Origin of the sequence: Sphingomonas mucosissima (genome assembly GCF_002197665.1) — a bacterium.
Classification (GTDB): domain Bacteria; phylum Pseudomonadota; class Alphaproteobacteria; order Sphingomonadales; family Sphingomonadaceae; genus Sphingomonas; species Sphingomonas mucosissima.
In genome coordinates this window covers 56,191-113,861 of sequence record NZ_NBBJ01000004.1, presented here as the reverse complement: position 1 = coordinate 113,861, position 57,671 = coordinate 56,191, and the positions used below count along the sequence as shown (strand labels likewise).

Genomic DNA, 57,671 nt, shown 5'->3' with positions numbered 1-57,671 from the left:
CGACATCCCACTTCAGCCCCGGGGTCAGTACCCGCTGCGTGCCGGTGGCGAGATCGATCTCCACCAGCTGGCGCGTGTCGCTACCCTGATCGGAAATCGCGATCAGCGTCTTGCCGCCGGGTAGGTAGCGCGGCTCCTGATAAACCGCTGCCGCTGCCTTGGGTGCGATGCGTCGCGCCTCGCCGGTGGCGAGATCGAGCTCGAACAACTGGTCTTCGCGGTTGGACAGATTGCGCACGAAGATCAGCCGCGACTTGTCGGGAGCAATGTCTGATGGCCCGACCGCGCCATCCGCCTGGTAGAGCGTGCGCGGCGTGCCGCCGGCCTTGGGGTCGATCCCCAGGATCGTGTACGCGGCGCTACCCTTGGTGGCGCGGGCCCAGGCGAGGAGCGAACCGTCCTTGCTGAACACGGGCGAACCGTTGCGCGTGCCCGCCTGCGTCAGCTGCTGCGCCGTGCCGGTGAGGCCGCGGGTGTAGAGCTGGAACCATTCGTCGCCGCCGGTGTCGCGCGTCATCACGAAGCGGTCGGTGCCGGGGATGACGGTGGCACTGGCGATCGGCTCGGCGCCGAAGGTGATCTGGGTACGCGTCGCGCCGGGCTTCGCGACGTGGTGCAATTGCTGCGTCGCGCCGAAGCGCGTGGCGATGAGCATCGAGCCGTCGGGCAGCCAATCCTCGAACTGCGCAGCGCGGCTGTTCTGATAGCGCTGCACCGCCTCGCGCACATCGGCCGGGATCTCCGGCACGCCCGACAGGGTGGCGCTGCCGACCTGGCGCTGACTGACGGTTTGGGCGGAAGCGCCGGCGGCTAGCGCGACGAGGGTGAGCGAGGCGGCCAAATGCTTGAACATGCGCCCTTGATCGGATGGCGATGGCAGCGCCGTCAAGCGGGAAGCGTGGCCGGCGCACTCGCCCACCCGGCTTTTCGAGGCCGCCTTACTCGTCCCGCTTGGCCAAAACGTGCCGGACTTTACGCGCCAGCGCTTCGCGCGTGTAAGGCTTGGACAGCAGCTCTACGCCCGGATCGAGGCGCCCATGATGAACGATGGCGTTCTCGGTATAGCCCGAGGTGAACAGCACGCAGAGCTGCGGCAGGCGTTCCTTGGCCTTGCGCGCCAGCTCCGGGCTGCGCAGCGGACCGGGCATGACGACATCGGTGAACAGCAGATCGATGGCGATGCCGCTTTCGATCACGTTCAGCGCGCTCAGCGCATCGCGGGATTTCAGCACGTGGTAGCCAAGTTCCGACATGAGGGCGACGGCAGTCTCGCGCACCTCGTCATCGTCCTCGACGACCAGAACAGTTTCGGATCCGCCCTGCACCGGCGCTGCGCTGATATCGGTGATCAGGTCCTCGTCCTCGACGGCGCGCGGCAAGTATAACTTGATCGTCGTGCCTTCATTCACCTCGCTGTAGATCTTTACGTGCCCGCCGCTCTGCTTGACGAGGCCGTGGACCATGGAGAGCCCGAGGCCGGTGCCCTTGCCCTCCGGCTTGGTGCTGAAGAACGGTTCGAACACCTCGTCGATGATGTCCTGCGGGATGCCCGATCCGGTGTCCGTCACCGCGATCATCACATATTGGCCCGGCGTCACGTCATTATGCTGGCGGCAATATTCGTCATCGAGGAAGGCGTTGTTCGCCTCGATCGTGAGTTGCCCGCCATCCTCCATCGCGTCGCGCGCGTTGATCGCCAGATTGAGGATGGCGTTTTCGATCTGCCCGGGATCGATCAGCGTGTTCCACAGTCCGCCCGCGATTATCGTCTCGATTTCGACATCTTCGCCGAGCGAGCGGCGCAGCAGATCGTCCATGCTGGCGATGAGACGGCCAAGATGGAGCACCTTGGGTTGGAGCGGCTGGCGGCGACCGAAGGCGAGGAGCTGGGAGGCGAGCTTGGCGCCGCGCGTTACCCCCGCCATGGCATTCTCCACCCGCTTTTCGGCGCGCGGATTGCCCGCCACATCACGGCCCAGCAGCTGGAGATTGCCGCTGATCACCTGAAGCAAGTTGTTGAAATCATGGGCAACCCCGCCGGTTAGCTTGCCCAGCGCCTCCAGCTTTTGCGATTGCCGCAGCGCCTGTTCAACCGTTTCGCGCTCCCGCGCTTCATGGTGAAGCTGCTCCAGCGCCAAACGCAGCTCTTCGGTTCGCGCGCTGACGCGCTGCTCCAGCGTTTCATTGAGCTGATGGAGCTGATCCTCGGCGCGCTTCTGATCGGTGACGTCATAGCCGTCGACGAAGATGCCGGACACGGCACCGGTGGTATCGTTGATGGGTTGAAATACCAGGTGCACGAAGCGTTCTTCGGGCGTTGCATCGGCCGTTCGCTGGAGAAGAACCGGCATGTTTCGGCCGACAAAGGGACCTCCCTGGCCGTAGACGGTATCGAGCAGTTCGAAAAACCCCTGCTCCGCGATTTCCGGCAGCGCCTCGCGTACCGGCCGTCCCAACAGATCGCGGCGGCCGACGAGCTTCATGTAAGCATCGTTGACCAATTCGAAGCGGTGCTCCGGCCCGGCCAGGATGCACATGAAGCTTGGTGCCTGCTGGAACAGCTCGCGCACGCGGTCACGCTCGCGGGTGCGGCGTTCCATCAGCTCGGCGCTGGCGAGGCGGGAGGCGATCTGCCCGGCGAGGAGCTCCAGGAAGCTCAGATAGTCGGCGCTGACTGGCCGATAGGGATTGAGGCCGACAACGACCGCGCCGCGCGGGCGGTGGCTGCGCTGGCCGGCGAGCGGGACGATGGCTACCTGGCGGGGCGGCTTGTTCCAGGCGCCGCACGGCAGATCACCGGCGGGCGCATCCTCGACGATGACGCCCGTGCCGCGGAGCACGCGGGACAGATCCCAGTGGTCGGGCGCGGCCAGCGGGTGATCCGCGGCCATGCCGGCCGCCGTCACGAGCACCGGCGGCGTATCTTCGCGAAGGGTATAGACCAGACTGAACGGCAGGTCCTGCGCGTTGTGTGACAAGGCGGCCTGCATGGCGCCGATCACCTCCGCATTCTCCTGCGCCGCAGCAAGCCCGGAGGCGAGCTCCCGCAGCGACGCGAGCCGCCGCTCGCTGATCACCCGATCGGTTTCTTCGGAGACGGCGCAGAACACCCCTTCGACCTGGCCGGTGTCGCCGATCAGCGGGCTGTAGGAAAAGGTGTGATAGGTTTCTTCGGGATAGCCGTTGCGCTCCAGCACGAGGAGCAGCGCGCGATCCCAGGTCGACTGACCCGTCTGGTAAACGGTGGCGAGCCGATCCTTGATGTCGTCCCAGATCTCGGCCCAAAGCGCCTGGGTGGGCATTGCCAGCGATTGCGGGTGCTTGATGCCGAGCGTCGGGCGATAGGCGTCGTTGTAGAAGAAGTTGATGTCCGGGCCCCATCCGAGCCACATTTCGAAACGCGAGGTGAGCAGCAGCCGCAGCGCGACCTTGAGCGCATTTGGCCAGCATTCCGGCGATCCCAGCGCGGTTCCGGCCCAATCGTGCGCGCGCATGAGGCGCGCCATCTCGCTGTCGCCGACGAAGACATCGGCATAAGGCTCCTGCCCGGTAATTGGGATCTCCAATACGATGACTCCGGATGCGCGGCTCGAGGCCTAGCGCTCGGAAATCCATAATTCCAGCATCGACCCGCCGTCGCAGACAGTATGGCCCGTCATCATCCCGCCGGTGTCCGCCCTTTGGGCGCTCGGCTCGGCGAATTGCCAGCCGGGCCGGCGTGGGGCTAACATCGCACCATGTCGCCCCATGCCATGATCAGGGACAGCTCCATCGCTGCGGTTATCAGCGATCCCACCCTGCCCGATACGCCGATCATCGCGTGCAACGACGCTTTCGTGCTCCTGACCGGCTATACGCCCGATGAAGTGGTGGGCCGCAATTGCCGCTTTCTGCGCGGCCCCGATACCGAGCCCGAACTGACGGAGGAATTGCGCCAGGCAGTGCGGGAGAAGCGCACGACGCTGGTCGAGATCCTGAACTATCGCAAGGACGGTACGCCGTTTCGGAACGCCGTGATGCTGGCGCCGATCTTCGATGAAGAGGGCGCGCTCCGGTACATCCTGGGGTCGCAATATCCGGTGTCGACCGCTGCCGGCGCATCGCCCGCGAGCGCGGCGATCGCGAACCTTTCCGAGCGTCAGCGCGCCGTGCTGGTGCGAATGACCGCCGGCCTGATGAACAAGCAGATCGCCTATGAACTCAACATCAGCGAGCGGACGGTGAAGATGCACCGCGCCGCGTTGCTGAAGGCGCTGGGCTGCCGCACCGCGGCCGAGGCCATCCGCGCCGCCGTTGAGGCGGGCCTCTAAAAAACGATGGGGAGGCGCCGGCGGGGCGCCTCCCCATGCCCAGCCCTGGAGTGGGGCAGAACCAAGGCCGGGATCCGGATGAGGTTAGGGGACGTGCTCAGGCGGCGGGCATCAGCACCTTGTTGATCACGTGGACGACGCCGTTCGACTGCGGCACGTCCGCGGTCGTCACGGTGGCGGTGCCGCCGGCCGCATCGGTGAGGATCACGTTGCTGCCCGACAGGCTGGCCTTCAGCTGCGCACCCTGAACAGTGGTGAGCGTCGCGGTGCCGCCGCCGGCGGTGATCTGCCGCGCAAGATCGGCGGCAGTCACCCGGCCAGCAACCACGTGATAGGTCAGCACGGAGGTGAGCTGCTGCTTGTTTGCGGGCTTCAGCAGCGTGTCGACGGTGCCGGCGGGCAGCGCGTCGAACGCCGCGTTGGTCGGGGCAAAGACGGTGAACGGGCCGGCGCCGTTCAAAGTGTTCACGAGCCCGGCAGCCTTTACCGCGGCCACGAGCGTGCTGAGATCGGGCAGCGCTGCGGCATTTTCGACAATCGTGCGGGATGCAGCAGGGGTTGCAGACTGGGGCTTGGCCTGGACAGGGGCGGTCAGGACCATGCCGCCGGCGGCCAGAACGATAAGGGTGCGAAGGGCCGACATGAAGCGTTCCTCTTAGGGTGCTGGTTGTTCTGGCCGGTTGAATGCATTTGGGCTTGAGTTGTTGCGCCGCCCGATGGGGGCGCAGAGGCAGCAAATCTCAAGCAAGTAACTCTATTTGCCGACAAAAGTGGGTCCGCTTGCCGGTGACCTGCCCCTAAGGGCATGTGCGTGCATGGGGCCGTATCTGATCAGACTGTGCTGTTTTAGCGGCCTTGCAGGCGCTTCAAACGCGTGAGCGCCGCGTCGAGCGCGGAGAGAAAGCGCGAGCGGTCCTCCTTGGCGAACGGTGCGGGGCCGCCGATGCGGTCGCCGCCGGCGCGCAGGTCGCTCATGATCGCCCGGACGGCGACGGCGCTCCCGATCGAGCTTGCGGTAAAGGGGCGGCCGTTCGGCCCGATCACCGCGCCAGCGCCGCCCTTCAGGCAGCGATCGGCAAGCAGGATGTCGGCCGTCACCACAACGGCAGCGGCGTCGACGTGCTCCGCGATCCAATCGTCGGCAGCGTCAAAGCCGTCGTCCACCACGATGCGGCTGATCAGCGGATGCTGGGGCACGCGCAGATGGGCGTTGCTGACGACCGTAACAGGGACTTCCAGGCGATAGGCGACGCGGTAGATCTCCTCCTTCACGGGGCAGGCATCGGCATCGACGAGGATCTTGGGCACGTTCATGGGTGCCTTATGGCACGAAAGCCGCCGGCGATAAGGCTGCCACGATGTTACGCGCGCCCGGTGGCGCGGCGCACCATGCCGTCGATCGGTGCATCGTGCAGCCGGCGATAGCGCGCCTCGATAAGGCCGAAGATCCCAAAGCCAAGCAGGCCAAGGGCGATCACGATGTCCCACGGATTGGTCAGCCAGGCGAGCGCCTTGTCCATGCCGCCGGCCTCCGCGCCCTGTTCCTGAAAGCCCGCGCGCAGCAGAAAGTAGCCGGTTATCATGAACACGAAGCCGCGCGCGCCATAGCCCAGCCGGCCGCTCCATTGCGCCCAGGCCTGCCGCGCGATCGCGGGATCGAGATAATCGAGGAACGACGCCTTCACCGCCTTTGCCAATTGCAGGATGCCGACGCCGACGAGCACCACGCCGCCGAGCATGACGAGGAAGCTGCCGCCCGGCAGCGAGAGCGCGGTTTGCGTGCCTTCGCGCGTGGAATCGCCCGACGAAGCCGCGCCCTGCATCAGCCGGATCGCCTGCCAGGCGAGAAAGAGATGGGTCACGCCGCTCGCGAGCGCGCCGACGCGCTGCAATGTGCCGTGGCGATCGCTGCCATGCCGCTCGATGTCGAAGGCGGCATCGGACAATCGCCAGATGCCGTAGCCGATCAGCCCCGCCGCCATCACGCCCAGCAGGAGCTGGCCGCCGCTTTCGCCGAGATAGCGCAAGGCGCCGGCCGGATCTTCCGCCCGGCCGGTGCGCAGGATCAGGAAGGCGATGACGATGTACAGCAATCCGCGCGTGGCAAAGCCCAGCCGGGTAAGTGTGGTGAGCCGTGCGCTGGCGTTCATCCGGGAATATCCTCTCGGCCGGGCAAACCGCCGGATCGGGCGGTTCGTTCCGGCAGCGTCAAGTTTCGTGCTGCGCGCCGACATGGCTTGCCAGCAGCGCCCCAAGATTGCGATGCAAGGCGTACCGCCGCCGTCCTTCTAGGCTGGTAAAAGAGCGGGACGAACAGGGAGAGTGAGCCATGGACCTGCAGCTCGGCGGAAAGGTGATCTTCGTGGCGGGGGGCAGTCGCGGGATCGGGCTGGGCATCGTCGAGGCGTGCCTGGCGGAGGGCGCGCGGGTGGCGATGGCGGCGCGCGGCGCAGCGGCGCTGGCCGAAACGCACGCGGCGCTCGCCGATCGTTATGGCGCGGATGCGATCTGGAGCGCGGCCGGCGACATGACCGATCCGGCGCAGGTCGAGGCGATCATGGCCGATGCCGATGCCGCCTTGGGACCGCTTTGGGGTGCGGTGGCGAATGTCGGGCTGCACCCGTGTCCGCCGGGGTTCGAGGTGGACGATGACACGTGGCGCGGCGGCATGGCGCAGAACCTGGACTCCGCCTTTTACCTCGCGCGATCGGCGCTGCGCCGGATGACCGCGCGGGGCGAGGGCTCGGTGCTGTTGATCGGCTCGATCGCCGGCCTCGCGGCGCTCGGCACGCCCTTGACCTATGGCACGGCCAAGGCGGCGCTGGGCCATCTGGGCAAGGAGCTGGCAGTGATGGCAGGGCCGAAGGGCGTTCGGGTCAACTCCATTGCGCCGGGCAACATCATCTTTCCCGGCGGCGACTGGGAGGAGCGCTCGGCGGGGCCGCGGGCGGAAAGCTGGTGGCGGTGGATCCGGCGCGAGGTGCCGCTGCAGCGCTTCGGCAAACCGGAGGAGATCGGCAGCGTGGCGGCGTTTCTGCTGAGCCCGCTGGCGAGCTTCGTCACGGGCGCAATCGTGCCGGTGGACGGCGGGCAAAACCGCTGATCCCGGGCTGGCGCGCTGGACAGTGGCGGGTGATGTGCGATGACGCGTCTGTCGCGGGCGCAACGGGCACGGCGTGGCCGGAAGGGGGCAGGGATGGTGATGCGGGGGCGGATCGGCCGGCTGGTCGGATGTGCGCTGCTTGGCGGGGGATTGCTGATGGTGAGCACGGGATTGCGCGCTGATCAGGCCGAACCAGCCGCGCCGCGCGCGCGTGACGCCGGCATCCGCATCGGTATCCTCACCCCCGGACCGCTCAACGCAATCACCGACGTGGACGGCGTGCGGGTCGGCCATATGACGCTGATCGATGGGACGCGCGTGCATACCGGCGTGACGGCGATCCTGCCGCACGGCGACAATCTGTTCCAGAACAAGGTGCCGGCGGGGTTCAGCGTCGGCAATGGCTTCGGCAAGTTCGCCGGCAGCACGCAGGTGGAGGAACTGGGCGAAGTGGAGACGCCGATCCTACTCACCAATACGCTGTCGGTGGCCGAGGCCATGGCGGCCAGCATCGAATGGACGCTGGAACAGTCCGGCAACGAACAGGTGCAATCGGTGAACGCCGTGGTTGGCGAAACCAACGATTCCTTCCTGAACGACATACGTGCGCGGACTGTAACCTCTGCGAAGGCGCGCGCGGCGATCGCCGCGGCGAAGACGGGGCCTGTTGCCGAGGGCGCCGTGGGCGCGGGCACCGGAACGGTCGCCTTTGGGTACAAGGGCGGGATCGGCACCAGCTCGCGCGTGCTGCCGACGTCGCTCGGCGGGCACAAGGTCGGCGTGCTGGTGCAGAGCAATTACGGCGGCGTGCTAACGATCGCCGGCATGCCGGTGGGCGAGCGGCTCGGCGGCTATCTCTTTGAGCGGGAGGTGGACCGCAAGCAGGGTGACGGATCTGTCATCATCGTGATCGCGACCGATGCGCCGCTGTCCGATCGCAACCTGAAGCGGCTCGCCGCGCGCGCCTTCATGGGGATTGCACGCACGGGCTCGCCGATGACCAATGGCTCGGGCGATTATGCCATCGCCTTTTCCACCCACCCGGATGTGCGCCGCAGCGCGCAGCGTCGCGCCACGGCGAGCGCCTATCGCGACGTCGGCAACGATCAGATGACGCCGCTTTTCCAGGCAGCGAGCGAGGCGACGGAGGAAGCCGTCGTCAATTCGCTGTTCGCTGGCCGGACGGTGACGGGGCATCGCGGCACGGTCGAGCGGCTGCCGGTGGACAAGGTGCTGGCGATGTGGCGCGCGCTGCCGCGCGATGATCGTGCGGACGGCCGGCGGCCCGCACGGCCGAAGCGCTAAGGGGTGGCGCGTCGGCTGAACGCAAACCTCAATCTCGCGCACGGCAGTCGCTGCCGCTGCGCTTTTCTCCTGCATCTCTGAAGGATCGATCATGGCTTTGTCTCGCCGATTGGGTGCTCGCCTGCTGTTGCTGGCGAGCGCTGCGCTTGCCGGCCCGGTGCTGGCGCATGAGGAACAGGCGCCGCGCGCTGCTGCGGCTCCCGCCCCTGCTGGCAATGATCCGGGCGCGGCTCCGGCGCGTGCGGCGGGCGAAGGCGCCGGCCCGTTCCGCCGGCTGGTCATTCGCGGCGCCACGTTGATCGACGGCACCGGCTCCGTTCCGCGCGGGCCAGTCGACATCGTGATCGAGGGCAACCGGATCGCCGACATCCGCCAGGCCGGCTGGCCCGGCATGGCGCTCGCTCCCAATCGCGCGCCGCAGGACTCCGACCAGGAGATCGACGCGACCGGCATGTATGTGCTGCCCGGCTTCGTCGACATGCACACGCATCTGCCGGGCAAGGACAAGGCGCCGGATGCGTCTTATGCCTATAAGCTGTGGCTGGCGCATGGCGTGACGACGGTACGCGGCGTGTCACTCGCAGCGCCCTCCTTTACCAGCCGCGAGAAGGCGCGATCGGCGCGCAACGAGATCGCTGCGCCGCGCATCTTCAACTACCAGACAATGGGCGCAGGCTGGTCCGGCGGGCGCATCTCCAGCCCCGAGAAGGCGCGCGAATGGGTGCGCTGGGCTGCGAAGAACGACATCGACGGGATCAAGTTCTTCGGGCGTGATGACGAGACGCCGGCGGTGATGAGCGCTGCCATCGACGAAGCGCACAAAAACAAGATGGGCACCGTCGCGCACCTCAGCCAGACGGGCGTGTCGGACTTCAACGGCATCATCGCCGGACGTGCCGGGCTGGACACGATCACGCACTTCTACGGGCATATGGAATCGCTGCTGAAGGATCATACGATCCAGAAATTCTCGCCTGACTATAATTTCTACAACGAGCTTCAGCGCTTCGCACAGGTGGCCGATATCAAGGACGAGATCCACGCGCCGGGATCGCCGGAATGGTGGGATTACCTCCAGGAGCAGAAGGCAAACGGCGTGACGTTCGACCCGACGTTCAACATCTATGCCGCCTCACGCGACCTGATGCGGGCGCGCAATGCCGATTGGCAGGGCCAGTATACAACACCGCAGCTGTGGAATTATTTCCAGTCCACCCGTGATAATCATGGATCATACTTCTTCGACTGGACCAGCCAGATCGAAACCAACTGGAAGGGTTTCTACCGCAACTTCTTTCAGCTGATTCATGATTACAACCAGATCGGCGGCCGGGTGACGGTGGGCACCGATTCCGGCTTCATCTACAAGGTGTACGGCTTTGCCTATGTCGAGGAGCTGGAGCTGCTCCAGGAGGCGGGGCTGACCCCGCTTGAGATCTTCCGCGCCGCGACGTCCAATGGCGCCAAGACGCTGATGGCGCCAAAGGGGCAAGAGCCCGAGTTCGGTGCGGTGCGGCGCGGGATGCTCGCCGACTTGGTGATCGTGCCCGAGAACCCGCTGGCGAACCTGAAGACTTTATACGGCACCGGCCATGTGCGGCTGAACCCGCAGACGAACCGGCAGGAGCGGATCGGCGGCGTGCGCTACACGATCAAGGACGGTATCGTGTACGATGCGCGGCGGCTGCTGGCGGACGTGCAGGCGATGGTGGCGCGCGAGAAGCAGGTGGTGCCGACGCCCGTGTCGCCGCCGATCATCCCGCAGGAGCCACCGTTCGCGAGCGCGCGCGTGGAATAGGGCTGCGTGAAGTCGTAAGCGACTGCTTCAGGCTGCGTGAAACGACAGGTTGGCTGCCCTAGTCCAGCATGCTCGCGATGTTGCAGACAGAACGCAGATTACGGGTGGTCCAAATACCCGATGTTGGTCCCACTCCCATCTTCGACCGGCCGGAGCCGTCGCCGAAGTAGAGCCAAAGGGTGTCGCCTCTGAGCTCAACGCGTTCATTGGCGCCGGCACGATGCCGCAGAGCGAGGGCATGTTCTTCTGTCGCCGGCTGCTTGCCGACACATAGCATGACTAGGTTGGGCTCCCGGTCGCCTTGCGCACAGAAGGGATTGCTGTTCACGTAAGCCAGCCATTGGGCTGCGGACCGGGCGATGACATCGACGGGAAACCCAAACCGATCTTGGATGGCGTTCTCGAGTGTGGTCTCGATGAGTTCAGCTGCCTGGTCACTGGCGAACACGACATTACCACTCGCCACATAGGTCCGAGCATCGCGGTAACCGACCTCGGCCACTATGCTGCGAAGGTCCTGCATGGGGACACGTCGATGCCCGCCAACATTGATCCCTCGCAACAGGGCCACGTGTTTGATCATGTAGAGCTCCTCGCGGGGAGGCTAACACGCGGACGGAGGTTCGCTAATGGCCGAAAGAAGATCTCCCTTACGCGTTCACATTCTAGAAGCTTCGGCTGAGCCGGAGCGTCCACTCGCGCGGCGCGACGGGATAGCCGATCGCGCCGACGCTGCCGGTGTTGTAGCGGCGGTCGGCGAGGTTGGTGGCGGCGAGGAGCAGGCCCCAGTCGCGCCAGTCCACGCCCGCCTGTATGTTAATCTGCGCGGCGTCGGTGACGCGGTGCTGCGGCTCGTTGCACAAGGCGATCGAGTACGGGCTGGACGCGCTGTAATCGCCGCCGAGCCGCACGCGCGCTTCGCCGACCTCCTGGGTGTAGCTCGCCCGCACTTGATAGCGCAGCGCAGGGGTGAAGCGCAGGTCGAGATCGCGCTCGTCGGGCACGAAAGCGGTGCAGCCGGGGCTGGAGGCGAGGCGGGTGAAGCGATCCGCCAGGGTCGCTACCCAGCCGCCGACCTCCACGCCCATCAGCGGGCGCGCGGTCCATTCCAGTTCGAGACCCTGGATGCGGGCGTTGCCGACATTCTGACGGAAGATCTCGGGCGGGCCGGCCGTCACTCTGGACGCCGAAAAGGCGATGTTGGTGTAGTCGTTGACGAAGTACGTCGCGTTGATGCGCAGCCTGCGATCCAGCCAGTCCGATTTTAGGCCGACCTCGTAATTCCATACGATTTCCGGGGCGATCGCGCCTTGGCGGTTCAGCGCGAAATCGATGTTCCGCGCGCGCCCGTCGAAACTGCCGCTGCGAAATCCCTTGGCAGCGAAGGCATAGATCATCGTCTCGCCGGCCCGTGTCGTCAGCGTGTGATCGAGTTCGAGCCGGGGGGACACGTCCGTCCAGCGTTCGGAGATGCGGCGCTGCGCCAGCCGGCCATCGGGCAGCGTCAGGATCGTGTCGGGCGCCGTGAGGAACGACACTTCGTAGCGCTTGCGCTCATCGGTGTAGCGGAGTCCGCCGGTCAGGCGGGAGTCGCCGAAGGATAAGGTGGCGGAGCCGAACAGCGAGGAGCTGCGCGTATCGAGTTCGGGTGCGTAGGGGGACCAATTGCCGATGGTGCCGAGCCCACGTGAGGGAGCGTTGAAGAAATCGCGGTTGCGGAACCGCGCATTCGTGCCGGCGGGTGTGGCGAAGCTGACGGCGGTCAGCTGATCATTGTGCTCGCGGAAATGATAGGCGCCGATCAGCCATTGGACGCGCTGCGCAAAGGCGTTGCCGGCAAGCTGCAGCTCCTGGCTGACGTTATGCTGGTCCTGATCCTGGAGAAGGATCACGTTGGCGCCGACGCCGGCCGGGTTTGCGGTCTGGTCAAAGCCAATCCGCGAGCGGAGCGCGCGATAGCCGGTGATCGCAGTGAGCGTTGCGCCTGTGAAGCGATAATCCGCGCGCAACGAGAAGCCGCTGGTGTCCGTGCGATTGAGCGGATCGGTGTCGGCGGATTCGAATGCATCGATGTCGCCGCCCGGCGCGATAAAGATATTGGTGAAGCGGCCGGGCCGCGCCGGATCGGGCCGGAACCGCTGCGGGAAGCGCGGGCCGGAGCGATCCCGCGTCGTGTCGATCGTCGCGTACAAGGTCGCTTCCGCGGAAGGCTCCCACAGCAGCGACGCGCGCGCGCCTTGCAGGTCCTGGCCGTTCACGCGCGCGCCGTTGGTCAGGTTGCGGCCCCAGCCGCGCTGGTTGCGGGAGAGGGCCGAGACGCGCATCGCGAGGTTGCCCGCCAGCGGAACGTTCGCGGTGGAGCGGGCATCGATGCGGCCGTAGCTGCCGATCGCGAGATCTATCGCGGCCGACGCTCGATCCGGTGACGGGCGTTTCATGACGAGCTTGATCGCGCCGCCGCTGGTGTTGCGCCCATACAGCGTGCCTTGCGGACCGCGCAGTACCTCCACACGGTCCACGTCGATCAGGTCGAGCAAGGAGCCGGTGGAGCGCGGCAGGATCACATCGTCGACGTAGATCCCGACCGGCGGGTCGTTGGTGAAGATCGAATCGCCCTCGCCAACGCCGCGCAAGAACACGAGCGCTCCGGAGCTCGTGCCGAAATTGCGCGAGAGGTAGAGGTTCGGCACGGCTGCACCGATGCGATCGAGATTGGCCATCGCCTCGTTCTCGAGCCTGGCGGCGGGAACGACGGTGAGCGCGATCGGCACGGTCTGCGCGCGCTCCTCGCGGCGTTCGGCAGTAACGAGGATGTCGTCCACGGTTTCTTTGCCAACGACCGGCTCTTCCGCAACGGCAGGAAGACTGGCGACACATGCCACGACCGCCAGCGCTCGCACCCCATTCATTCCCGATAAGCCCCGTCCGCAAAGCGGCAGCGCGCTATGGAGATCAGGGGCGCCGGTCAAGGCAGGAGATACACGCTGCCGACCCCCGGCGCTTCGATCCGGGCACACAAAAGCAAAAACTTACGGGACGTGGTTAATAGAGGATAGACAAATGGTCGGAATCGGACACACAACAAGAGCGAGAGCAGAGAATCTGCCTTAAAGCCGGGGGGAGTCGCATGCTGAGTGGAACATTGCGCGCGCAGATGCGCGGCGTTGCCGGTATGTATCTGGTCAGCATGTCGTGAGGCGCGCGCTGCGGATATTGATCGTCGGTCCCAATTACGCGCCGGAGCCGGTCGGCATTGGTCCGTGTACAACGGGCATGGCGGAAATGCTTGCCGCGGCCGGCCATCAGGTTCGCGTCATATGTAGCACGCCTTCCTATCCCCATTGGAAAGTTCTTCCTGGCTACGGACGATTTCGCCTGGCCCGCGCGATCGAGAACGGGGTCAAGGTTATTCGATTGCCCCATTATGTGCCGGCCGTTCCCAATGGCATTCGCCGCCTGATCCACTTGGCGAGCTTCGCCCTTTTAGCGCTGCTCGTGCTGGGTGTCCTGATGGTTCGGCGCCGACCCAATGCAGTAGTGGCGATCGTGCCGTCCACCATGGCCGCGATCGTCGCGCGTTGGTGCGCCAAGCTGTTCCGCCTGCCCTTCTGGGTGCATGTCCAGGATCTTGAGGCGGAAATGGCGATTGCCACAGGCCAGATCGGCAGATCCCCCTTGACCATCGCCGCCGCGCGCGCGGTGCAGCGACTGGCGCTTCGCGGCGATCGGGTGAGCAGCATTTCGCCAGCAATGTGCGCGCATCTGGCGGAGAAGCAGGTGTCGCGGCACGAAATCGTCGAATTCCGAAATTGGGCGCGGCCGGATGTGGCGCCGATCGACCGGCCTTCGCCCTACCGTGCGGAATGGGAGGTGGAGCACCGCTTCGTGGCGCTTTACTCCGGCAACATCGCGGCGAAACAGGGGGTCGAGATCATCGCGCAGGCAGCGCGTCTGCTGGCCCATCGACGCGACCTTCTATTCGTCATCTGCGGCGACGGACCGCACAAGCCCGCGTTGGCGGAAAGCATCGCCGATTGCGACAATGTGCGCTTGTTCGACCTTCAGCCTGCAGACCGGCTTGCTGATCTGCTCGGGCTCGCCAGCGTGCACCTGCTCCCGCAAATGGCGGGTGCGGCGGATCTGGTGCTGCCGTCAAAGCTTCCCAACATGCTGGCATCCGGCCGTCCCGTCGTGGCGACGGTGGACCAGAATACGGATTTGGGACGCGAGCTGAGCCAATGCGGGCTGATCGTGCCGCCGCATGATGCGCAAGCCCTTGCCGATGCGATCGCCCGCTTGCTCGACGATGAGGGGCTGTGCGACGAACTCGGCCGCAACGGGCAGCAGCGCGCCGCCGAGCGGTGGAGCAAGCAGGCCATACTGGAGCAGTTCGAACGCGAGCTGTGCGCCGTTGTTGACCGCAGAGATGGTGATCTCGAATGGAGCGTGCTGACCGCGGTGTGACCCGCACTCGTTCACCGGCGCGATCGGCCATTGCCCGGTGTTGCGAGGCGGCAGGTGGTTGCCGCCTCTGCGCACCAGGCGATTACGTGTTTGCCGCAGCCTTCTTCGGCGCGGATTTTTTCGCCGGGGTCTTCTTTTCTGTAACCTTGGCTGCTGTCTTGGCCGGCGCCCTCTTCGCCGGCGCTTTCTTCTTGGCCGTCTTGCCCTTGCTCGGCATGGCGGCGCGCGCGTCGATCAGCTCGGCGGCTTCTTCCAGCGTCAGGGCGTCGGGCGCGATCGTCTTGGGCAGGGTGGCGTTGGTTTCACCGTCGGTGACATAGGGGCCGTAGCGCCCCTCCATCAGCTTGATCTCCGCCTCGGTGCGCGGATGCGGCCCAAGCACCTTGAGCGGCTCACGCGAGCCGCGCTGCGGGCGGCCACCGCCGGCAGCTGCCTCGGCGAGCTTCACCACGGCGGCGTTCATGCCAGTTTCGAACACGTCGGCGGTGCTCTGCAATCGGGCGTATTTGCCGTCATGCTGCAGATAGGGGCCGTAGCGGCCGATCGAGGCGACGATGTCCTTGCCGGTTTCAGGGTGCTGGCCGATCGTGCGCGGGAGGCTGAGGAGCTTCAGCGCCATTTCCAGGTCGAGCTCGCCCACATCCTTGGGGATCGAGGCGCGCTTCGCGTCCTTGCCTTCGCCCAGCTGGATATAGGGGCCAAACCGTCCCGACTTGCGCTCCACCGAGAGGCCGGTTTCCGGATCCTGGCCAAGCTGTTCCGGCTCGCCGCTGTCGCCGGCCTCACCGCCCGCCTGCGCGAAGCGGCGGGTGTATTTGCATTCCGGATAATTGGAGCAGGCGATGAACGCGCCGAACTTTCCGCCGCGCAAGGCGAGCTTGCCGGTGGTGCAATTGGGGCACAGGCGCGCGTCGCTGCCGTCCGCCCGGTCGGGGAAGAGATAGGGCGCGAGGAAAGTGTCGAGCTGCTCGGTGACTTCGCTTGGCTTGAACTCCATCACTTCAGTCGTGCGCGGCTTGAAATCGCGCCAGAAGCTTTCGAGCACCGCCTGCCATTGCGCGCGGCCGCCTGAGACGTCGTCCAGTTCCTCTTCCAGCTCGGCGGTGTAATCATAGCCGACATAGCGTTCGAAGAAGCGTTCGAGGAACGCCGTCACCAGCCGTCCGCTCTCCTCGGCGAAGAAGCGGTTCTTTTCGACTCGCACATAGGCGCGGTCCTTCAGCGTCTTGATGATCGAGGCGTAGGTCGAGGGGCGGCCGATGCCGAGCTCCTCCATCCGCTTGACCAGCGAGGCTTCGGAAAAGCGCGGCGGTGGCTGGGTGAAATGCTGTTCGGCGTCGACGCTCTTCTTGGCCGGGGAATCGCCGTCGCGCATCCGCGGGAGGCGCTTGGCGTCCTCATCGGTGCTGTCGTCCTGCCCCTCTTCATAGAGCGCGAGATAGCCGGGGAAGAGCACGACCTGACCAGTGGCACGCAGGATGTTGCGGCCAGTGCCGTCGGCCATGTCGACGGTGGTGCGCTCCATGCGGGCGGACGCCATCTGGCTGGCAAGCGCGCGCTTCCACACCAGTTCGTACAGCCGGGCATGATCGCCCGAGCCGACCTTGTCGCGCGAGAAGTCGGTCGGGCGGATCGCCTCGTGCGCTTCCTGCGCGTTCTTGGCCTTGGTCTGATACTGCCGCGGCTTGTCGGGCACGTAGCTAGCGTCATAGCGGTTGGCGATCGCGCCGCGCGCGGCGTCGATGGCGCTGCCGTCCATCTGCACGCCGTCCGTCCGCATATAGGTGATCGCGCCGTCCTCGTAGAGCTGCTGCGCGATCCGCATCGTGTGATCGGCGGAGAAACCGAGCTTGCGCGCTGCCTCCTGCTGCAACGTCGAGGTGGTGAAGGGCGGAGGTGGGTTGCGCGTCGCGGGCTTGGTCTCGACCCGCTCGACGGTGAAGCGACCGGCCTCGACCGCGGCCTTCGCCTTCAGCGCATCGCCTTCATTGCCGATCGACAGGCGATCGAGCTTCTTGCCCTCCCATTGCACCAGCCGCGCGGTGAAGGGCGTGCCGTCCTGCTCAAGTCCGGCAGTGACGGACCAATATTCCTGCGCGCGGAACGCCTCAATCTCACGCTCGCGATCGACGATCAGGCGGAGCGCGACCGACTGTACGCGGCCAGCGGATTTGGCGCCTGGCAGCTTGCGCCACAGCACCGGCGAGAGCGTGAAGCCGACGAGATAGTCGAGCGCGCGGCGGGCGCGGTATGCGTCGATCAGATCGGTATCGAGTTCGCGCGGGTTCGCCATCGCGGTCGTCACAGCCGCCTTGGTGATGGCGTTGAAAGTGACGCGTTGAACGTCCTTGGGCAGCGCCTTGCGCTTCGCCAGCACTTCCTGGACGTGCCAGCTGATCGCCTCTCCCTCGCGATCAGGGTCGGTGGCGAGGATCAGCCGGTCGGCACCCTTTGCCAGATCGGCAATCGCCTTCAGCTGCTTGGCCTTGTCGGCGTAATTTTCCCATTCCATCGCGAAGCCGGCGTCCGGATCGACCGAGCCGTCCTTCGCCGGCAGATCGCGAACATGGCCGTAGCTCGCGAGAACGCGATAATCCGAGCCGAGATACTTTTCGATGGTCTTCGCCTTTGCGGGCGATTCGACAATTACAAGCTGCATTGGCGCCTAACTAGTGATCCTCACACGTATGCGCGAGGGTGGAGAGCGCCGGCCCCTGCCGTCAAGCCAGCGTTCTCCCTTTTCGGCTGCCGAATGTCAGACGGTGCGTACTGGCGTCGCTCGCCAAGCGAGGAGGAAGCCGAGCCCAAGCAGCAGGTCGAACGCGCCGAACAGCAGCACCAGGGCGGGCACCTTGCCGGCGGCGAACAGCAACACGGCCGGTATGCCGAACGCGAGTTTCTCCGCGACGGACGGCAGCATCAGCGCGCGGTAGCGGAGAGGATCGCCACCGATCACCCAGAAGACGAGCTGGAAGGCACTGGCGGTGCCGATAAAGCCATAGGCGACCAGCTCCGCTCCCGCCGGCTGGGGAAGCAGATATTGCGGCAGCAGCGCGAGCAGGCCGAAGATCGCCGCGCCGCGAAACCACAGCGATACCCAGCGTGGCGCGCCCGCCGCGCCGATCACGCGGCCTTGGCAGCGCGTTCGGGCGTGAACTCCACCTCAAGCCGACGAACGGCATGGACGAAGTTGTTGGGGGCGATGTCCATCTCGCCCGTCCAGCGAATGTCGGGGAAGCGGGCGAACATCTGGCGATAGGCTTCTTCCAGCTGAAGCTGAGCCGTCATGCGGCCGATGCAGATGTGCGGGCCGTGGCCAAAGGCGATGTTCTTCTCGGCATTCGCCCGCGTGATGTCGAACCGGTCGGGACCGGGGAACATGGCGGGATCGCGGTTCGCCGCGCCGTAATACATGATCACCTTTTCACCCTCGGCGATCTGCTGGCCCTCCAGCTCGGTGTCCTTGGTGGCGGTACGCCGCATGTAGATGACGGGGGAAACCATGCGGGTGATTTCATGCACGGCATTGGTGAGGAGGCTGCCGTCCGCCTGCAGCTTCTGCTTCTGATCCGGGTTCTCGGTGAACAGCTTCATGGCGCCCGAGATCGAATTCCGGGTGGTGTCGTTGCCGGCGAACACGATCAGCAGCCAGGCGCCGTCGAGATAGGGGTCGGGCAGCGGATCGCCCTCCACCACGGCATTGGCAATGGCGCTCATGAGGTCCGGCTGCGGATCGGCGCGGCGCTTGGCGAGCATGTGGCGGCCGTATTCGAACATCTCGCCGACGTTCTTGTTGAACATCTCAATGAAGGCGGCGATCTGTGGGCTGAGTTCGCCCCCGCTGGCCATCTGCTCTGCCTGCTCGGTGGCGATCTGCTGCGCCATTTCGAGGAAGTGGATCCAGCCGATGAACTTCTCACGATCAGCTTCGGGCACGCCCAGCATCTCGCACAGGGTAAAGATCGGCAACCGCTGCGAAAATTTCTCCACGAGGTCGCACTTGCCCAGCGGCGCCATGGTATCGAGCAGACGGGTCACTTCCGCCGAGACGCGATCGCGCAGGCCCTTGATATAGGTGGCGGTGAAATAGGGCATATGCTCGCGCCGCAGCTCGCGATGCGGGCGCGCGTCGAGATTGATCATCGAATTGGTCGAGGCCGAGAACAGGATCGGGTGGCGCGTTTCCTGCGGCCCCAACGCCATCAGGATGCCGCCCTTTTCGCTGCTGAAGGTCTGCGGGTCGCCATTGACCCGCTTCACGCCGTCGAAGCTGGTGACGGCCCAGAAACCCACGCCGTCGCGTGGCATGGGGTGCCACATCACCGGCGCCTCTGCGCGCATGCGAGCGAAGTCGTCCCATGGCTGGCCCTGCGTGAAGCGGCGGATATCGATGAGGTCGACGCCCGGGAGGGTCGGGTAATTCGGGTCAAAGGTGGGGCCTGCGCGCCCTTCGATGATGTGATCGCTGACGAGATGCATGTTACGCTCCGAATTCAAACAAGATCAGGGGTGAAGCGGATGTTGCCGCGGGCCATGCCTTGCGTCACGACCTCCAGCCCGCCCGACTTCACCATCCATTCCAGGCGGTGATCGCGGTATTCGCGCTTGAAGAGGCCCTGTTCCAAGAGCTTGGCGACATCGCCCATCCCCCCGGCGGAAGCAGCGGCGGCAGCTTCGGCGACAGTATCGCGCACCGACCGCCGCGCATTGGCGCGGGCCAGCCAAGCGGCGAGCTTCGAGCCGGGCTCGGGGGCGATGCCGTGGCCGACCGATCCGTTGACATAGGGCACCACCGACAGGTCGCCCCAGCCGAACGTTTCTCCGTTGAACCATTCGCGATGGCCAAGCTCGCGCTCCAGCCAGTTGAAATAGCCGCGCACCTGTTCGCCGGCGCGGGTGCTCAGGGCGTCACCCAGCGGGCCTTCCGCACGGCGGAACCAGCGCAGTTCGGAGAGGCCCCAGTTCACGGCCTCCAGATGGGTGTCGACCACTTCCTCGATCATGCGCACGCGAGCGCGATCGGCGGGGGTGGCTGGGAGCAGCGGGGGCTCCGGCCAGGCATCCTCGATATATTCCAGGATGATGGTGGAATCGAAGATGCCGAAGCCATTGTGGACGAGCGCGGGCACTTCGGCGCGCGGATTGGTGGCGACGAACTCGCCAGCCGCGCCGCCAACGCCGATCCCGCCGGGGACCGCCGTGTCAAAGGCCACGTTCTTTTCGCGCAGCGCGATCTTCACCTTCTGCGCATAAGGCGACAGCGGGTGATCCCATACTGTCACGGTCATGCCGCACCTCCCCATAACTTTTGTTCTGGAGACGCTATGCCGTCGCGCGCGGAGAATCCAGTTCTATTTCGCTACCTGTTTCGGCGGCGGAAACTTGCCCGGGCGATCCACACGCCGAAGGCGAGAAGGACGATGGGCGCGAGCCACAAGGGCAGGGTGACGGGGCTGACCGGCGGATCGTAGGTGACGTAATCGCCGTAGCGGGCGATCAGCCAGTCGCGGACCTCGTTCGCGCTTTCGCCCGCGGCGATGCGCTGACGTACCAGGCTGCGCATGTCGCCGGCCATGTCGGCATCGCTGTCGATGATCGCCTGCCCCTGGCACACGAGGCAGCGCAGGGTTGCCATCAGCGCCGTCGCTTCCGCCTCTTTGGCGGGATCAGGCAATTGGACGTTGGCATAATCTGCGGGGGGGCGGCCCTGGGCCGTTGTGGGGGGTGCCAGTGCCAGCGTGGCTGCCATCGTCGCGCAGCCGATCTGGCGCAGCAGGGGCATCAGCGCCGCATCGCGCCGCCGAGCGATCATCGGGCCTTCCGCCATGCTTCTGCCAACGCGGCGACATCCTCGTCGCGGATGTCCCCGACGTGCTGCTTCACGATGATCCCGCGACCATCGACCACAAAGGTTTCGGGTACGCCCGAGGAGCCGAGCGACAGCTGAACCTGGCTGTTCTTGTCGTCGCCGACGCGTGCATAGGGATCGCCGTGGCGCTTCAGGAACTGCGCGATCGCGGTGTCGCTATCGCGGATCGCGACCGCGTCGATCGGGATGCCCATCGCTTTCAGCTTCATGAGCTGCGGTGCCTCGGCAATGCACGGCACGCACCAGCTGGCGAAGATATTGAGCAATCGCGGCTGGCCGGCCCTCAGGTCGCCAGCCGACAGGCCGGGCTTGCCGGACAGGATGGGCGGGAGATCGAATGCGGGCACGGCCTTGCCGACCATTGCCGAATAAACGGTGCGGTCGCTTGGCTTGCGCAGCTCCCGCACGGCGAACACGACCACCACCGTAAAGATGGCGAGCGGCAACCAAAGCAGCCAACGCCTCACGCGCCCCATGCCTCGCGATGGGCGGCGGCCTCGACCGCCTCGTGTGCGCGGCGCTTCTGCCGCCGATCACGCAACCAGTGGCCAAGGATGGACAGCGCGCCGCCGAGCGCGATCAACAACCCGCCGAACCAGATCAGCGTGACCCACGGCTTCCACCAGAGACGAAGCTGCCAGCGGCCCTGCCCATCGGATTGGCCGAGCACGGTGTAGAGCTGCCCGTCGAGCGCGGTGAGAATGGCGCTCTCGCTGGTGGTGGTCGGCGGGTTGGAGAAGAAGCGCGATTGCGGCGCCAGTAGCGGGCCCGTGCCGTTTCCGCGCTGCACGTCGAGGCGGGCCTCCAGCGCAGACCAGTTGTCGCCGATCACCGGGCGGATACCGCGAAGGGTGACGAGGTAAGGGCCGACGCTGGCGGACTCGCCAATGCGCTTCGCCACCAGCGTTTCCTTGGTGAAAGCGGACGAGGCGGCCATGCCCGCCAGGCTCACCGCGATACCGAGATGGGCAACCACCATGCCGTAGACGAACATCGGCGTGCGCAGGAGATTGCGCCCGAACAGCGGCACGATGCTCGCAACCGCCAGACCAGCCGCGAGTGCCAGGCCGAGCATCGGCAGCAGCCCGAACCAGCCCGCAAGCACGATCGATAAGACCGCGCTGATGCCCGTGGCGGCAATCGGCCAGGTCATTCGTTTGACCAGTGCCCTTGCCGAGTCCCGCCGCCAGCGGAGCAGTGGGCCGGCGGCCATGACCGCGACGAGAACCAGCGCAATCGGGCCGGCGGCCTTTTCGAAAAAGGGCGGGCCGACCGACAATTGCGTGCCCATCGCGGCCGCCAGGATCGGGTAAAACGTCCCGATCAATACGATCCCGAGAATGACGGAGAGTAGCAGGTTGTTGGCAACGAGGCTCCCCTCGCGGCTCACAAGCTCGAACGTGTTGCCCGCCCGCACCAGGCCAATTCGGGTGGCGAACAGCGCTAGTGCACCGCCGATGTAGATGGCCAGCAGGATCAGAATGAAGGTTCCGCGCTCGGGATCAACGGCAAAGGCATGAACGCTGGTGAGGATGCCGGAGCGCACCAGGAAGGTGCCGAGCATCGACATGGAGAAGGCGACCACCGCCAGCATCACCGTCCAGGCGCGAAGGCCATCGCGCGTGGCGAGCACGCTGACCGAATGGAGCAAGGCCGTTGCCGCGAGCCACGGCATGAGCGAGGCGTTCTCGACCGGATCCCAGAACCACCAGCCGCCCCAGCCAAGCTCATAATAGGCCCAGTAGCTGCCGGCGGTGATGCCGATGGTGAGGAACACCCAGGCGGCGAGGACCCACGGCCGCATGGCGCGCGCAAAGGCAGGGCCCACGTCGCGCGTGACCAGCGCGCCCACAGCAAAGGAGAAAGCGACCGAGAGGCCGACATAGCCGGCGTAAAGAGTCGGGGGATGGAACGCGAGGCCGGGGTCCTGCAGCAGCGGATTGAGGCCTTGCCCGTCCGCAGGCGAGTTGGTGAGGCGCGCGAACGGGTTCGATGCAAAGAGCAGGAAGGCGTAAAAGCCGAGTGCGATCGCGGCTTGCGCGCCGAGAGTCGCGGTGAGCGTGCGTTCGGCGATGCGGCGTTCAAGAAACGCCACGGCTCCGCCGGCGACGCCGAGGATCGTGACCCACAGCAGCATCGACCCTTCATGGTTTCCCCATGCGCCGGCGAATTTGTACAGCCACGGTTTCGCCGAATGGCTGTTTGCGACAACCAGCGCGACGGACATATCGGAGGTCAGAAACACGCGGATCAGCGCGGCCATTGCTAGCAGCGCCAAGCCACCCTGCACGATGGCCACAGGACGGACGGCCGCGGCGAGGATGTCGTCACTGCGCCGCACCGCGAGTGCGGCAAGCGCAAGCTGCATCGCTGCAAGCGATGCGGCGAGCCACAATGCGACGAGACCGGCCTCGGCAATCACTGGCGGGCGCCGGCGGGGAGCATTTGAGGCAGGCTCATCCCCGCCGCATCGGATGCGAGCTCGAAGTCACGGCTACGGAGCGTCGGACCGGCCTCTATCACATCGTCATGCCGGACTCGTCCCTGTAAGCACCCGGCGGCATCCGCGACGTCGGCGCATGACCGAAGCCCCGGATGCCGGCCCCCGGCCGGCGTGACGATCAATGCCAAATCCACTGGCCCTTAGCGCTCGTAAGCCTTCGGCAGCGCGCCCTCGGTCGGCACAAGATACCGATCACGCAATTGCAGCTGGCGCGAACGCATCGGCTGCGCCCGGCCATCGATCCATACCGCCGTGGGCGAGGAGGAAAGCTCAAGCGGATCGCCATCCCACAGCACGACGTCTGCACGGCGGCCCGCGCGCAGCGAGCCGATCTCTCCCTCCATGCCGAGCGCGGCGGCCGGGGCGGAGGTGATCGAGGCCAGCGCCTCTCCCCAAGTTAGCCCGGTATGGCCGGGGACGCGGGTGATGGCGACAAGGTTGCCGGCATATTGCCGAAGGTTGTGCTCACCGCCGTTGTTGCCGGTGGAAGCGAGCGCCACCTGAACGCCCGCGGCGCGCATCCGGCCGACGTTCGACTCCGTTGCACCGAGCGATTCAAACTGCGCGGGCAGATCGGCGAGCGCGGCAGCGATGACGGGAACGCGAGCAGCCGCGATTTCGCGCGCGACCATCCAGCCTTCGGACACACCGGTCAGCACCAGCTTGAGCTTGGGATAGTCACGCGGCAGCGCCAGCACCGTCAGGATGTCGCTGGCGCGCTCGACATGGACGACGAGCGGCATGGCGCCGTCCAGCACGCGCAGCAGTGCATCGGCATCGCCGCGCTTGACGAGCGAGTCCTTCTCGCGGCCGCCGAATGCAGCCGGGTTGCGGCGGAAATCCTGCGCCTGTGTCAAGGCGTCGTGTAGCATGGCATAAGCGGCCGGTCGGCTGCCGCCGGCGATGCGCCCGCCGCTTTCGCCAAGCTCCACGAACTGGAACGCGCGGGCGCGCGTGACCGGTTGGGCATCGTCGCCGAGGTCAATCACGGCGCCCTGGCCAGCAAAGATCGATCCGGCTGCCTCCGGTGCGACGAACGCGCGTGTCACGCCGCCGAGGCGCTCATTGGCGATCTTCACTTCGGCCGGGTTGATCGCGACCGAGATGTCGATGGCGGCGTTGAACGGCGCGGTACGGGCGCCCGTGTCATTGCTTTCCGAGACGCCGCCGGCATCTGCGATGCCAAGATCGCTGAACCCGGCAACAAAGCCGGGCGCGACCCACTTGCCGCTGCCGTCGATCACCTGCGCGCCCGCAGGCACAGCGACGCCCGCGCCGCTCGCAACGATGCGGCCGTTCTGGAACACGATGGTGCCATTCTCGACCGGGGCGCTGCCGTCCCCAACCGCGATGGTCGCGTTGGTGATCGCCACAGTCTGTGCCGCAACCGGGCTCGCCAGCATCGTGGCGAGGAGGAGCAAAGCGCGCTTCACTTGACATCTCCCGAGCCGGGCTGGCCAAGCTCGAAGTCGCTCACCGGGCGACGCTTGGGATCATTGGCATCGTACAGCAGCGCGCCGTCGATCCAGACCTTGTCGGGGCGGGTGTAGACGCTGAACGGATTGCCGTTCCACAGAACGACGTCGGCCATCTTGCCGGGCACGAGGCTGCCGGTCTTGTCGGCAATGCCCGTCGCCTTGGCGGGGCCCAGCGACAGCCACTTCCACGCGACTTCCGGCGCAATATTGATGCCGGCGCGGCGGCCCGAGGCGAGCACCTTGGCAACTTCCTGATTCAGACGCTGGATGCCGTTTTCGTCATCCGAGTGGATCATCGCGCAGGTGCCGGCACGCTCAAGAATGGCGAGGTTCTCGCCGATGCCGTCATAGCTTTCCATCTTGAAGCCATACCAATCGGCCCAGACCGCGGCGCAGGTGCCGTTCGCCTTCAGCACGTCGGCGATCTTGTAGGCTTCGACGGCGTGGTGGAAGGCGGTGACCTTGTAGCCGAACTCCTTTGCCATATCCTCGACGATCGCCATTTCGTCGGCGCGGTAGCAGTGGTTCTGGATCAGGATCTCGCCGGCCAGCACGCCGCGCAGCGTGTCCATCGCAATATCGCGATCGGGCATGTCGCCGCCGTCCGCCTCGTAGCGATCCCACTTGCGACGATAGCTTTGCGCCTTTGCCCAGGTTGCGCGATCAACCGCGACATTGCCCATGCGGGTGGAAGGCTGGCGGCCCTTGGAGCCATAGACGCGCTTGGGGTTCTCGCCGCACGCCATCTTCAGGCCGTAGGGCGCGCCGGGAAATTTCATCCCCTGCATGGTGCGCGAATAGACGTTCTTCAGCACCACGGAGCGGCCGCCCATGAGGTTTGCCGAGCCGGGCAGGATCTGCAGCGTGGTGACGCCGCCGTTCGCCAGCGCGCGGCTGAAGCCCGGGTCCTGCGGCCAGACGCTGTGTTCGGCCCAGACATCCGCGGTGATCGGGCCGGTCGCCTCGTTCCCGTCGCTGTGCGCCTGGACGCTGGGGGTGGGATAATCGCCAAGGTGGCTGTGGATGTCGATGACGCCGGGCGTCACCCACTTGCCGGTGCCGTCGATCACTTGCGCATCGGCTGGCGCATTCACGCTTGTGCCGACCGCGACGATCTTGCCGTCGGCGAACAGCACTTGGCCGTTGTCGATCCGGCCGCCCTCGCCGTCGAAGACGGTGACGTTGCGCACCACCGTGGGCACACCGGGATAGGCGCGGTACGTCGAGGGGTAGGGATCGCGCGCATAGGGCTTGGGCGCGGCCTTCGACGATGCCGTCTTCGGGCGGGCGTCGCCTTGCGAGCAGGCAACAAGCGACAGCGCGGCGACACCGGTTGCCAGCACGCGCCCGGCGGTGAGAGTGCGAAGGATCATGGCCGCCGTGATTGGACGGACCCGCGCCGGAAGACAAGCGCTTAGCCGCTGCTCCAGCGCAATCCGTCGCAACCAGACGCGGTGGCTCAGGTCGCGCTGTCGAGCGTTTCCACCACCAGCCGATCGTTGGTGTAAACGCAGACCTCCGCGGCGATGCCCATTGCCTTGCGGCAGATCACTTCGGCGTCCTTTTCATAGTCGACCAAAGCGCGCGCAGCGGCGAGCGCGAAATTGCCGCCCGAGCCGATCGCGGCAACGCCCGCTTCTGGCTCCAGCACGTCGCCATTGCCGGTGAGGATCAGCGTCACGTCTCTGTCGGCGACGATCATCATCGCCTCGAGGTTGCGGAGATATTTGTCCGTCCGCCAATCCTTGGCCAGTTCCACCGCGGCCCGCATCAGATGGCCCTGGTGGCGCTCCAGCTTCGCCTCGAGCCGCTCGAACAGGGTAAAGGCGTCGGCCGTCGCGCCGGCGAAACCGGCGATCACCTTGCCCTCGGGGCCGAGCGTGCGGACCTTGCGCGCGTTCGGCTTCATCACCGTCTGGCCCATCGATACCTGGCCGTCGCCGGCGACGACCACTTTCCCGCCCCGACGCACCGACAGGATCGTCGTGCCGTGCCACACGGGCATGCTGCTTTGTTCACTCATGGGGCGGCATGTAGGGTGTCCTGCGGGCATGCAACAGGGGCCTCGCCGCTTGATCCCCTGTGCCGATCGCACGACGGTTAGGGACGGGTTTGTTGGCGCGAATGTTGAGAATGTTGAGGCGCTGGCGCGTTTCCAGCCGGGCGCCTCAACATTCACGCCGACCGCTTACCGCGCCTTCGCCTTCCCCCATTCGCGCGCCACGGTGTAGCCGAGGTATCCCGTGCCGAAGAGCGCATAGAGCGGTTCGGGGATGCCGGTGAGGTACGCGTTCATGCCGCGCGCGATCGCCTCTGCCGTGGCGGGGCGGATCGCGGCGATGATGCCCATCGGGATCGACCAGAGCAGCAGCACGTACATGACGTAGAGGAAGCTGGGGCGCGCGCGGCTGGTCCAGGGATCGGGCGAGCCGGCCTCCGTCACCACGGCCGCCATCTGCGCCGTCAGCCGTTCGAGTTCCTGCGATCCTTCGAGCCGCAGCAGCTCCAGCTTTGCCGCTTCGCGTGCCTTCGGATCGGGCACGATCTTGTCGATCAGCGCTGCGAGCGGGCCAATGAGCGTGTCGAGCAATGTCATGTTCGTCCTCCCCTCAGCCGATCCGGTCGGCGAGCCAGCCGTACAGGAACGCTTCGTTCGCGGGGCGCTGTTCGGCGAGCGAGAGATAGCGTTCGCCCTGCAGCGCCTCGATCGCCTTGAGCAGCACCGTTTCGCCGGTGACGCCGCGCGTCCGGAGGAAACCGTCGAGCGCTGCGAGGGTTTGCGGGCCGATGCGCCCGTCGAGCAGCACGTCAGGATAGTCGCGCGCGCCGCGGTTCAGCGCGTTGAGCGCGCGCTGGAGAAAGCCGGTCGCAACCGCCGGGCCCATGATGACGCCCGTGTCGAACAATTCGGCAGCGATCAGCGGCGCGCGGGTCGCGACCTGATCGAAGCGCGGGCGCTGCCAGTATATACGGCGGTAGATGGCGGCGGCGGCTTCTCGGGTAAAGTGGCGCATGTCGCCGGCATAGCCGTTCGCGCGCGCGACCGCTTCGGTGACGCCCCAGCGAGTCGCGCCGCCGCGGTCTGCGGGATGGTTGGTGTAGCCGCCTTCGCGGTCGATCACTGTGTCGATCAGGTCGTCGATCATGTTTCCCTCCGCTATGAGAACGTATAGGGAACATACATTGGCGGGCGGCGTGTAGGACAGTGGCGGCGTTGGCGCCGTAAAAGTCATCCCAGCCTTGCGCCGGGCTCCAACGTGCCGCGAGCTCTCTGGATGGGCGTTTGCGGAACCATGGATCCCGGATCAAGTCCGGGATGACGCGCGGGGTGGGTTGGGCGTCTGGACAACAGCCTCCGTCATGCCGGGCCTGTCCCGGCATCCAGGGTTCCGCGGGCTCTAAGGCCGAACGGGTTTGCGGAAGGCTGGACCCCCGCACAGGGCCGGGGTGACGTATTGTCCAGGGCTGAGGTTGCGTGTTGAGCGAGCCGCTCAGCTCAGGCCGTGATAGCCCTTGAACCAATCCACGAAGCGCGGAATGCCGATCTCGATCGGGGTGGTGGGCGCGAAGCCGTGGTCACGGCTGATCGCCGTGATGTCGGCGTAGGTGGCGGGGACGTCGCCGGGCTGCATCGGCTCGAGGCTGCGGACCGCCTTGATGCCGATCGCGTCCTCGAGCACGTCGATCATGCGCAGGAGCTGTTCGGGCTTGTTGTTGCCGATGTTGTAGAGGCGGTGGGGCGGGTTGGTGCCGGCATCGGCGGGCGGGTTGTCCGTCACCGCGATCACGCCCGCGACGATGTCGTCGATGAAGGTAAAGTCGCGGCGCATGTCGCCGTGGTTGAAGACGCGGATCGGCTCGCCCTTCAGGATCGCGTCGGTGAACAGCCACAATGCCATGTCCGGGCGGCCCCATGGGCCATAGACGGTGAAGAACCTCAGACCTGTCAGCGGCAGCCGATAGAGATGGGCATAGACGTTGCCCATCAGCTCGTCGGCCTTCTTGGTGGCGGCGTAGAGCGAGATCGGGGCATCGACGCGGTCGTCCTCGGCGAACGGCATCTTGGTGTTGCCGCCGTAGACCGAGCTGGACGAAGCGTAGCTCATCGACATCAGACCATCGCGGCTGCGGGCGTATTCCAGCATGTTGACCTGCCCGACCAAGTTCGACTGCACATAGGCATGCGGGTTGGTGAGCGAGTAGCGAACGCCCGCCTGGGCGGCGAGGTGGACGATGTGGGTGATCGGGTGCGGGGCGAGCGCGGCGGTGAGCGCCGCGTTGTCCGCGATATCGACCTCGGCGAAGGTGAAGCCAGGGTGCGGCGTCAGCAGCGCGAGGCGATCACGCTTCAGCTGGACGGAATAATAATCGTTGAGGTTGTCGATCCCGACCACCTGCTCGCCACGATCGAGCAACCGCTGTGCAACGGCCGCGCCGATGAAGCCGGCCGCGCCGGTGACGAGATAGGCCATGTTGTCGCTCCCTTGTCCGACGCGCGCGGTAGCGCAGGAGCATTGCCGCGCGCTTAAGACAAGGGCGATCCGTCATGCCGGACTGGACCCCGGCACAAGGCCGGGGTGACGGGGGGTTGGATCAGGCCGCTTCGGCGAGATCCGCGGGCAGGCGGATGAGGTAATCGAAGGCCGAGAGCGAGGCCTTGGAGCCTTCACCCATGGCGATCACGATCTGCTTGTACGGAACGGTTGTGCAATCGCCGGCGGCAAAGATGCCGGGCTGCGAGGTTTCGCCGCGGTGATCGATCTCGATCTCGCCGCGGGTCGACAGTGCCACTGCGTCCCTCAGCCATTCGGTGTTGGGAACGAGGCCGATCTGGACGAAGATGCCCTCCAGCTCAATCTCGTGCAGCGTATCGTGGTTGCGATCCTTATAGGTGAGCGCCACGACCTTGCTGCCGTCGCCCTTTACCTCGGTGGTGAGCGCGGAGGTGATGACCTTCACGTTGGGCAGGCTGGCGAGCTTGCGCTGAAGCACCGCGTCGGCGCGCAGATCGCGGTCGTATTCGATCAGCGTGACATGCGCGACGATGCCGGCAAGATCGATCGCTGCCTCGACGCCCGAATTGCCGCCGCCGATCACCGCCACGCGCTTGCCCTTGAACAGCGGACCGTCGCAGTGCGGGCAATAGGTCACGCCCTTGTTGCGATACTGGTCCTCGCCCGGCACGTTCATCTGGCGCCAGCGCGCGCCGGTCGACAGGATCACGGTACGTGCCTTCAGCGTCGCGCCGCTTTCGAGCGTCACTTCGTGGAGACCGCCCTCGCGGGCAGCAGGGACGAGCTTGGCCGCCTTCTGCAGGTTCATCACGTCGACGTCATAATCGCCGACATGCTGCTCGAGCTGCGCGACGAGCTTGGGCCCTTCGGTGTGGCTCACCGAGATGAAATTCTCGATCGCCATGGTGTCGAGCACCTGGCCGCCGAACCGCTCGGTGGCGATGCCGGTGCGGATGCCCTTGCGTGCCGAATAGATCGCAGCGGCTGCGCCGGCGGGGCCGCCGCCGACCACCAGCACTTCGAACGGCTCCTTGGCTGCGATCTTCTCGGCGGCACGTGCTGAGGCGCCGGTATCGAGCTTCGCGACGATCTGCTCGACGTCCATGCGGCCCTGCGCGAACGGCTCGCCATTGAGGAAGATCGCCGGCACCGACATGATCTGCCGCGCCTCGACCTCCTGCTGGAACGCGCCGCCTTCGATGGCGACGTGACGAATGCGCGGGTTGAGCACGCTCATCAGGTTCAGCGCCTGCACCACATCGGGGCAGTTCTGGCAGGTGAGCGAGAAATAGCTTTCGAACTGATAGTCGCCGTCGAGCGCCTGGACCTGGTCGATCACTTCCTGCGACAGCTTGGGCGGGTGACCGCCGACCTGGAGCAAGGCGAGGACGAGCGAGGTGAACTCGTGCCCCAGCGGCACGCCGGCGAAGCGCACGGCGACATCGGTGCCGACACGGCGGATCAGGAACGAGGGGCGGCGCTGATCGTCGTCGGCGCGGATGACGCTGACCTGATCGGACAGGGCGGCGATCTCGTCCAGCAGCTCCAGCATCTCGCGCGACTTGGCGCGATCGTCAGCGGAGGCGACCAGCTCGATCGGCTGGCGGATGTTGGCGAGATAGCCCTTGAGCTGGGTCTTGAGATTATTGTCGAGCATCGAGCCCTCCTGGGAGTTGGTGGCTGCCTTCACGTCAGCGGTGCGGCCCCGCGCACAAGGGGGGGAGGGGACGCGGGGGGAGTGGCGCCGCACCGCTGGCGTGAGGGCAGATAAGGTCTGGGGTGGCGGGCGGTTCCGCCACTCAATCGCGTCACGCCGGGGGTTAGCCCGGCATGACGGACGTGCGGTGGACGGGGCGGATACGCAGCCCCGTCCGCGATACTGAACGGTTAGGCTTAGATCTTGCCGACGAGGTCGAGCGACGGGGCGAGCGTGGTTTCACCCTCTTCCCACTTCGCCGGGCAAACCTCGCCCGGGTGCGCCGCGATGTACTGCGCCGCCTTGATCTTGCGCAGCAGCTCAACCGCGTTGCGGCCGACGCCCTCGCTGGTCACTTCCATCAGCTGGATCACGCCGTCGGGATCAACCACGAACGTGCCGCGATCGGCCAGGCCCTGGCCGGCGCGCAGGATGTCGAAGTTGTTCGAGATGGTGTGGTTCTGGTCGCCCAGCATGGTGAACTTGATCTTGCCGATCGCCGGCGAGGTATCGTGCCATGCCTTGTGGCTGAAATGCGTATCGGTCGACACCGAATAGATCTCGACGCCCATCTTCTGGAACGTCTCGTAATGATCGGCGAGGTCCTCCAGCTCGGTCGGGCACACGAAGGTGAAGTCGGCCGGATAGAAGAAGAACACCGCCCACTTGCCGCGCGTGTCCGCGTCGGTGACGGTGATGAACTTGCCTTCCTTATAGGCCTGGGTCTCGAACGGCTTGATGGTCGTGCCGATAAGCGACATGCGTATCTCCTTGCGTGAACGTGACGCCCAGATAGTGCGCCGCAGCAAGTGATTGAACCGGTTATAATCACTGGGGACGATCGATTTTATCGATCAACGGCGAGCATCCACGAAGATGGCTGTGGCAGCTCAATGCAAGCGGTCGATCAGTGCAGGGCGGTTCTGGCGGACGGGAGCGCGGCGCTTTGTGCGTTGCGGCATGGTGGGATGGCGCTCGGGCGAAGCGGTTCCGGTATTGGCCGTTGATGAGTGGCCGGAACTCGGCGGCGCCTCGCCCAGGCGCCACCCCCGATCGTCAGTACATGTGCTGGCCACCATTGATGGAGAGCGTCGATCCGGTCACGAACCCGCCCTCTTCCGAACAAAGGAATGCGACGCCGCGGGCGATTTCGTGCGCCTGGCCCAAGCGGCCGACCGGGATCTTGGCGACGATTTTGTCGAGCACGTCTTCGGGCACGGCAGCCACCATGTCGGTGTCGATATAGCCGGGTGCGATCGCGTTGACGGTGACGCCGGCACGCGCGCCTTCCTGCGCCAGCGCCTTGGTGAAGCCGTGGATGCCGCTTTTCGCGGCGGCGTAGTTCACTTGCCCATATTGCCCGGCCTGGCCGTTGATCGAGCCGATGTTGACGATCCGCCCCCAGCCCCGCTCGCGCATGCCGGGGAATACGGCCTTGGCCATGTTGAAACAGCCGCCCAGGTTCGTATCGATGACCTCCTTCCACATCTGATAGGTCATCTTCAGGATCGTGCCGTCGCGCGTGATGCCGGCGTTGTTGACGAGGACGTCGACCGGCCCGAGTTCTTCCGCGATCCGCGCGGCACCCGCCTGGCACGCGTCATGGTCGCTGACGTCCCATTTGTACGTGCGGATCCCAGTGCGTTCGGTGAAAGCGGCGGCGCGCTCGTCATTGCCGGCGTAATTGGCGGCAACGGTCAGGCCCATGTCTTCCAGGGCGAGGCTGATCGCTTCGCCGATGCCGCGTGTGCCGCCGGTAACGATCGCTACCCGTTTCATGCTCCGCTCTCCCTCGCTCCAGCCGACAGGACGCTACGAAAGCGACACCCAGCCTTCAAGCTCCCGAACGATCAGATTACGCAACATTTCAATGCCCACGGCGCTGTCGTTGAGACACGGCAGATAAGCAAAATGCGTTCCGCCCGCTGCCTTGAAAGCCTCACGGCCGCGGATCGCCAGCTCCTCCAGCGTTTCGAGGCAATCGGCGGAAAAGCCGGGTGCCACGATGGCGACCTTGCGGATGCCCTTTGCCGGGAGCACCTCCAACACCACGTCGGTTGCCGGTTCCAGCCATTTTGCGCGCCCGAACCGGGACTGAAAGGTCAACGTCACCTCGCGGCCGAGCGCCGCCTGCACCAGCCGCGCCGTCTTGTGGCAGTGGCAATAATAAGGGTCGCCGAGCAACAGGGTGCGCTGTGGCATGCCGTGGAAGCTGGTCAGTATCGCGTCGGGCTGGAAATCGAGCGCGGCGAGCCCGTCCTCGATCGATGTTTTCAGCGCTTCGATATAGGCCGGATCGTCATAATAAGGCGGAAGCGTGCGCACCGCCGGCTGCCAGCGCATCGCAGCCAGCTGTGCAAATGCCTTGTCATTGGCGGTCGCCGTCGTCGCGCCGGAATATTGCGGATAAAGCGGTGCGAGCAGGATGCGCTCGCAGCCGGCATCCTTCAGCGCCTGGATCCGATCGCCGATCGCGGGACGGCCATAGCGCATGGCGTAATCAACGGTGACGCCGGGCCCGAACGCACCGTCCAGCGCCTTGGCTTGCGCGCGGGTGACCGCGGCGAGCGGCGAGCCGTCCTCGCGCCACACCTGCTGATAGGCATGGGCCGATTTCTTCGGCCGCGTCGTGAGCACCGCGCCGCGCAGGATCGGCTGCCACAGCAATTTGGGCAGCTCCACCACGCGCGGGTCGGACAGGAACTCCGCGAGGTAGCGCCGTACCGACGGCGCATCGGGGGCATCGGGGGTGCCCAGGTTGATCAGGAGCACGCCGACGCGGCGTGGCGGGATCGGCGGGTGATCGGCTGGCTTGTTCATGGGGATCCAAACGGGAGTTGGCGGGGCCGCTTGCCGGTAGCGGCGGCAAGGGCATTGGCAATGGCGGGGGCGACGGCAGGAACGCCCAGATCGCTGACGCCGCCCGGATCGGCCGCGCTGGGGATCAGTTCGACCGTGATCTCCGGCGTGTCTGACAGGCGCGGCAGCCGGAGATCGCCAAGCGTGTGCAGGTCGGCGATGCCCGCCGCAAAGGCCGGCACGCGCGCGGTCGCGAGCGCGATGCCGAACACGATGCCGCCTTCCACCTGCTGGCGCACGATGTCGGGATTGATTGCGCGGCCACAATCGACGGCGGCGACGATGCGGCTGACCTTGGCGCGGCCGCCGGCATCATATTGCGCCTCTGCGAGCACGGCGATCATGCTGCCGGCCACCGCATGGCAGGCGAGCCCCTGACCGCTGCCAGCACGCCCGCCGTCCCAGCCGCCAAGCGACGCTGCGGTGGTCAGGCATCGGGCGAGGCGTGCGTCATGCCCGAGCATGCCGATGCGAAAGGACATCGGCTCGGCTCCGGCGCGATGCGCGACTTCATCGATGAAACATTCGGTGAAGAACCCATTCGCCCGGTCCGCTCCGCCGCGCAGGTGTCCGACCGGAAGGGTGATGTCCGCGCGATGCTGATCGATGGCGAGGGCCGGGACGCGATACGGCGGCACCGCGCCCGACATGGCGTAACCATCCGCACCTGCCGGCAGCGCCCGGGCCGCGCGAGCAAGCGGATCGGCGCCGAGCAGCCGCCGCGCGAGCGCAGCGCCGGTTGCCGGGGCGGCGATCTGCGCCTGCCAGCCGAGCAGGCGGCCATCGCCGGACAGGCGCGCCGCCATGCGTGCCTTGGCCGGTGCGCCGAAGCGATCATGGAGAATGGCTTCGCGGCGCGACCAGGTGAGCTGGACCGGCCGCCGCAGGGTGATCGCGATGATGGACGCCTGGGCGGCGGCATCGTGGTCCAGCGCCTGGCCGAACGAGCCGCCGATCAGCATGGGATGCACGGTGATGGCGCTTTCCGGCACGCCGATAGCACGGGCAGCGGCGCCGCGGGCCATGGTCGGTGCCTGTGTCGGGAGCCACAGCTCCAGCCGATCGGCATGCCACCAAGCGGTTGCGGTGGGGGTCTCCAGCGCGGAATGGGCGCCGAGGCCGATCGAATATTCAGCGCGCGCGACATCGCCGCGCAGCACATCGGCAATGTCGCCGACCTCGGCAAAGCGCGCGCCCTCGGCGTCAAGCGCAGCATCGAGCGCTCGGGCGATAGCGCCGCTGTCGGCCAATGCCCCGCGCGTTTCGAAGCGGGGACGCAGGGCCGCCAACCCCTGGATCGCGGCCCAGCTGTTGTTCGCGATGGCGGCGACCCAGCGCTCATTCTCGATCACGGAAACGACGCCGCTGACGCGATCTGCCGCCGCCTTGTCGACGCGCGTCAGCCGGCTTTCGCCGCCGGCCGGCCCTTGCGCGATGCTGGCGAAGACCATGTCGGGCAGCCGGACATCGGCGGTGAAGTTCGCCGACCCATCGACCTTGGCGGGCGCGTCCAGACGGGCCAGCGCCTGGCCGGTGAGCCGCCCTTCATCGCCGATCCGGAGCGGCAATTCCGATGGCAGGTCGAAGCTCGCGGCCTCCGCCGCCAGTTCGCCGAAGCGCAGGCGGCGATCGCCGTTGACCACCATGCCCTCGCTGGTTTCGCACTGCGCCCAATCGACCCCCCAGCGCGCCGCCGCCGCCTTGGCCAGCAGCACGCGGGCCGCAGCGCCGGCCTCGCGAAGCGGCGCTTCGAACATCCGCACGGAGGTGGAGCCGGCGGTCAGCAGCAGGGCGGAGCGAACCCAATGTTCGCGCCGGACCGGCTCGGGAACTCGTGCGAGACCGCCGTCGAACAAGGCCGCCGCCGCCAGCGGGTTGGAATAAAGCGGGCTCGGCAAGGCTGCTTCGACGCCGATCGTCCGCCAATCCGCGCCCAGCTCGTCCGCGAGGATCTGCGGCAGGGTGGTGTACACGCCCTGGCCATGCTCCGCTTGCGGGACGGCAACGGTGATCCGGCCGTTTTCCGCGATCTTCAGCCAGGCCCCGAGCGCCGTCTCGCCCTCCTGCGGCGCAAGATCGACGGCATAGCTTCGCGGCCAGACGGCCCAAGCAACGGCCAGGCCGAGCCCTGCCCCGCCAGTGACCAGCACGGAACGTCGCGAAATCATCGAGCCCGCTTAGCGCGCGCCGGTGCCCGCGTCATGAGGCCGCGTGAAAGAAGCGGTTAATCATATGATAACGCTTGAAAAAGGCAGCAAACCCTGTTGCTGCTGGAACGGATATCATGTTCAAGCGTACCGATAGGTGCGACCGGCGGGAACACGCCGGCATTGGGGGAAGGTGCGGAGATGGTCACGCGATCCGACGAGGAGCCTATTCTCGAGCGAATCGAGAAAGTATTGGCGGAGCTCTCCAGATCAATCGGCTCATCGGCGAACGGCGAGGAAGCCGACACGAGCGCGATCGAAGTGCCAGATCCAGTCGGAGCGACATCGTTCGGAGCAGCGGGGCGACTGAATACTGCCATCGCATGGGTGCGCGCGCGCGCGTGCCGAGATCAGGCATTTGGCGACGATCTTTTCTTTGATCCGGCGTGGAGCATCATGCTGGAGCTCTACATCCATCATCGCCAGCAAACTGCGACCTCCATCACGTCACTGTGCGTCGCCGCCAAGATTCCGCCAAGCACGGGCCTGCGCTGGGTCGCGCTGCTGGAAAAGCGCGGGCTGGTGGTGCGCGAGGCCGATCCGTTCGACAGGCGCAAGAGCTATGCGCGCTTGACCTCCGAAGCGATCGAGCGGGTGGAGCGCACGCTTGACGACGCAATGGAGAGCAACCGCAAGTTAGGCATCGAACGCGTGCGGCTGGTCAACTAAATCGAGCGCCTGCTGCACATGCATGGCGGCTAGCGACAGCGCTTGTGCATCAGGCCCGCGCCCTTCGGGCGTTGTGCGATCAAGGCAGCCGAGCACCAGGCGCAGCATCGCTGCACATTCGCTCGCGGTAACGGTTTTCAGCTCTGCGCCCATGGCTGCAAAAGCGGATTGCCGAGGCCCTTGTTCCACAAAGCTTCTACTCAGGTTGTTGCTCCTGGCAGCGTATAATCTGCCATCCGCTGACGAAGCAGCTTCTTGTCGATCTTGCCCGTTGCGCCGAGCGGGATCTCCTCGACGAACACGACATCGTCGGGCATCCACCATTTGGCGATCCTGCCTTCGAGGAAAGCGAGCAGATCGTCGCCGCTGGCGACCTCGCCGGCCTTCAGCTGGCAGAGCAGGATCGGGCGCTCGTCCCACTTGGGATGCGCGACGCCGATGACCGCGGCGAGCGCGACCGAGGGGTGGCCGGTGGCAATATTCTCGATCTCGATCGAGCTGATCCACTCGCCGCCGGACTTCACCACGTCCTTGGCGCGATCGGTTATCTGCATATAGCCGCGCTGGTCGATCGTCGCGACGTCGCCAGTATCGAAATAGCCGTCCTCGTCGAGGATCTCGCCGCCGTCGCCGCCGAAATAGGAGGAGACGATCGTCGGACCCTTGATCTTGAGGTGGCCAAAGGTCTCGCCGTCGTGCGGCAGTGGCGCGCCAGCGTCATCGGTCAGCTTGAACTTCAGCCCGCACATCAGGCGGCCCTGCTTGATCTTGTGCGCGACCTGCGCATCGTCATCCAATGCCGCGACCTCGGCCGAGGGGGTGGAGAGCGTGGCGAGCGGGGAGGTCTCTGTCATGCCCCAGCCTTGCGTGACCTCGACGCCATATTCGTCGCGGAAGGCGCGCACGAGCATTTCGGGAACCGCGGAGCCGCCGATCGTCACGCGTTGCAGCGTGTCCATTTTTCGGCCGGAACTGCGCAGATATTGGAGCAAACCCTGCCACACCGTGGGCACGGCGGCCGAATAAGTGACCCCTTCGGCCTCGATCAAATCGCAGATCGATTCGCCGTCCATCCGCGGCCCTGGCAGCACCAGCTTCGCGCCGACCGCGGGGGCGGAATAGACCACGCCCCAGGCATTGGCGTGATACATCGGGACGACCAGCAGCACCGTGTCGCGCGCGGACAGCGCCAGCGCATCGGCCTGAAGCGTCAGCATGGTGTGGAGGTAATTCGAACGGTGCGAATAGAGCACGCCCTTGGGATTGCCCGTCGTGCCGCTGGTGTAGCAGAGACCACAGGCGAGATTCTCGTCGAACCCGCCCCAGGCGTATTCCGCCGGCTCGCCCGCGATCCAATCATCGAAGGCGGTCGCGGCATAGTCGGTCTGCGGCATGGAGGCGGCATCGCACAGGAAGATCACCCGCTCGATCCCCGGCGCCTGCGGCAGCAGTTGCGCGACGATCTCGGCGCAGTTCGGATCGGCGAGCAGGATGCGATCGCCGGCGTGATTGGCAATATAAGCGATCTGTTCGAGGAAGAGCCGCGGGTTCAGCGTGTGGAGCACCGCGCCCATGTTCGTCGCGCCATACCAGGCGGCGAGGTGGCGGTGGCTGTTCCAGCCCATGGTAGCGACGCGATCGCCCTGCTTGATGCCGGCGCGGGCGAGCGCGGCCGACACCTGCTTCGCCATGTCGCGGATGTCGGCGTAATTGCTGCGCGTGACATGGCCGGCGGCGTCGCGGGAGATCACCTCGCGATTGGGTTGCCAGGTCGCGGCGTGATCGAGGAAGGTATCGACGGTCAGTTGCCCCGACTGCATCAGGCCCAGCATTACTCTCTCTCCGTCTTCCGTCATGCCGGGCTTGTCCCGGCATCCACTTATCCGCGTACTCAGCGGCTCTTAGGTTTGCGGCACCCTCAATGCCGGGACAAGCCCGGCAGGACGGAGCGCCAATCGGTCAGCCCTGCGCGGCCTTCCAGTCACGCTTCACCTTCTTCGCAAGGCTCCATTTGTGGACTTCGGTGGGGCCGTCATAGATGCGGAAGGCGCGGATCTCACGGAACACCTGCTCCACGATCGTGTCGCCGCTGACGCCGGTGGCGCCCATCACCTGGACGCAGCGGTCGGCGATACGCATCAACGCCTCCGACACGGCGACCTTTGCCATTGAGCTTTCCACCGTGCCCAGCACGCCGGTGTCGAGCACGTCGGCGCACCAATCGATCATCAGTTCCGACTGCTTCAGATCGATAAGGTTTTCCGCCAGCATGAAGCCGACGCCCTCATGGTCGACGAGCGGCTTGCCGAAGGCGTGGCGGCGGTTGGCATAATCGGTCGCGATTTCATGCGCGCGCACACAGGAGCCATGCCAGCGCATGCAGTGCGTGAGGCGTGCGGGCGCCAAGCGGACCTGTGCGAGCTTGAAGCCATCGCCGGGCTCGCCAAGCATCTGGTCTGCCGGCACGCGCAGATTGTCGATCGTGACCACCGAATGGCCGCCGGGCATCGAGCTGTCGATCGTGTCGAGCACGCGCTCGATGCGGATCGCAGGGTCCGGCAGGTCGACGAGGAACATCGACGCGCCTTCGTCCGCCTTGGCCATGACGATGCCGACCTTTGCGCCGTCTGCGCCGGTGATGAAGGTCTTGCGGCCGTTGATCACCCAATGATTGCCGTCGCGCACCGCGGTGGTCAGCATCATCGACGGGTCGGAGCCGGCGCCGTTATCGGTGGCGGGCTCAGTCATGAAAAAGGCGCTACGGGCCTCGCCGCTGACCAGCGGCTTCAGGAAGCGCTCCTTGAGCTCCGGGCTCGCCTTCTGGCCAAGGAGGTACATGTTGCCCTCGTCCGGCGCCATGACGTTCACGGCGAGGGGCCCCAGCGGCGACAGGCCGGAGGCACGCAGCACGTCCGCCGTCTCGCGGTGCGTCAAGTGGCCGCCATCGGGGAGGATGTGCGGGGTCAGCACGCCGGCCTCCCGCGCCAGGCCGCGCATTTCCTGCACCAGTTCGTCGGACGGCCCATGCGTGCCGCAGCGCGGATCGCGCTCGTAGGGAACGATCCGTCCGCGCACGAACGTCTCGACCTTCGCGGCGATCTCCTGGCCTCTCGTCATCCCCATACCCGCATTATTGTTGTCAGATCAGGGTGCTCATGTCGTGTTTCGTTTCGTGTCGCCAGCCTAAAGACGTCGGCTACGGTCGCCAGCGCCGTGCATCGAGCGACCAGCGGCCCGGCCCGGCAAGCAGGATGAAGATCGACTCCATCAGCATCGCAAAGTCCGTGCGCGTCTCATGCGTCATGCTGAGGAAGCCGTAGCGGTCCAGATTCCTGACGCGGAACAGGAGGAAGTCGTGCCCCAGCAGGATCGGCACCTTGGTGCTGATGATCGCGACAAGCATGATGACGATCAGCGGAAGGGCAGCGACGCGCGCAAAGAGCCCGGCGAGGATCAGAAGGCCGCAGGCAAGCTCGACGACCCCGACCAACGGCCCCATCAATTCGGGCAGAGGGATGCCGATCTTGGCGAACCGCCCTGCCCCCAAGACGTCCGGGAGGATGAGCTTCTGATAGCCCTCCAGCACGAACACGAACGCCAGGCTGAGCCGAACGAAGATCGCCCAGCGGCTATCGCCCGGGTTATGCCACCATGGCTGCGTCACGTTGCTAACTCCCTGCCTTGCCGCAGCTGGGCGTTGCTTATGCCACCAGCGCCAGCAGCCGCCGCGCGCTTTTCAGGTGCGGGGCGTCGATCATCTTGCCGTCGAGTTGCAGCGCGCCGGCGCCGGGGTTTGCCTCGAATGCGGCGACGACCGCGCGGGCATGGGCGAGGTCGGCTTCGCTGGGGGTGAAGGCGTCATTGATCACCGCCACTTGCGTCGGATGGATCGCGAGCATGCCGGTGAAGCCGTCGCGGCGGCCGCGCGCGGCATAGGCCGCTAGGCCGTCGAGGTTGCGGAAGTCGGGGAACACCGTCTCGATCGCGGGGACGCCGGCGGCGTGCGCGCCGAACAGGGTGAGCGCGCGGACAACGCGATACGGATCGGTGTAGCTCCCGTCCTCCTCGCGCGCGCTGGTTGCGCCGATCGCAGCGGGTAAATCCTCCGCGCCCCAGGTGAGGCCGGCGAGGCGGCCAGCGACGCTGCCGAAGGTGCCGAGCTGGAACACCGCCGCGGCCGTCTCGCTGGCGACGGGCAGGATCGCGTAGTCGCCGGGCAGGCGATCGGTAAGCGTAGCGACGGAAGACGCGCCTTCCGCCTTGGGGAGGACGATGCCGTCGAGGGACAGACCGGCGATCGCCTCCAGGTCGGCGGCGGCCTCATCGCTGTCGATCGGGTTGATGCGCACGAAGACCGCCGGGCCATCCTCGCGCGGCGCCTCGATCCAGGCGCGGACGGCGGCGCGCGCCTCGGGCTTGCGATCAGGGGCGACCGCGTCCTCCAGATCGAGGATCAGCGCGTCGGCGCCGGTCGCGACGGCCTTGGGAAAGCGCTCCGGCCGATCGCCGGGGACGAACAGGAGCGATCGAAGCTTCACTTGCCCATCTCGGCGAGCTTGCGTTCCCAGGCGAGCGCATCGCGCACGATGCCGTCGAGATCGGCGCGCTTGGGCTGCCAGTCGAGCGCGGCGAGGATCGCGCTGTTATCGGCCACCAGCTCCGCGGGATCGCCGGCACGACGGCCCTCGACGCGGCGCTCGATCGTCATGTTGGTCACGCGGTCGACCGCGTCGAGCACCTCCAGGACGGAGAAGCCGCGACCATAGCCGCAGTTGAAGGTGAAGCTTTCGGCGGGGGCGGCGATCAGCTGCTTCAGCGCGGCGACATGCGCCTCGGCGAGATCGGAGACGTGGATGTAATCGCGCACGCCGGTGCCGTCGCGGGTGGCGAAATCGGTACCGAACACGCCGACGGCGGCGCGCTTGCCGGTTGCCGCTTCCACGGCGATCTTGATGAGGTGGGTCGCGCCGACCGTTGACTGGCCGCTGCGCCCTTCCGGATCGGCGCCGGCGACGTTGAAGTAGCGCAGCGCGCCATAGTTCATCGGATGCGCCGCCGCGACATCGCGCAGCATCGCCTCGGTCATCAGCTTCGACATGCCGTATGGATTGATCGGGAGCTGCGGATCATCCTCGGTGATCGGCACCTTGGTCGGGTTGCCGTAGGTCGCGGCGGTCGAGGAGAAGATGAAGTGCGGCACGCCCTCCGCCACCGCGCTTTCGATCAGGCTGCGCGTCGCGCCGGTGTTGTTGCGATAATATTTGAGCGGATTCTCGACCGATTCGGGCACCACCACGGAGCCGGCGAAATGCATGATCGCGCGGACATTGTGCTGGCGGATCACGTCGCGCACGCCGGGATCCTCGACGGCGATGCTGACGAAAGCGGCGCGCGGATCGACCGCCCAGTCGAAACCGGTGACGAGATTGTCGATCACCACCACGTCATGGCCGGCATCGAGCAGCGCCAGCACTGCATGGCTGCCGATATAGCCCGCCCCGCCCGTCACCATCACCTTGCCATCGAATGCCATGCTGATCTCCCTCTTTGCGCGCGACCTAGCGGCTTCCTACATTGGCCGCAAAGGAGACTGCATCTCATGACCGAATATGCGACGCTTGCCGGTGGCTGCTTCTGGTGCACCGAGGCCGTGTTCCAAGACGTGATCGGCGTTGAAAGCGTCGAGAGCATCTATATCGGCGGCACCGTGCCTAATCCGACGTACAAGCAGGTGTGCGGCGGCGATACGGGCCATGCCGAGGCGATCCGCGTGGGCTTCGATCCGCAGCAGATCAGCTATGGCGAGCTGCTCGACATCTTCTTCGCGACGCATGATCCGACGCAGCTGAACCGTCAGGGCAATGACGTGGGTACGCAATATCGCTCCGCCATTTTCCCTGAGACGGTGATGCAGGAGGAGCAGGCGAACCAGGCGATCGCGCGGGCGCAGGCCGATCACGACAAGCCGATCGTTACCACGATCGAGCAGGCCGACGAATATTATCCGGCCGAGGATTATCACCAGGATTATTGGGACGGCGAAGGCCAGCGTAATCCGTATTGCCTGGCGGTGATCCCGCCCAAGCTGCAGAAGCTGCGCAAGAGCTTCGCGGCGCGCTCCAAGGCGGCGACCGTCTCCGCCTGACAGGAGCGATTACCGGTGCGCGGCGCGGCGCAGGCGATCGTTGATCGCCGCGCCGATGCCGCTGTCTGGCATGGGGGCGATGGCGATGCGCGGGGGCGCGGCGGCGTCGGCGCGGTGGAGCGCGTCGAAGAGGCGGGCGGCGGCTTCGACCAAGTTGCCGGTCGCCGACAGCGTGTCGTCGCCGGCGATCTCACCAAAGCCGATCAGCCATTCGTCGTCCTGCCGTTCGGTGGCATCAAGGCGCAGCGGCTTGGCGGGGGCATAGTGCGTGGCAAGCTGGCCGGGAGCAGTGACTTTAAGGCCAAAAGAGGCCGCGGACAGGCCGAGTTGTTCCGCGGTGATCGGGCCGGGACGCAGGATCGCGCCGTTGCCCACAATGGTCGATTCGAGGCCGGCGGTGGTCGGGCCGTCATCGAGGATCAGGGGCACGCGGTTGCCGAGGCTGGCGGCGACATGTGCGGCGCGGGTGGGGCTGATCGCGTTGCTGGCGTTGGCGGACGGGGCGGCGAGCGGGCGGCCCGACACGCGCAGCAGCGCCTGCATCGCGCGGTGCGCGGGCACTCGGAGCGCGATCGTGTCGAGCCCGGCGGTGACGAGACCGGCGATGCCGGTGTTGGGGCGCAGCGGCAGGACAAGGGTGAGCGGGCCGGGCCACCAGCGCTCCGCCAGCGCCAGCGCGGCATCGTCGAACACCGCGATCCGCTCGGCGGACTCGCGATCGGGCAGGTGGACGATCAGCGGGTTGAAGCTGGGTCGGTCCTTGGCGGCATAGATGCACGCCACCGCTTCGGCATTGGTTGCGTCGGCGGCGAGCCCATATACCGTTTCCGTCGGCACGGCGACGATTCCGCCGGCATGGATCAGCGCCGTCGCTTCGGCGATCGCCGCTTCACCAAGAGGCAGGATTCGAGGGATTTGAGCCGTCATCGCCGGACGGTATAGCGGCGCGACACTGGAGAAGAACATGCCTTACACCGCCCCGATCACCGAGCAGCGTTTCGTGCTCGAGCATATCGTGCGCATCGCGGATCTTGCCGCTACGGAACGCTACGCTGCCGCCAGCCCGGACGTGATCGACGCGGTGCTGGAAGGAATCGGGCAGCTGGCCGAGGGCGAATGGGCGCCGCTGGCGCGGGCCGGCGACACGGTTGGCGCGAAATGGACGCCGGACGGCGTGGTGATGCCGGCAGGGTACAAGGAAGCCTACAAGGCCTATGTCGAGGGCGGCTGGGGCACCATCGGCGTACCGGAGGAATTCGGCGGACAGGGCCTGCCGTTCGCGGTGCAATGCGCGGTGCTGGAGACGCTGGGCAGCGCCAACATGGGCTTTGCGCTGGCGCCGATCCTGTCGGTGGGCGCGATCGAGGCGCTGCAGCACCATGGCACACCCGAGCAGCAAGCGACCTGGCTGCCCAAGCTTGCCACCGGCGAGTGGACCGGCACGATGAACCTGACCGAGCCGCAGGCAGGCAGCGATGTCGGCGCGCTGCGTGCGACGGCCACGCCGCGCGGCGACGGCACCTTCGCGATCAAGGGCACCAAAATCTACATTTCGTTCGGCGATCATGATCTCGCCGAGAATATCGTCCACCTGGTGCTGGCGCGCACACCTGATGCGCCGGCGGGCACGCGCGGGATCTCTTTGTTCCTGGTGCCCAAGGTGCGCAGCGAGGGGACGTTCAATGACGTTCGTGTGGTGTCGATCGAGCACAAGATGGGGCTTCATGCCTCGCCCACCTGCGTGCTGTCGTTCGGTGACGGCGACGATTGCGTCGGGGAGCTGATCGGGCCGGAGTTCGGCGGGATGCGGGCGATGTTCACGATGATGAACAACGCCCGCCTCAACGTCGGCCTGCAAGGCGTACAGGTGGCGGAAGCGGCGACGCAGAAGGCGGTCGAATATGCCCGCGAGCGCATCCAGGGCGCGCGTGCGGGCCAAGCCGCGGCGATCATCGAGCATCCCGACGTGCGCCGCATGCTGATGCGGATGAAGGCGCAGACGCAGGCAGCCCGCGCGTTGGTGTATTATGCCGCCGGGCAGGTCGACCGCGCGAACCTTGGCGATGCCGCGGCGCGCGACCGGCTGGAGATCGCGACGCCGCTCGCCAAGGCGCACGGCACCGACATCGGCAACGAAGTCGCGAGCCTTGGCGTCCAGGTGCACGGCGGGATGGGCTATATCGAGGAGACGGGCGCGGCGCAGTTCTTCCGCGATGCGCGAATCACCCCGATCTATGAGGGGACAAACGGCATCCAGGCGGCGGACCTCGTTGGGCGCAAGCTGTCGCTATCCAATGGCGCGGCCTTCGCGGCCCTGATCGAGGACATGCGGGGCGGCACCCATCCGGCGCTGCGCGAGTTGGTGGCGGCGTGCGATGCGGTGGGCCGTCGCTTGCAGACGGCGGACGCCGACGATCGGCTGGCAGCGAGCTATCCGCTCCTGACGATGCTCTCGGTCGCGACCTGCGGCTGGCTGCTCGAGCGCGAGGCAGCGGAAGCGGGCGACGATGCGTTCGGGCGTGCGAAGAAGGCGGTTGTCGCTTTCTACCTCGACCAGATCGTGCCCGAGGCCATGGGCCTGCGGGCCGCAGCGGAGGCGCCGGCCGCGCCGCTGTATGCGCTTGAGGCAGAGGCGTTTGCCGCATGAGCTCGGCCTTCAACCTGCCCGCGTACATGGAGCGCATCCGCCTCCCGGCGCGCGCCACCGTTGACCATCACGGGCTGGCTGCAGTGCAGCGCGCGCATCGGCTAGCGATCCCATTCGAGAATCTCGACGTGCCGCTGGGGCGCGGGATCGACATTTCGTCCGACGCGGTGTTCGGCAAGCTCGTCGTCGGCGGGCGCGGGGGCTATTGCTTCGAGCAAAACAGGCTGTTCCTTGATGCGCTGGAGGCGCTGGGCTTCGAGGCGCGGCCGCTGCTCGCGCGGGTGTGGCTGAACGGCGGCGGCGTGCCGCCCAAGACGCACACGCTCAGCCTCGTTAGCTTCGGCGGGCAGGAATGGATCGCCGACCCTGGCTTTGGCGGCAGCTACACGCCGCCGATGCCGCTGGTGGAGGGGGCGGAGGCCGAGGCGCCGGATGGCGCGAAGTTCCGCCTGACGCGCGATGCGGAACATGGCTGGATGCTGCTGCGCGACGGGCATGGCGCGACCACCGATGGGCGTGGCGGGGGCGAGGGGTTCCAGCCGCAGTACAGCTTCACCACCGACCTGGTGTGGCCAGCGGATCTGGAGGTGTCGAACCGCTGGACCTCGACGGCACCGGACACGCGCTTCACCACATTGAAGGTGGTGAGCATCGTCCTGCCGCATGGCTTCGCCACGCTGACGGATCGGCAATACCGCCGGCGTGCTGGCGAGGAGGAGAATGCGGGATTGATCGAAGATCCGCGGGTCTATCGCATGCGGCTGAGCATGATGTTCGGCATCGACCTGTCCAAGGAAGAGGTCGCGGCGCTCGGCTTGTTCTGAGCGGGGAAGGGCGAACAAGCCCGTCATCCCCGCGGAGGCGGGAATGACGGGTCGTTGTGGGCTTACGCTTCGACTTCGATCACGCCTTCGCTGAGATCGTCGGCGAACAGCGCCCTTACCACGTCGTCGCGCGCCGTGAGCGTGGCGCGCTGGTTCACATAGCCTTTGTCGGTGATCTCGCCGCCATCGATCGACGGCGGCGTGCGCAGGATGGCGAAGCGGCGGACGCGGCGGGATGAGCCGCCAGCGGTGGCGTTGAACGCTTCCAGCTTCTCCTTGACGAGGCCTTCCAGCGTCGGGATCGGATCGGCGCCCGGCGATGCCTCGGCCAGCGTCTGGAGTGCTGCCTGGGAGGGCCAGGCGAGAATGGCGATGAAGGGCTTGTCCTGCCCTGCGACCACCACGTCCTGAATGTATGGCGAGCACGCCGCGCAGATGTCCGGGCGCAGCGTGCCGACCGAAACCCAGGTGCCGGTGGAAAGCTTGAAGTCCTCCGTTACGCGTCCGTCGAAGACAAGGCCGAGCTCGGGCCGCTCCGGATCGATGAATTTCGCCGCGTCGCCGAGCATGTAATAGCCTTCCTGGTCGAACGCGGCGGCGGTCTTCTCGGGGTCGTTGTGATAGCCAGTGGTGACGGTGGGGCCCTTCACGCGCACCTCCAGCTTGGTGCCGTTGGGCACCAGCTTCAGCGTCGATCCGGGCAGCGGCAGGCCGATCAGGCCGACGCGCTCCGATGCCCAGTGAACGACGGTGACGCCTAAAGTCTCGGTCGCGCCGTACATGGTGGTGAAGGGCATGCGCTCGCCCGTTTCGGCGACGGCCAACGCCTGCATGCGATCGTAGAGATCGTCCGAGAGCGTGGCGCCGCCATAACCCATGCCGCGCAGATTCTTGAAGAACGCCTGCCTGAGCGTGGAGTCGCGCTCCATCGCATCGGCCAGCATGGCGAACGCGACGGGGGCGGAGCCGAAGCTCATGGGCGAGATTTCGCGCAAATTCTTGATCGTCGTTTCGAACAGGCCCGGTACCGGCTTGCCCTCGTCGATGTAGAGCGTGCCGCCGGCGGCGATATTGGCGTTGAAGTGGATCGTGCCGGCCGAGATGTGATTCCACGGCATCCAATCAAGCATGATCGGGTGATCGACGGGATCGGGATCATCGCGCAGCCCTTCGGAGGCGGCGATGAGGTTCACGAACATGCCCTGATGCTGCGGCACGCCCTTAGGCATGCCGGTGGAGCCCGAGGTGAAGAGATATTTGCCAACGGTGTCGTGGGTCAGCGCCTCGCGCGCTTCGTCCACCGCCGCGGTGGCTACGGTATTGGTCAGATCAGAGAAGGGGATGGTGCCCGCGCTGCCATCCATGGTGACGAAGGTGAGTGAGGGATCGAGCTCCCGCAGCGTGGCGAATGCGCGGGCGAAGGTCTCCGCGCTTTCGGCGAAGACGATGCGCGGGCGAACGGTGTTGAAGCAATGCTTCAGCTTTGCATGGTCGCTTGAGATCAGGCTGTAGGCCGGGCTGAGCGGCGCGATCGGCACGCCCGCCGTGAAGCAGCCCAGCATCAGGATGCCATGCGCGACCGAATTGCCGCTGATGCACATAACGGCATCATTGGCGCCGAGCCCGCGATCGAGCAGCCATTGCGCAACGCTATCCGCAGCCTGTTTGCCCTCACCATAAGCCACGCCCTGCCAAGGCCCGTGGTTCGGCGCACGCTGCATCAGCCAGGGGCGATCGGGGTGAAGCGCGGCTTGCTCGGCCATGATGTGCGGGATCGAACGGGCGGGCTCGGCCATCGCATGGTTCGAACTGATGAGGATCGTGCCATCCGCCCGCCGCTCGACCGTGATGTCCGGCCCCTTCTGCGGGAGGCGCTTGAACGGAGGTTGGGTGGGCATGGCGGCAGCGGTTGCCATCGGGGTCTCTCCTATATTTTGCCCGATATAAGCCAGACGTATTAGCTTCGCCTAGCGCTGAATCGCCTTCGCCTTGCCGCCCTCTCGCACCGCCACATGCACCAGAACGGCCGTGGAGAGCAGGATCGAGGAGACAAGGCCGCCGATCGCCAGCAATCCGCCGCTTGTTACGTCGATGCGCGCGTCAAACCGCGTGCGCTTGCCCAGCCGTATGCGCGCGCGCGCGTGGTGATGCGCGGGTGCCTGGGGGCCGCGCGAGTGGGGGAGGGGGATCAGATCACCGGCCATGTCGGGGGTAACGCGGCGGCGTGCGCGAGGGTTCAATGACCGGCCTAAGCGCGTGCCGCAGACGCTGGTTACTGGCGAGGCGGGCAGGGTGACGCTGCCTCCGGCCCGCGCTACGGACGGCGGGCAAAGCAACGGGAGCGCGTCATGGAGCAATTCGAGGGGTGGTCGCCGATCGCAACCGAGCAGCAGGACGATCTCATCGCCGCCCCGCTGCGCCGCCTTGCCGCCTTGTTCGATCACGACGGATCGCATTGGCCAGCCGGCGAGCTTCCGCCGCTCGCGCATTGGCTGTTCTTCCTTCCCGAGGCGCCGCAGTCGACGATTGGCGTCGATGGCCACCCCGCGCGCGGCGCTGCGCTGCCGCCGGTGGAAGCGCCGCGGCGCATGTGGGCCGGGGGACGGCTTACCTTTCATACGCCGCTTCCGATCGGCGCCGTCGCGACCCGGCGCAGCATGGTGACTGACGTGACGGTGAAGGACGGGCGCTCGGGTCGGCTGACCTTTGTGACGGTGCGGCATGACATCGTGGTGGACGGCACGATCGCGGTGGTGGAGGAGCAGGACCTGGTGTTTCGCGGCGCAGGCAATGGCACGCCGCTCGCCGCGCCTGCCGACCCGCGCACGGCCGAGGTGCGGCGGGAGGTGACCTTTGATGCGACGGCGCTGTTCCGCTTCTCCGCGCTGACCTTCAACGCGCATCGCATCCATTATGATCGGCCCTATGCGTTGGCGGAGGAGCTGTATCCCGATCTGGTGGTGCACGGCCCCTACCAGGCGATGCTGCTGGCGGATCACTTGCTGCGCAGCCGGCCGGGCGCGCGGCTGACGCGATTCTCGTTTCGCGGCGCGCGTCCGTTGTTCGTGGACCGGGCGGCGGCGCTTAACCTTGCCGGAGAGCGAGACGTGTCGCTGTGGACGACCGACCAGGACGGCTGCGCCTGCATGGAGGCGCAGGCTTCCCTGGCCTGATCAGTCCGCCCCTGGGCCCGGCATCGGACCGGCGATCAGCAACGGATCGATGCGGGCGTCCTGCCACTTCATTGCCCAGTGGAGATGGGGGCCGGAGGCGCGGCCGGTGGCGCCGATGGCGCCGACCATTTGGCCCTGACGCACGCGGGAGCCGACGGGGACGTCGATGCGGGAGAGGTGGAGGAAGGCGCTGTTCAGGCCCATGCCGTGGTCGATGATGAGGAGATTTCCCTCCAGTGTGAAGGGCGTATCGGCGGCGAGCACGACCACGCCGTCGGCCGGGGCGACCACCGGGGTGCCGGTGGGGCGCGCGACATCGACGCCGGAATGGTAGGAGCCGGGCTCACCGCGATAGATGCGCTGGGCGCCGAACAGGCCGGAAACGCGGCCTGTGACTGGCCATATAATACGCTGACGCCAGCCTTCCGCGGCCTGGTTCCGGCCGCGTGCGGCCTCGATCTGCACCAGCTCGGCCGGACGGCGACGCTGGAAGTCGGCGCTGGGCACCGGCACCTTGGCGACACGGTCGAGCCGCTCGATCCGCCAGGCGCGCGGGGCGACGGAGATCTGGTGAGTCGCGGTGCGGCCGTCGCTCAGTCGCGCCGTCAGCACGGACGCGGGGCCGGCGTCGCGATCGAACGCGATCACGAAGCGGCGATCGGCGGCGAGGGCAACCGGGGTTCCGTCCTTTAGCAATTCCACCGTGCCCTCTGGCGCCGTGCCGAGCATCAGGCCGCCTTGGCTGGCGGTGCCGCTCACCTCAAAGCGCGGAGGCGGCAGCGGCGCGGGCGGCGGAGGCGTGGGAGCAGGCGCGGTGACGGTGGGCGGGGCGCGCGGAGCAGCGCGCGGCGCGGGCGCGTCTTGCGGCGCTGAAACACACCCGGCGAGCAGCAGGACCAGCGCGGCCGGCGCGGCGCGCTTCATTGCGGCGCCATCGCCTCCGCTGCCAGCGATGCGCTGGCGAAGGCGCGCTGCGAGGCGACATCCCAATAGCGCAGATCCTCGATCGCGATCCGTGCGCCGCTGACGCCGCAGACCACATGGTCGCCGGGCGTCAGGACGCGAAAGCCATTGGCCATGTAGTGAATGCGCGCGGCGCGATCGGTTTTGGACATCAACATTCTCGAACCTTTCTAGAGCAGCGTTGGCTGGTCGGGCTTTGCGGGTTTTGCCGGCTTCGGCGCTTTTTCGAGCTTCGCTGCGGGATAGGAGCGCTCGGCGCTGCCCTCAACCGCTGCGTCCACTACCCCATCGGCGAACCGAAGCGTCAGCGCGCCGGTCGCCTTGGCTGCGGCGGCGCTGGTGAGCGTCGCGCCGGTGCGGTCGGTGATGCGGGCATAGCCGCGCGCGAGCGGGGCGTCGGGATCGACCGAGGCGAGCAGGCGGCCAAGGTCGGCAAGCCGCTGACGCGCGCCTTCCAGCCGGCGGTCGAGCAGCGCCGGGCGAAGGACTGCGCCGGTCCGGTCGAGCTCGCCGCGGGCGCGCACCACGCGGCGCTCAAGACCGCGATCGAGCCGGGCGCCGAGATCGTCCACGCGCTGGCGCTGGGGGCCGAGCAGGCGATCGCGGGCGGGGAGCAGGCGCGCCATCGCGTCGAGCCGCTCGCGACCGCGCTCGACATAGCGGCGCGCGCAGCGTTCGGTGCGCTGGCCGTGCGCGGCGATCGTCAGGCGCAGATCGGCGAGCACGGGCACGGCCAGTTCCGCCGCCGCCGTCGGCGTGGGCGCGCGCAGGTCGGCGGCGTGATCGCAGAGCGTCGTATCGGTTTCATGGCCCACCGCCGAGATGATCGGGATGGTGCAGGCCGCGACCGCGCGTACCACCGCTTCCTCGTTGAAGGCCCACAAATCCTCGATCGAGCCACCGCCGCGCGCGACGATGACGAGATCGGGGCGAAGGTCCTCCGGGAGCGAATCAAAGCCGCGGATGGCGGCGGCGACTTCATTCGCCGCGCCGTCGCCCTGCACCTTCACCGGCCAGACGAGGAGATGGGAGGGGCAGCGATCCTCCAGCCGGTGAATGATGTCGCGGATCACCGCGCCAGTGGGCGAGGTCACCACGCCGATGCGGCGCGGCAGGAACGGGAGCGGGGCACGCGCCTTGGACTTGGCGAACAGGCCTTCGGCATCGAAGCGCGCCTTGTTGCGTTCGAGCAACGCCATCAGCGCGCCGGCGCCGGCAAGCTCCATTCGATCGATAATGATCTGATATTTGGAGCGGCCGGGATAAGTGGTGAGGCGGCCAGTGGCGATCACTTCGATGCCGTCTTCGGGGCGGAAGGCGAGGCCAGCGGCCTGTCCCTTCCAGATCACGCCGTCGATCACCGCGGCGTCATCCTTCAGGCACAGATAGCAATGGCCCGATGCAACGCGCTTGTAGCCGCTGATCTCGCCGCGCAGCCGGACGTGGCTGAACTCGCCTTCCACCACGCGCTTGAGCCGGGACGAAAGCTCGCCCACCGACATGGCGGCGGCGTTGTCCCCTGGGGTCGGGTCCGCTACCAGCCGCGCGGAAACGTCAAAAAAGGGGTCGGGCATGAACGTCCTGCTGATCGGATCGGGCGGGCGCGAGCACGCTCTGGCTTGGAAACTCGCGCAATCTCCACGCATCAATACGCTCTATGCCGCGCCCGGCAACCCCGGCATCGCGGCGCATGCGACGGTTGCTGACCTGAACGTGTCGGATCACCGGGCGGTCATCGATTTTATCCGGCGCCAGCAGATCGGGCTGGTCGTGGTGGGGCCAGAGCAGCCGCTGGTCGAGGGGCTGGCGGACAATATCCGCACGATTGGCGTACCGGTATTCGGGCCGGGGCGCGAGGCGGCGAAGCTGGAAGGCTCGAAGGGTTTCACCAAGGATCTTTGCGCGCGGGTCGGCATCCCGACGGCACGGTATTTTCGCGTCACGTCGAAGGATGGCGCGCTGGCGTGCCTCGAAGATTTTGCCGAGGGCGATCAGCTTCGCTGCGTGATCAAGGCGGACGGCCTGGCGGCGGGCAAGGGCGTCGTCGTGGCGATGACGCGCGCCGAGGCGGAGGATGCCGTGGCGGCGCTGTTCAACGGTGGCCCGGCGGAAGCGGTGATCGAGGAGTTCCTGGAAGGCGAGGAGGCGAGCCTTTTCGTCCTGTCCGATGGCACCAGCACCGCCAGCTTTGGCAGCGCGCAGGACCACAAGCGCGTCGGCGATGGTGACACCGGGCCGAATACCGGCGGGATGGGCGCCTATTCGCCCGCTGCCGTGCTGACCCCGGAACTGGAGGAGCGGGCGCTGGGCGAGATCGTGCGCCCGACGATCGATGCGCTGACGGCGGCGGGCACGCCCTATGTCGGCGTGCTGTACGCTGGGCTGATGCTGACCGCGGATGGCCCCAAGCTGATCGAATACAACGTCCGTTTCGGCGATCCCGAATGCCAGGTGCTGATGGCGCGGTTCGACGGCGATCTGCTCGAGACGCTGCTGGCGGTGGCGGAAGGCCGGCTGGCGGACCTGCCCGCGCCGGCGTTTTCGGACAATGTGGCGCTGACGGTGGTGATGGCGGCGCAGGGCTATCCCGGCACGCCGCAGGTCGGCGGGGCAATCGGAGGGATCGACGCGGCGGAAGCCGGCGGCGCATTGGTGTTTCAGGCGGGCACGCGCATGGCGGGCGACGCGCTCGTCGCGGCGGGTGGGCGCGTGCTGGCGGTGACGGCGACGGGCGGCGACGTCGCGGCGGCGCAACGCCGCGCCTATGCCGCGGTGGATGCGATCGATTTTCCGACCGGGTTCTGCCGGCGCGACATCGGCTGGCGGGCGATCGGCTGACGTTGCCTTCCAACGTCATGCCGGCCTTGTGCCGGCATCCAGCCCTCCGCACATCCAGCCAGCCTTCATTACGCGGGACCCTGGATGCCGGCACAAGGCCGGCATGACGGGTGAGCAGAATGGATCGGTTTACCGTTTCATCCCGGCCCTGAGCCGGGCGCATAGGCACGGCGCACGCCACGGCTCGGGCGCCCGCGGCCGCGCGCGGCATAACAATTCGCATTGTTGCAGGCCCGTTGCGGGAACCATGCACCGCGCCTAAGGCTTGGCGCCAGGCGTAGCGGAGTGTTCCATGCAGCCCACCACGGTGGACAATACCATGACCAGCATCGTGCTGGTGATCATCGCGATCGTCGCGGTGCTGACGATCGTCGCCATCATGGTCGGCGCTCGCAAACGGCAGGCGCGCAGGGAAGCGGACCTCGCCGAGCAGGCGCGGATGGCGCAGCGCCCGGCGGCCAAACCGCCGCTGTCGGAGAAGAAGCCGAGCGCGGCCCCGCTTGCCTCGGTGCCGCCGCAGCCCCGACCCCAGCCTGAGCCGCAGCCTGAGCCGCAGCCCCAGGTGCAACCGGAGCGGCAGCCGGAGACGCGCGTCGCGCCAGCAACGGTGACGCCAGCGCCGGTCCCGGTCGCGCCGCCACCCCCGCCGCTCGTCGAAATGCCGGACGTGGCGCCGGTGGAGCCCAGCGCTGCCGAGCCCGCGCCGCTCGCGGACGAGCCGATCGCGGCAGCTGCGCCGCAGCAGGCGTCACTGGCAACCGAGGCGGAGCCGACAACGGCAAGCGCAAACGATGTTCCAGCGGAAGAGGCGCCGCCTGCCGAGCCGGCGCCGCCGGCCCCGGACGCTGTTGCCGGGCCGCCGCCGGGCGAGCGATCGGTCACGCAGATCAAGGGGCTGGGCCCGAAAGTGGCTGCCATGCTGGCCGAGCTGGGCATCACCAACGTGGGTCAGCTTGCGGCGCTCGATCAGCGCGGGGCGGAGGACCTGGACGCACGGCTCGGGCCGTTCACCGGACGCATGGGACGCGATCGGTGGCTGGAACAGGCGAAGCTGCTCGCTGCCGGCGACATCAAGGGCTTCGAACAGCGGTTCGGGAAGCTCTGATTACGCGTCTTTGACGGCGCGCGATCAGTCTTTAACGGTGGAGGGCCGCGCACGGTTTGTTCCGGGCGCGCCGATCCGCTAAGCGGCCCATCATGCCGCATCTTTACCTCGTCGATGGCTCGAGCTTCATCTTCCGCGCGTATCACGTGCTGCCGAAGCTCACGAACAAGCACGGCGAGCCGGCCGGTGCCGTTTATGGCTACACCACCATGTTGTGGAAGCTGGCCAACGACCTCCACAAGGCGGACGGGCCGAGCCACCTCGCGGTGATCCTCGACAAGTCCGAGAGCACGTTTCGGAACGAATTGTACGATCAGTACAAGGCGCATCGCCCGCCCGCGCCGGAGGATCTGAAGCCGCAGTTCCCGATGATCCGCGATGCGACGCGCGCCTTTTCGCTGCCGTGCATCGAGGAGCAGGGCTGGGAAGCGGACGATCTGATCGCGTCATACAGCAAGGCGGCGCTGGCGCAGGGCTGGCAAGTGACGATCGTCAGCTCCGACAAGGATCTGATGCAGCTGTTGACCGAGCCGGGCATCGACATGCTCGACACGATGAAGGACAAGCGCTTCGGCCCGCCCGAGGTGGTCGAGAAGTTCGGCGTGGGGCCGGACAAATTGGGCGAGGTGCTGGCGCTGATGGGCGACAGCGTCGACAATGTGCCGGGCGTGCCGGGTGTCGGCCCCAAGACGGCGGCCAAGCTGGTCCTGGAGCATGGCAGCGTGGAGGGCGTGCTGGCCGCCGCGCCCGACATGAAGAAGGGCAAGCTGCGCGACAATCTGATCGAGTTTGCTGAACAGGCGCGATTAAGCCGCAAGCTGGTCGAGCTCGCCTGCGACGTGCCGCTGCCGCATCCGCTGGAGGAAATGGCGCTGGACGGCATTCCGGAAGCGCCGCTGCGCGCATTCCTCGAGCATCATGGCTTCAAATCGCTGCTGACGAAGCTGGCGGCGGAGCAGAATGCCGGGGTTGATCCCACGCCGCCCGAGCCCGCGGGCGTGCCGCAGGAGGAAGATCCGCCGTGCAACCACGACGGCTATGAAACCGTGGTCGACGAAGCGGCGCTCGACGCGTGGATCGCGGCGGCGCGACACCAGGGGTGGGTGGCGATCGATACCGAGACGACCGCCAAGGATCCGATGCTCGCCGAGCTGGTCGGCGTGTCGCTGGCGCTCGCGCCCAATCGCGCCTGCTACGTGCCGCTCGGGCATGGTGGCAGCGACATGTTTGCGGAAAAGCCGGCGCAGCTCGATCGCGATGTGGCCCTGGCGAAGCTCAAGCCGCTGCTGGAGGATGCGTCGGTCCTGAAGATCGGGCACAATCTGAAATATGACATGGTCGTGCTGGGGCGGCTGGGGCTCATGCTTGCGCCCTATGACGACACGATCGTGATGAGCTTCGACCTTGATGCCGGGCTGCACGGGCATGGCATGGATGAGCTTGCGGCGACGCATCTGTCGCACAGCTGCATCGCCTACAAGGACGTGACCGGCACGGGGAAGAAGGCGATCGGCTTCCACGAAGTCGATCTGAAGGCCGCGACGCGCTACGCCGCCGAGGATGCCGACGTGACGCTCAGGCTGTGGCGGCGCTTTCGCGCGCGGCTGCCGATCGAGCGGGCGACGCGGGTGTATGAGATGGTCGACCGGCCGCTCGTGTCCGTCATCGCGCGGATGGAGCGGCACGGGATCAAGGTCGATCGCGAGCGGCTGGCGGGGCTTTCCACCGAGTTCGCGACGCAGATGGCCGAGCTGGAAGGGGTGATCCACGGCATCGCCGGCCAGCCCTTCACCATCGGCAGCCCCAAGCAGCTGGGCGATGTCCTCTTCGAGAAGATGGGGATCAAGGGCGGGCGCAAGGGCAAGAGCGGCGTCTATTCGACCGACGTGAACGAACTGGAGCGGATCGCCGCCGACAAGGATTCGCCGGGCAAGGAGATCGCTGCGCGCGTGCTCGACTGGCGCCAGCTGTCCAAGCTGAAATCGACCTATACCGATGCGCTGCAGGAGCAGATCAATCCGGCGACGGGCCGCGTCCACACCAGCTATTCGCTGACCGGCGCGCAGACCGGGCGCCTGTCCTCGACCGACCCGAACCTGCAGAACATTCCGATCCGCACCGAGACGGGGCGGCAAATCCGCGATGCGTTCGTGGCCGAGCCGGGCAATGTGATCCTGGCGGCGGACTATTCGCAGATCGAGCTTCGGCTGGCGGCGCACATGGCCGACGTGCCGGCGCTGAAGGAAGCGTTTGCGCGCGGCGATGACATTCACTCGCTGACCGCGCAGGAGCTGTTCGGGACGGTCGATCGCGATACACGCGGGCGGGCCAAGACGATCAACTTCGCGATCCTCTACGGCATCAGCCGCTGGGGGCTCGCCGGGCGCCTCGATGTGAGTGCGGATGAGGCGCAGGCGATGATCGACCGCTATTTCGAGCGCTTCCCGGGCATCAACCGCTATATCGCCGAGACGCTGCAGGCGGTGCGCGAGCAGGGGTTCACCGAGACGCTGTTCGGCCGCAAGACGCATTTCTCGCGCATCAAGAGCAAGGTGCAGCACGAGCGGCAGGGTGCCGAGCGCGCGGCGATCAATGCGCCGATTCAGGGGACATCGGCCGATATCATCAAGCGTGCGATGGTGCGTATGGAGCCGGCGCTGGCCGAGGCCGGGCTGACCGGCACGCGCATGCTGCTGCAGGTGCACGACGAACTGGTGTTCGAGGTGCCCGAAGGTGAGGTCGAGGCGGCAAAGCCGGTGATCGAGCGGGTGATGGCGACGGCGGCGGAACCGGCGGTGAAGCTCGACGTGCCGCTCGCGGTAGAGATCGGCGTCGGTGCGAGCTGGGGGGCGGCGCACTAGTGGGTGGTTGTTTGACCTATTTGGTGCGTCACCCGTGGGCGACGGTTTGTTTTGCGTCGCGCGGTCTGGACGCACTTCGCCGTCATGCCGGGCTTGCCCCGGCATCCAGGGTGCCGCGTTCAACGACTGAGGGGTTTGCGGCGTGCTGGATGCCGGCACGAGGCCGGCATGGCGGTCGTGGCGTGGTGACACTGCGTGGCTGAAACCACGCAGGACATTGCGCAGCTGGCCAAGGGCGGACGCACTAATGTCGCAGGCTTTATCCTGCGGCTGGCGGCGCGCATCCCGTTTCTGTTCATCGCCGGGCGGCTGTACGGGCCGGACCTCGTCGGGCGCTTCG

The 57,671-nt window shown here is 66.6% G+C and carries 50 protein-coding genes (2 of these 50 only partly in view); 14 read left to right on the top strand and 36 right to left on the bottom strand.

The features are described from left to right. A protein-coding gene (locus tag SPMU_RS12440) for a S9 family peptidase (RefSeq protein ID WP_088334234.1) crosses the window boundary here: on the bottom strand, window positions 1-853 show its 5' end (the start). The gene continues 1,082 nt to the left of window position 1, outside the view; only the first 853 of its 1,935 coding nucleotides appear in the window; it begins with the start codon at window positions 851-853; its stop codon lies off the left edge, out of view. An 85-nt stretch (window positions 854-938) separates the two neighbouring features. Continuing rightward, entirely contained in the window at window positions 939-3,566 is a 2,628-nt protein-coding gene (locus SPMU_RS12435; protein ID WP_425442184.1) for an ATP-binding protein, read from the bottom strand. 171 nt (window positions 3,567-3,737) lie between these two features. Between SPMU_RS12435 and SPMU_RS12430 the strand changes: the two genes are divergently transcribed. Continuing rightward, window positions 3,738-4,310 (top strand): LuxR C-terminal-related transcriptional regulator, encoded by a 573-nt coding sequence (locus SPMU_RS12430; protein ID WP_245833259.1) that lies wholly within the window; start codon window positions 3,738-3,740, stop codon window positions 4,308-4,310. Window positions 4,311-4,407: 97 nt separating this feature from the next. Here SPMU_RS12430 and SPMU_RS12425 read toward each other — a convergent pair whose 3' ends face one another. The 3 genes from SPMU_RS12425 to SPMU_RS12415 form a co-directional block, all read right to left on the bottom strand. Then, entirely contained in the window at window positions 4,408-4,953 is a 546-nt protein-coding gene (locus tag SPMU_RS12425; protein ID WP_088334232.1) for a fasciclin domain-containing protein, read from the bottom strand. Window positions 4,954-5,156: 203 nt separating this feature from the next. After that, entirely contained in the window at window positions 5,157-5,624 is a 468-nt protein-coding gene (locus tag SPMU_RS12420) for a YaiI/YqxD family protein (protein ID WP_088334231.1), read from the bottom strand. 47 nt (window positions 5,625-5,671) lie between these two features. Continuing rightward, the gene (locus SPMU_RS12415) at window positions 5,672-6,460 is read right to left on the bottom strand and encodes a DUF1206 domain-containing protein (protein ID WP_169715721.1); all 789 of its coding nucleotides are present in this window, start codon (window positions 6,458-6,460) and stop codon (window positions 5,672-5,674) included. A 179-nt stretch (window positions 6,461-6,639) separates the two neighbouring features. Between SPMU_RS12415 and SPMU_RS12410 the strand changes: the two genes are divergently transcribed. The 3 genes from SPMU_RS12410 to SPMU_RS12400 all read left to right on the top strand — a co-directional run bounded on the left by SPMU_RS12410 (window position 6,640) and on the right by SPMU_RS12400 (window position 10,516). Beyond that, the gene (locus SPMU_RS12410; RefSeq protein ID WP_088334229.1) at window positions 6,640-7,413 is read left to right on the top strand and encodes an SDR family NAD(P)-dependent oxidoreductase; all 774 of its coding nucleotides are present in this window, start codon (window positions 6,640-6,642) and stop codon (window positions 7,411-7,413) included. 156 nt (window positions 7,414-7,569) lie between these two features. Further along, window positions 7,570-8,718, top strand: a complete 1,149-nt coding sequence (locus tag SPMU_RS12405; protein WP_211275803.1) for a DmpA family aminopeptidase — start codon at window positions 7,570-7,572, stop codon at window positions 8,716-8,718. 91 nt (window positions 8,719-8,809) lie between these two features. Beyond that, window positions 8,810-10,516 (top strand): amidohydrolase family protein, encoded by a 1,707-nt coding sequence (locus tag SPMU_RS12400; protein ID WP_088334227.1) that lies wholly within the window; start codon window positions 8,810-8,812, stop codon window positions 10,514-10,516. A 58-nt stretch (window positions 10,517-10,574) separates the two neighbouring features. On the opposite strand, the gene SPMU_RS12395 is transcribed toward SPMU_RS12400, so the two are convergent. Next, entirely contained in the window at window positions 10,575-11,099 is a 525-nt protein-coding gene (locus tag SPMU_RS12395) for a DUF1697 domain-containing protein (RefSeq protein ID WP_088334226.1), read from the bottom strand. Window positions 11,100-11,181: 82 nt separating this feature from the next. Further along, on the bottom strand, window positions 11,182-13,425 hold the full coding sequence (locus tag SPMU_RS12390; RefSeq protein WP_088334225.1) for a TonB-dependent receptor: 2,244 nt from the start codon (window positions 13,423-13,425) through the stop codon (window positions 11,182-11,184). A gap of 283 nt (window positions 13,426-13,708) precedes the next feature. On the opposite strand from SPMU_RS12390, the gene SPMU_RS12385 reads away from it, so the two are divergent. Then, window positions 13,709-14,980, top strand: a complete 1,272-nt coding sequence (locus SPMU_RS12385; protein ID WP_245833257.1) for a WcaI family glycosyltransferase — start codon at window positions 13,709-13,711, stop codon at window positions 14,978-14,980. A gap of 82 nt (window positions 14,981-15,062) precedes the next feature. Here SPMU_RS12385 and topA read toward each other — a convergent pair whose 3' ends face one another. The 18 genes from topA to SPMU_RS12290 form a co-directional block, all read right to left on the bottom strand. After that, on the bottom strand, window positions 15,063-17,639 hold the full coding sequence (gene topA, locus SPMU_RS12380) for a type I DNA topoisomerase (RefSeq protein ID WP_088334224.1): 2,577 nt from the start codon (window positions 17,637-17,639) through the stop codon (window positions 15,063-15,065). A 96-nt stretch (window positions 17,640-17,735) separates the two neighbouring features. Next, on the bottom strand, window positions 17,736-18,107 hold the full coding sequence (locus SPMU_RS12375; protein ID WP_211275799.1) for a hypothetical protein: 372 nt from the start codon (window positions 18,105-18,107) through the stop codon (window positions 17,736-17,738). After that, complete coding sequence (locus SPMU_RS12370; protein WP_088334223.1) at window positions 18,104-19,459, bottom strand: cytochrome P450; 1,356 nt, start codon at window positions 19,457-19,459, stop codon at window positions 18,104-18,106. Before SPMU_RS12370 ends, SPMU_RS12375 begins: the two co-directional genes overlap by 4 nt. A gap of 14 nt (window positions 19,460-19,473) precedes the next feature. Then, complete coding sequence (locus SPMU_RS12365) at window positions 19,474-20,268, bottom strand: glutathione S-transferase family protein (RefSeq protein WP_088334222.1); 795 nt, start codon at window positions 20,266-20,268, stop codon at window positions 19,474-19,476. Window positions 20,269-20,339: 71 nt separating this feature from the next. Further along, entirely contained in the window at window positions 20,340-20,729 is a 390-nt protein-coding gene (locus tag SPMU_RS12360) for a cytochrome c-type biogenesis protein (RefSeq protein WP_211275802.1), read from the bottom strand. A 59-nt stretch (window positions 20,730-20,788) separates the two neighbouring features. After that, complete coding sequence (locus SPMU_RS12355; RefSeq protein ID WP_245833243.1) at window positions 20,789-21,316, bottom strand: DsbE family thiol:disulfide interchange protein; 528 nt, start codon at window positions 21,314-21,316, stop codon at window positions 20,789-20,791. Then, entirely contained in the window at window positions 21,313-23,271 is a 1,959-nt protein-coding gene (locus tag SPMU_RS12350) for a heme lyase CcmF/NrfE family subunit (RefSeq protein ID WP_088334220.1), read from the bottom strand. The genes SPMU_RS12355 and SPMU_RS12350 overlap by 4 nt, the downstream gene beginning before the upstream one ends. A 221-nt stretch (window positions 23,272-23,492) precedes the next feature. Beyond that, window positions 23,493-24,785, bottom strand: a complete 1,293-nt coding sequence (locus SPMU_RS12340) for an amidohydrolase family protein (protein ID WP_088334218.1) — start codon at window positions 24,783-24,785, stop codon at window positions 23,493-23,495. Beyond that, the gene (locus SPMU_RS12335) at window positions 24,782-26,203 is read right to left on the bottom strand and encodes an amidohydrolase (protein WP_088334217.1); all 1,422 of its coding nucleotides are present in this window, start codon (window positions 26,201-26,203) and stop codon (window positions 24,782-24,784) included. The genes SPMU_RS12340 and SPMU_RS12335 overlap by 4 nt, the downstream gene beginning before the upstream one ends. A gap of 86 nt (window positions 26,204-26,289) precedes the next feature. Then, window positions 26,290-26,835, bottom strand: coding sequence for an ATP-dependent protease subunit HslV (gene hslV, locus SPMU_RS12330; RefSeq protein WP_088334400.1), 546 nt, complete (start codon window positions 26,833-26,835; stop codon window positions 26,290-26,292). Between the two features lie 183 nt (window positions 26,836-27,018). Further along, window positions 27,019-27,426 (bottom strand): holin family protein, encoded by a 408-nt coding sequence (locus SPMU_RS12325; RefSeq protein WP_088334216.1) that lies wholly within the window; start codon window positions 27,424-27,426, stop codon window positions 27,019-27,021. Window positions 27,427-27,439: 13 nt separating this feature from the next. After that, window positions 27,440-27,976 carry a glycoside hydrolase family 108 protein gene (locus tag SPMU_RS12320; RefSeq protein ID WP_088334215.1) on the bottom strand — a complete coding sequence of 179 codons (537 nt, stop codon included), beginning with the start codon at window positions 27,974-27,976 and terminating at the stop codon, window positions 27,440-27,442. A 345-nt stretch (window positions 27,977-28,321) separates the two neighbouring features. Next, window positions 28,322-29,302, bottom strand: coding sequence for an NAD-dependent epimerase/dehydratase family protein (locus SPMU_RS12315; protein WP_088334214.1), 981 nt, complete (start codon window positions 29,300-29,302; stop codon window positions 28,322-28,324). 121 nt (window positions 29,303-29,423) lie between these two features. Continuing rightward, a complete protein-coding gene (gene ahpF, locus SPMU_RS12310) occupies window positions 29,424-31,001 on the bottom strand; it encodes an alkyl hydroperoxide reductase subunit F (protein ID WP_088334399.1) in 1,578 nt (525 codons plus the stop codon). Between the two features lie 236 nt (window positions 31,002-31,237). Beyond that, window positions 31,238-31,801: an alkyl hydroperoxide reductase subunit C gene (gene ahpC / locus SPMU_RS12305; protein ID WP_076743970.1), complete on the bottom strand. Its 564-nt coding sequence runs from the start codon at window positions 31,799-31,801 to the stop codon at window positions 31,238-31,240. Between the two features lie 295 nt (window positions 31,802-32,096). Next, window positions 32,097-32,819, bottom strand: coding sequence for an acetoacetyl-CoA reductase (gene phbB, locus SPMU_RS12300; RefSeq protein ID WP_088334213.1), 723 nt, complete (start codon window positions 32,817-32,819; stop codon window positions 32,097-32,099). A 33-nt stretch (window positions 32,820-32,852) separates the two neighbouring features. Beyond that, on the bottom strand, window positions 32,853-33,860 hold the full coding sequence (gene hemH, locus SPMU_RS12295) for a ferrochelatase (protein WP_088334212.1): 1,008 nt from the start codon (window positions 33,858-33,860) through the stop codon (window positions 32,853-32,855). Further along, a complete protein-coding gene (locus tag SPMU_RS12290) occupies window positions 33,857-36,067 on the bottom strand; it encodes a xanthine dehydrogenase family protein molybdopterin-binding subunit (RefSeq protein WP_088334211.1) in 2,211 nt (736 codons plus the stop codon). The genes hemH and SPMU_RS12290 overlap by 4 nt, the downstream gene beginning before the upstream one ends. Before the next feature lie 180 nt (window positions 36,068-36,247). Between SPMU_RS12290 and SPMU_RS12285 the strand changes: the two genes are divergently transcribed. Beyond that, window positions 36,248-36,775: a helix-turn-helix domain-containing protein gene (locus tag SPMU_RS12285; RefSeq protein WP_088334210.1), complete on the top strand. Its 528-nt coding sequence runs from the start codon at window positions 36,248-36,250 to the stop codon at window positions 36,773-36,775. A 200-nt stretch (window positions 36,776-36,975) separates the two neighbouring features. Here SPMU_RS12285 and SPMU_RS12275 read toward each other — a convergent pair whose 3' ends face one another. The 5 genes from SPMU_RS12275 to galE form a co-directional block, all read right to left on the bottom strand. Continuing rightward, a complete protein-coding gene (locus SPMU_RS12275; protein WP_088334208.1) occupies window positions 36,976-38,607 on the bottom strand; it encodes a long-chain-fatty-acid--CoA ligase in 1,632 nt (543 codons plus the stop codon). Window positions 38,608-38,734: 127 nt separating this feature from the next. Continuing rightward, the gene (locus SPMU_RS12270) at window positions 38,735-39,892 is read right to left on the bottom strand and encodes an acyl-CoA dehydrogenase family protein (protein WP_088334398.1); all 1,158 of its coding nucleotides are present in this window, start codon (window positions 39,890-39,892) and stop codon (window positions 38,735-38,737) included. A gap of 79 nt (window positions 39,893-39,971) precedes the next feature. Then, on the bottom strand, window positions 39,972-40,439 hold the full coding sequence (locus SPMU_RS12265; RefSeq protein ID WP_088334207.1) for a DoxX family protein: 468 nt from the start codon (window positions 40,437-40,439) through the stop codon (window positions 39,972-39,974). Between the two features lie 37 nt (window positions 40,440-40,476). Beyond that, window positions 40,477-41,313 carry an HpcH/HpaI aldolase/citrate lyase family protein gene (locus SPMU_RS12260; RefSeq protein ID WP_088334206.1) on the bottom strand — a complete coding sequence of 279 codons (837 nt, stop codon included), beginning with the start codon at window positions 41,311-41,313 and terminating at the stop codon, window positions 40,477-40,479. Beyond that, complete coding sequence (galE, locus tag SPMU_RS12255; protein WP_088334205.1) at window positions 41,310-42,308, bottom strand: UDP-glucose 4-epimerase GalE; 999 nt, start codon at window positions 42,306-42,308, stop codon at window positions 41,310-41,312. The genes SPMU_RS12260 and galE overlap by 4 nt, the downstream gene beginning before the upstream one ends. 66 nt (window positions 42,309-42,374) lie before the next feature. Between galE and msrA the strand changes: the two genes are divergently transcribed. Beyond that, entirely contained in the window at window positions 42,375-42,920 is a 546-nt protein-coding gene (msrA, locus tag SPMU_RS12250) for a peptide-methionine (S)-S-oxide reductase MsrA (protein ID WP_088334204.1), read from the top strand. 9 nt (window positions 42,921-42,929) lie between these two features. On the opposite strand, the gene SPMU_RS12245 is transcribed toward msrA, so the two are convergent. Continuing rightward, window positions 42,930-43,847, bottom strand: a complete 918-nt coding sequence (locus tag SPMU_RS12245; RefSeq protein WP_088334397.1) for an L-threonylcarbamoyladenylate synthase — start codon at window positions 43,845-43,847, stop codon at window positions 42,930-42,932. Window positions 43,848-43,884: 37 nt separating this feature from the next. On the opposite strand from SPMU_RS12245, the gene SPMU_RS12240 reads away from it, so the two are divergent. Together SPMU_RS12240 and SPMU_RS12235 are read left to right on the top strand one after the other, a co-directional pair. Continuing rightward, the gene (locus SPMU_RS12240) at window positions 43,885-45,567 is read left to right on the top strand and encodes an acyl-CoA dehydrogenase (RefSeq protein ID WP_088334203.1); all 1,683 of its coding nucleotides are present in this window, start codon (window positions 43,885-43,887) and stop codon (window positions 45,565-45,567) included. Further along, the gene (locus SPMU_RS12235; protein ID WP_088334202.1) at window positions 45,564-46,391 is read left to right on the top strand and encodes an arylamine N-acetyltransferase family protein; all 828 of its coding nucleotides are present in this window, start codon (window positions 45,564-45,566) and stop codon (window positions 46,389-46,391) included. Before SPMU_RS12240 ends, SPMU_RS12235 begins: the two co-directional genes overlap by 4 nt. 62 nt (window positions 46,392-46,453) lie before the next feature. On the opposite strand, the gene SPMU_RS12230 is transcribed toward SPMU_RS12235, so the two are convergent. Then, complete coding sequence (locus tag SPMU_RS12230; RefSeq protein WP_088334201.1) at window positions 46,454-48,307, bottom strand: AMP-binding protein; 1,854 nt, start codon at window positions 48,305-48,307, stop codon at window positions 46,454-46,456. Window positions 48,308-48,358: 51 nt separating this feature from the next. Continuing rightward, complete coding sequence (locus tag SPMU_RS12225; RefSeq protein WP_140418472.1) at window positions 48,359-48,631, bottom strand: hypothetical protein; 273 nt, start codon at window positions 48,629-48,631, stop codon at window positions 48,359-48,361. Window positions 48,632-48,739: 108 nt separating this feature from the next. On the opposite strand from SPMU_RS12225, the gene SPMU_RS12220 reads away from it, so the two are divergent. Continuing rightward, window positions 48,740-49,564, top strand: coding sequence for an HTD2 family dehydratase (locus SPMU_RS12220; RefSeq protein WP_088334199.1), 825 nt, complete (start codon window positions 48,740-48,742; stop codon window positions 49,562-49,564). Here the strand turns inward: SPMU_RS12220 and SPMU_RS12215 are convergent, their stop codons facing one another. The 3 genes from SPMU_RS12215 to xseA are packed head-to-tail and all read right to left on the bottom strand — an operon-like array spanning window position 49,565 to window position 52,101. After that, complete coding sequence (locus SPMU_RS12215; protein WP_088334198.1) at window positions 49,565-50,488, bottom strand: M23 family metallopeptidase; 924 nt, start codon at window positions 50,486-50,488, stop codon at window positions 49,565-49,567. Next, window positions 50,485-50,685: a DUF2093 domain-containing protein gene (locus SPMU_RS12210; RefSeq protein WP_088334197.1), complete on the bottom strand. Its 201-nt coding sequence runs from the start codon at window positions 50,683-50,685 to the stop codon at window positions 50,485-50,487. The genes SPMU_RS12215 and SPMU_RS12210 overlap by 4 nt, the downstream gene beginning before the upstream one ends. 12 nt (window positions 50,686-50,697) lie before the next feature. Continuing rightward, window positions 50,698-52,101 carry an exodeoxyribonuclease VII large subunit gene (gene xseA, locus SPMU_RS12205; protein ID WP_088334196.1) on the bottom strand — a complete coding sequence of 468 codons (1,404 nt, stop codon included), beginning with the start codon at window positions 52,099-52,101 and terminating at the stop codon, window positions 50,698-50,700. Between xseA and purD the strand changes: the two genes are divergently transcribed. From purD to SPMU_RS12185, 4 genes are all read left to right on the top strand, one after another. Then, window positions 52,100-53,365, top strand: a complete 1,266-nt coding sequence (purD, locus tag SPMU_RS12200) for a phosphoribosylamine--glycine ligase (protein ID WP_088334195.1) — start codon at window positions 52,100-52,102, stop codon at window positions 53,363-53,365. The two genes, xseA and purD, sit on opposite strands and share 2 nt — an antisense overlap. Window positions 53,366-53,657: 292 nt before the next feature. Further along, on the top strand, window positions 53,658-54,470 hold the full coding sequence (locus tag SPMU_RS12195; RefSeq protein WP_088334194.1) for a hypothetical protein: 813 nt from the start codon (window positions 53,658-53,660) through the stop codon (window positions 54,468-54,470). Between the two features lie 92 nt (window positions 54,471-54,562). Then, the gene (polA, locus tag SPMU_RS12190) at window positions 54,563-57,331 is read left to right on the top strand and encodes a DNA polymerase I (protein ID WP_088334193.1); all 2,769 of its coding nucleotides are present in this window, start codon (window positions 54,563-54,565) and stop codon (window positions 57,329-57,331) included. Window positions 57,332-57,526: 195 nt separating this feature from the next. Continuing rightward, window positions 57,527-57,671 carry the 5' end (the start) of a lipopolysaccharide biosynthesis protein gene (locus SPMU_RS12185; protein WP_245833240.1) on the top strand. It continues 1,373 nt past the right edge of the window, so 145 of the gene's 1,518 nt are visible here — the first part of the coding sequence; it begins with the start codon at window positions 57,527-57,529; the stop codon falls past the right edge of the window.

Bases quoted from the DNA above. Each gene is read 5' to 3' on its own strand.
- SPMU_RS12430 (WP_245833259.1), top strand. From the start codon at position 3,738: ATGTCGCCCCATGCCATGATCAGGGACAGCTCCATCGCTGCGGTTATC.
- SPMU_RS12425 (WP_088334232.1), bottom strand. From the start codon at position 4,953: ATGTCGGCCCTTCGCACCCTTATCGTTCTGGCCGCCGGCGGCATGGTC.
- SPMU_RS12420 (WP_088334231.1), bottom strand. From the start codon at position 5,624: ATGAACGTGCCCAAGATCCTCGTCGATGCCGATGCCTGCCCCGTGAAG.
- SPMU_RS12415 (WP_169715721.1), bottom strand. From the start codon at position 6,460: ATGAACGCCAGCGCACGGCTCACCACACTTACCCGGCTGGGCTTTGCC.
- SPMU_RS12410 (WP_088334229.1), top strand. From the start codon at position 6,640: ATGGACCTGCAGCTCGGCGGAAAGGTGATCTTCGTGGCGGGGGGCAGT.
- SPMU_RS12405 (WP_211275803.1), top strand. From the start codon at position 7,570: ATGGTGAGCACGGGATTGCGCGCTGATCAGGCCGAACCAGCCGCGCCG.
- SPMU_RS12400 (WP_088334227.1), top strand. From the start codon at position 8,810: ATGGCTTTGTCTCGCCGATTGGGTGCTCGCCTGCTGTTGCTGGCGAGC.
- SPMU_RS12395 (WP_088334226.1), bottom strand. From the start codon at position 11,099: ATGATCAAACACGTGGCCCTGTTGCGAGGGATCAATGTTGGCGGGCAT.
- SPMU_RS12390 (WP_088334225.1), bottom strand. From the start codon at position 13,425: ATGAATGGGGTGCGAGCGCTGGCGGTCGTGGCATGTGTCGCCAGTCTT.
- topA (WP_088334224.1), bottom strand. From the start codon at position 17,639: ATGCAGCTTGTAATTGTCGAATCGCCCGCAAAGGCGAAGACCATCGAA.
- SPMU_RS12370 (WP_088334223.1), bottom strand. From the start codon at position 19,459: ATGCATCTCGTCAGCGATCACATCATCGAAGGGCGCGCAGGCCCCACC.
- SPMU_RS12365 (WP_088334222.1), bottom strand. From the start codon at position 20,268: ATGACCGTGACAGTATGGGATCACCCGCTGTCGCCTTATGCGCAGAAG.
- SPMU_RS12360 (WP_211275802.1), bottom strand. From the start codon at position 20,729: ATGGCAGCCACGCTGGCACTGGCACCCCCCACAACGGCCCAGGGCCGC.
- SPMU_RS12335 (WP_088334217.1), bottom strand. From the start codon at position 26,203: ATGATCCTTCGCACTCTCACCGCCGGGCGCGTGCTGGCAACCGGTGTC.
- hslV (WP_088334400.1), bottom strand. From the start codon at position 26,835: ATGCCCGTGTGGCACGGCACGACGATCCTGTCGGTGCGTCGGGGCGGG.
- SPMU_RS12325 (WP_088334216.1), bottom strand. From the start codon at position 27,426: ATGACATTGCTCGACACGCTCATTGGCCCGCTCGCAGCGCTGATCGAC.
- SPMU_RS12320 (WP_088334215.1), bottom strand. From the start codon at position 27,976: ATGATCGACGACCTGATCGACACAGTGATCGACCGCGAAGGCGGCTAC.
- SPMU_RS12315 (WP_088334214.1), bottom strand. From the start codon at position 29,302: ATGGCCTATCTCGTCACCGGCGCGGCCGGCTTCATCGGCGCGGCCGTT.
- ahpF (WP_088334399.1), bottom strand. From the start codon at position 31,001: ATGCTCGACAATAATCTCAAGACCCAGCTCAAGGGCTATCTCGCCAAC.
- ahpC (WP_076743970.1), bottom strand. From the start codon at position 31,801: ATGTCGCTTATCGGCACGACCATCAAGCCGTTCGAGACCCAGGCCTAT.
- phbB (WP_088334213.1), bottom strand. From the start codon at position 32,819: ATGAAACGGGTAGCGATCGTTACCGGCGGCACACGCGGCATCGGCGAA.
- hemH (WP_088334212.1), bottom strand. From the start codon at position 33,860: ATGAACAAGCCAGCCGATCACCCGCCGATCCCGCCACGCCGCGTCGGC.
- SPMU_RS12290 (WP_088334211.1), bottom strand. From the start codon at position 36,067: ATGATTTCGCGACGTTCCGTGCTGGTCACTGGCGGGGCAGGGCTCGGC.
- SPMU_RS12285 (WP_088334210.1), top strand. From the start codon at position 36,248: ATGGTCACGCGATCCGACGAGGAGCCTATTCTCGAGCGAATCGAGAAA.
- SPMU_RS12275 (WP_088334208.1), bottom strand. From the start codon at position 38,607: ATGCTGGGCCTGATGCAGTCGGGGCAACTGACCGTCGATACCTTCCTC.
- SPMU_RS12270 (WP_088334398.1), bottom strand. From the start codon at position 39,892: ATGACGAGAGGCCAGGAGATCGCCGCGAAGGTCGAGACGTTCGTGCGC.
- galE (WP_088334205.1), bottom strand. From the start codon at position 42,308: ATGGCATTCGATGGCAAGGTGATGGTGACGGGCGGGGCGGGCTATATC.
- msrA (WP_088334204.1), top strand. From the start codon at position 42,375: ATGACCGAATATGCGACGCTTGCCGGTGGCTGCTTCTGGTGCACCGAG.
- SPMU_RS12245 (WP_088334397.1), bottom strand. From the start codon at position 43,847: ATGACGGCTCAAATCCCTCGAATCCTGCCTCTTGGTGAAGCGGCGATC.
- SPMU_RS12240 (WP_088334203.1), top strand. From the start codon at position 43,885: ATGCCTTACACCGCCCCGATCACCGAGCAGCGTTTCGTGCTCGAGCAT.
- SPMU_RS12235 (WP_088334202.1), top strand. From the start codon at position 45,564: ATGAGCTCGGCCTTCAACCTGCCCGCGTACATGGAGCGCATCCGCCTC.
- SPMU_RS12230 (WP_088334201.1), bottom strand. From the start codon at position 48,307: ATGGCAACCGCTGCCGCCATGCCCACCCAACCTCCGTTCAAGCGCCTC.
- SPMU_RS12220 (WP_088334199.1), top strand. From the start codon at position 48,740: ATGGAGCAATTCGAGGGGTGGTCGCCGATCGCAACCGAGCAGCAGGAC.
- SPMU_RS12215 (WP_088334198.1), bottom strand. From the start codon at position 50,488: ATGAAGCGCGCCGCGCCGGCCGCGCTGGTCCTGCTGCTCGCCGGGTGT.
- SPMU_RS12210 (WP_088334197.1), bottom strand. From the start codon at position 50,685: ATGTTGATGTCCAAAACCGATCGCGCCGCGCGCATTCACTACATGGCC.
- purD (WP_088334195.1), top strand. From the start codon at position 52,100: ATGAACGTCCTGCTGATCGGATCGGGCGGGCGCGAGCACGCTCTGGCT.
- xseA (WP_088334196.1), bottom strand. From the start codon at position 52,101: ATGCCCGACCCCTTTTTTGACGTTTCCGCGCGGCTGGTAGCGGACCCG.
- SPMU_RS12195 (WP_088334194.1), top strand. From the start codon at position 53,658: ATGCAGCCCACCACGGTGGACAATACCATGACCAGCATCGTGCTGGTG.
- polA (WP_088334193.1), top strand. From the start codon at position 54,563: ATGCCGCATCTTTACCTCGTCGATGGCTCGAGCTTCATCTTCCGCGCG.